The following is a 56,812-nucleotide window of genomic DNA, read 5'->3' as shown; positions in this document are numbered from 1 at the left end:
TGTCGGTCCGATCGACGCCGAACTCGCTGACCGGGGCGGCTACTGGAGCACCAACGCCGTCAACCTGCCGCTCGCCGGGAACTGGAGGATGAAGACGACCGTGCGGGTGTCGGACGTGGACCAGGTGTCGGTGGAACGCCGGGTGCGGGTGAAGCCCTAGGCAGCCGCGCCGCCACCGCGCCCGGTGCCGAGGCGCCGTCGACGAGGAGCCGTGTCATGGTTTCGGCGGCGCGGACGGCGGCGTCACCGCAGCAGTTGTTGAACAGGACGTGGACCTGCTCGGTCCGCTCGGCCAGCCGACGCACGCGGGGCAGCCACTCGGCGAGCTCGTCCTCGTCGTAGGCGTGCCGGAACCGGTCCTCCTTGCTGCCGGTGCCCCACGCGGTGCTGCGGCCGTGGAACCGGACCACCGAGAGCCGGGGTGAGGTCACGGGAGTGACGGGCGGGACGGAGGAGGGCAGCGTCTGCGTCATGTCGACGGCGACCGCGGCCATGCCGTGCCGGGTCAGCAGCGCGCCGGTCGCCTCGTCCTGCCCCGGCTCCCACCAGGAGGGATGCCGGAACTCGACGGCGACGGGCCAGCCCTCGGTCCGCTCCGCGCACTCCCGGAGGAAGGCCTCCGCCCGCTGCCCGGGCCGGAACCAGGGCGGGAACTGGAACAGCACGCTCCCGAGCTTCCCCGCCTCCCGCAGCGGCTCGATCCCGGCCGCGAACCGCGCCCACACCTGGTCGAGCACCGCCGGGTCCCGGTGGGCGGCCGGCAACCCGTCCGGCATCACCGCCGCCCGGGTGGGGTGCCCGGTGAGCAGCGAGAAAGCCTTCACGTCGAACACGAACCCGTCCGGTGTGCGCTCGGCCCCCAACCGGCGTTCCGCTCGCCCGGCAGCGCGTAGTACGAGGCGTCGACCTCGACCACGCCGAACCGCTCGGCGTAGTGCCGTAACCGCCCCTCGGCGTCCCGCCGCCCCGGCGGGTACCAGCCGCTGCCGACCAGGGCCCGGTCGGTCCAGGAACACGTGCCCACGAGGATCTGACCCATGGGGGAGCGGTTACCCGGGCCCGGCGGCGGCAGGCTCCGCTTCTCGGCCGGGGCGTCACGGTGAGACCCGTCGCATTCGGGGTAACCAGGTGATATCTGTGCAAATCCGGTGCCACGGCTGATTCTCCCCGAGAGCGAGATGACCGATCATGGAGCAGCCCGTCACCGTCGGCCGGGCCGGCCGCTCGTTCGGCGAAGAACCCGAGGTCCTCGAAGCCCTCGTCGACGCATCCCTCACGGCCCGTGTCACCCTCGACGAACAGGGCACCGTGACCGGCTGGAACGCGGGCGCCGAGCGGCTCCTCGGGTACTCGGCCGGGGAGCTGACCGGCCGCCGTGCCGCGGGTCTGCTGGCCGAGCCGATCCCGGTGCCGGGCGGTCTGGCCACGCTCGCCGGGCTGCCCCGCTGGAACGGCGACGTGGCGCTCCGGCACCGTGACGGCCGGAAACTGACGGTCGGGATCCTCGCCCACCACAGGCCGCCCGGGGCCGGTACCCCCGCCTGGCTCATCGTCTCCGCCCTGCCCGACCGGCAGCCACCGGCCGGTCTCGACGAGTCCCTCGTGAGCTGGAGCTTCGCCCAGTCCCCGTGCTGCGCCCAGGCGATCTACGACACCCGGCTGCGGCTGCGCCGGGCCAACGCCGACATGGAACGGTACGCGGGGCTCACCGAGACGGAGATGCGGGGCCTGCGCGTGTCCGAGGTCATCGACGACGACTCCGGCCTGCGGGCGGAACGCAGCATGGCCCGGGTCCTGCGCACCGGCGAGCCGGAGTACCAGGAGAACTACCTGCGGGCGCCCGGCGAGAACCACGAGCACGCCTGGTCGGTCTTCATCTCCGCGCTGCGCGACCACGAGGACACCATCCGGGGCGTCTGCCTCTCGGCGCACGACATGACCGAGCAGTTCTGGGCCCGCAAGCGCCTTCAGCTGATCGCCGAGGCCGGCCGGCGCATCGGCAGCACGCTCGACGTGACGCGCACGGCCCAGGAGCTCGCGGACGTGACCGTCCCGGTCCTGGCCGACTTCGTCAGCGTCGACCTGCTGGCCGCGCTGGACGACGCACCCGAGCCGCCCGCGCCGGCGGTTCCGGCGGACGGGCCGCTGCTGCTGCGCCGGGCCGCGCTGCGGTCGGTGACTCCGGGTGCCCCGGAGTCGGTCGTGGCGGCCGGCGCGGTCGACTCCTACCCCCCGGGCTCGATGCCCTTCGAGAGCCTGCGCACCGGGCGCCCCGCCGTGCACGAGGTGACCGACCCGGCGTTCACCGCCTGGCTCGCCCGCGACCCGGCCCGCGCCGCCCGGGTCCGGGGGTTCGGCATCCACTCCGTGATGGCCGTGCCGCTGGCCGCCCGCGGCACCACCCTGGGCGTCGCCTTCTTCGCCCGGCACCGCAACCAGGAGGCCTTCCAGCACGACGACCTGGTCCTGGCCGGGGAGTTCGCCGCCCGGGCCGCGGTCAGCATCGACAACGCCCGCCGCTACACCCGCGAGCGGGCCACCGCGGTCACACTCCAGCGCAGCCTGCTGCCGCAGCGGCTGCCCCGGCAGGCGGCCGTCGAGGTCGCCTCCCGCTACCTCCCGGCGGGCCCCCACGCCGGCGTCGGCGGGGACTGGTTCGACGTCATCCCCCTCTCGGGCGCACGGGTGGCCCTGGTCGTCGGAGACGTGGTCGGCCACGGTCTGGTCGCGTCGGCGACCATGGGGCGGCTGCGCACGGCGGTCCGCACCCTGGCCGACATCGACCTGCCCTGCGACGAACTGCTCACCCACCTCGACGACCTGGTCGCCCGCCTGAACACCGGGGAGGAGAGCGACACCGAGGGCAGGGACGCGGTTTCCGCCGAGCCCCCGAGCGACGTCGGGGCCACCTGCCTGTACGCCGTCTACGACCCCGTGACGCGGCGCTGCTCCTTCGCCACGGCCGGGCATCCCGTCCCGGCGGTGGTGAGCCCCGACGGCACCGTCGACCTCGTCGGCCTCCCGGCCGCGCCCCCGCTGGGGCTGAGCGGCCTGCCGTACGAGGCCACCGAGGTGGTCCTCCCCGAGGGCAGCCTGCTCGCCCTCTACACCAACGGCCTGGTCGAGACACCCGACCGGGACCTCGACACCGGCGTCCACCGGCTGCGAGAGGTCCTGGCCCGCCCGGCGGCCTCGCTGGACGCCCTGTGCGACACGGTCCTCACCGACCTGTTGCCGCAGCGCCCGGCCGACGACGTGGCCCTGCTCCTCGCCCGTACCCGTGCACTCGACGCGCGGCAGGTCGCCACCTGGGCGGTGCCGGCCGACCCGGCCGCGGTCGCGCAGACCCGCAAGGACGTGGTGGAGCAACTGGAACGGTGGGGGCTCTCCGACGCCGTGTTCGTCACGGAACTGGTCGTCAGCGAACTCGTCACCAACGCCATCCGGCACGCCGAGCCGCCGGTCCAGCTCCGGCTGATCCACGACTCGACCCTGATCTGCGAGGTCTCCGACGGCGGCAACACCGCCCCTCACCTGCGGCGCGCCCGCACCTACGACGAGGGCGGCCGCGGTCTGCTCCTCGTCGCCCAGCTGACCGAGCGCTGGGGCACCCGCCAGAGCGCGGTGGGCAAGACCATCTGGGCGGAACAGACCCTGACCCCCGCGTGAGGAGCCCACCGGCCATGACCACACCCGCGTCGCACCGGGCCGCCCGCGCCCCCGTCCAGCAGGCCGCCGTGCTGCTCGGAGGGGTCTTCCTCGTGATCGGCGTGCTGGGCTTCATCCCCGGTGTCACCACCGACTACGGCTCGCTGGAGTTCGCCTCGCACGAGTCGGACGCCGAACTGTTCGGCCTGTTCCAGGTGTCGATCCTGCACAACCTCGTGCACCTGGGCTACGGCCTCGCGGGTCTGATCCTCGCGGGCACGGCGGCCGGGGCGTACTCGTATCTGCTGGTCGGCGGCGCCGTCTACCTGGTGCTGTGGGTGTACGGCCTGTCGGTCGGCCATGACAGCGACGCCAACTTCGTGCCGCTGAACACCGCGGACGACTGGCTCCACTGCATCCTGGGCGTCGCCATGACCGGCCTGGCCCTGGCCCTGAGCCGGCGCGAGACACCCACCGACGCACGGTAAGGATCACCGAGGACGGCATGCAGACCTTCCTGCCCTACCCCGACTTCCGCACCTCGGCCCTGGCCCTCGACCGCCGCCGGCTCGGCAAACAGCGCGTCGAGGCGCTGCAGGTCCTGCGCGGCCTGGTCGTCCCCGGCTACGGCTGGCGCCGCCACCCGGCCGTGAAGATGTGGCTCGGCTACGAGGAGGCGCTGGTCCGCTACGGCCTGGAGGTCTGCCGTGTCTGGCGTGAACAGGGCCACCAGGACACCTGCGCGGCGACGCTGGTGGCCGATCTGGCGGCGACCCGCCCGCACGCCCCGGTCCGCGACCAGCACCTGCTGGCCGCCGAGGGCGAACTTCCGCCCTGGCTCGGCGACGACCCCTTCCACGAGAGCCACCGTTCGGCCCTGGTCCGCAAGGACCCCGAGACCTACGCGACCCTCTTCCCGGACGTCCCCGACGATCTGCCGTACGTCTGGCCGACGTCGGACCGCACGGGCGGGCAGCCGTCCCGGAACTGACGGGCTCCCGCTTCGAGTCCCTGGGGGACTAGGCGGCCCTGCGGCGCGCCGGACGTCCGGACGGGGCGGGCTGCTCCATCACGTCGTCGAGCGGGAAGGTTTCGTCCTCCCCGAAGTCCGGGGCCTGGAAGGGGTTGGTCGCCGGAGTCGGCGACGCCGCGCGGGAGCGTCTGGTCTGCCCTTCCACGGCGGAGAACAGCGAAGTCGGTTCGATGAGAGATCTCTTTTCGTTACTGGCCCGGTCAGGGCCAGGCGTGCCCTGACCGGGCACGGAGGTCCTACAGCTTGGTCATCTTGGCGTACGGGCTCAGGATCCGCATTTGCGCCGAACCGAAGTCCACGAGCGCGGCGATCCCGTCCTCGATGCCGATGACCCGGCCGAGCCCGTACATGTCGTGCGTGACCTGGTCACCCACGGCGAAGTGCTTGGGAGCGGGGGCGACCGGCGCCTTGAAGGGGCTGGTAGGCAAATGACGCTTGGGAGCAGCAGGCTTTGTCATTGGCCTCAGTATGCGCCCACAGACGCCCCTCGCGCTGCGGCTGTCCACGTCCAGTGCCCGAACCGAGACGTAAGCGAAGCGTCGCCGGGGCCTTGCGACGGTCCTTGCGCTGGCCCAAAAAATCGAACACATGATTGAATTCGGCCATGCGAACGTTTCCCGACGACCTCGTCCGGGCGCAACAGGAGTGGAGTGCCACCTACCGGCAGCTCGCCGACCGGCCCGGCCGCACCGAGCTGCGCCGGCGTCTGCTGCGGCTGTCGGCTCAGGCGTTCTTCCACCCCTACTGGCAGCGGCGACGGCCCAGCCCGGCGGCGTGGTGGGAGCTGCGTGAGCTGGGGCGGGCGGCCGGAGACGTGCGTGAGCGGCTGCACCGGTGACGCGCCGGCCTGCGGGACCGTACGTCCCGGATGATCCTGAGGGTATGGCCGGACCGATTCGCGTGATCGTGCACCCACCGTCGCCCTCGGGTGGCCGCCGCGTGCGCGTGGACGGCGAGATCCTCGGCCTCGCCCACGACGTGACCGATGTCGCGGAGTTCCTCCGCCGCGCGGGGCTGGAGATCGACCCCGCGGACGTGGCGGAGGTTCCGTGGATCGACTGGCGTGGCGTGGGGCCCGAGCACTGGGGTCCGCAGGCGGGCGACTGACCCGCCGCGGGCCCGGTTCCACGGGCGGCGCCCCGGAGTGCGCTCACAGGCGGCGAACGGGACATTGGCGCCGTGGCCTTGTGGATGACGTGGGACCTGGAAGGGGTCGGAACGGCCTCGCAGTCCGTGGAGGGCGTGGAAGAGGCCGCCAAGTGGCTGATCGACTCCACGGAGCGCTCCAGGCGCGTCTTCGGCGCCGAGCGGGAGTGGCGCAGGCTCATGGACGCGGCGCTGCGGGTGCGCGAGGCGATGCTCGACGAGGGGCGCCGGACCCTGGAACGCGGTGCGCCGTGGGAGTCGACGGACGAGGGCGTGAAGATCCGCCTCACCCCGCGGGGCGCATGAGGATGTCCAAGCCGTCACATCGCGTCAAAATGTCCTTATCTACTTTTTCGTCCCCTTTCTCTAGTGCCATTGCCGCATCGGAGGGCACCCATGACGGACCTCAAGTTCGAGCAGAAGCGTTCGCTGACACGCCAGGAGGCCGCCGACCAGCTCACGGCACTCGCAGACGCGCTGAGGGAGGGTGGGGACGCCGAGCTGGAACTCGGTCCCGGAACACTGGGCCTGCGCATCCCCGACGACCTGCACAGCGAGCTGGAGGTCGAGATCGGCGATGGGGAGATCGAGCTGGAGATCGAACTGAAGTGGACGACCGCACCGGCCCGGGCGACCGGGTCACGCACGGCCGCCCCCGCGGAGAAGCCCGAGCGCCAGAGCGCACCCGCTGCGGCGTCCCGAAGTGCCACGAGGTCCGGCAAGGCCGGGGGGACGGGATCCGGCACGACCGGGCGCACGGGCTCCGGCAAGGCGAGGAGCACGGGCTCCGGCAAGGCCAGGAGCACCGAGCGGACCGCTGCGAAATCCCCCTGAGCCAGGAAACGCCAGAGGGCCGGACCGCGAAAGCGGTCCGGCGGAAGAATACGAGATTCGAACTCGTGAGGCGCTGCCCCCAACACGCCTTCCAACTGTTCGTCCGGGGGTACAGGGAGGTGCGGGAGCGTTCTGACCTGCGGTGCGGCTGTAGCGGGTGGGGCTCCTGAACGGTGCTGTACGGAGGTGGATGCAACCAGAACTGCAACCATCGCCGGCTTATTTGCCGCTCTCCGGGCCGTACCACTGGAGAGCCTGGCCGGTCACTGCCGCGATGCAGGCGAAGTCGTGGTCGCGGTGCAGGAGGGTGAGCCCTTGCAGTTCGGCCGTTGCGGCGACGACGAGATCCACCGCACCCGCACTGCGATGCTTTCCCTGTCTGGTGAGCGCTTCCTGGACCTGCCAGGCGCGGTCGTAGGCGCGGTCGAAGCCGCTTCGGCGCCTAGGCCAAGCACGGCGCAGTTCCATGATCCGCGGATGCCGCACGAAGACAGAGCCCACGGCAGGAGAGGATCCGGCTGCCCGCTCACCGAAATGTCCTTGATGGGCGTATATAAGTGCAACCAAAACTGCAACCAGTGCACGACGAAGAGCCGAGCCGCGATTGCGGCTCGGCTCTTCGTTCTGCCTGTTCAGGCAGCTGCGGAGGATACGAGATTCGAACTCGTGAGGGGTTGCCCCCAACACGCTTTCCAAATGCTCGTCTGGGGGTTCGGGGAGGGGCGGGGGCGTTCCGACCTGCGGTGGAGCGGATAGTTCAGCGACGTCCGGACGCAACTGAACGTGGGTGAATGAGACCAGAACTGAGACCACGATGTGACGGGTGGGCGGCCCACGCCGTTCGGTGGGTGCTGCACCCAGACCGAATTCCTACTTGTTTGATAATGTCGATCCCATGAGCGAGATTCCTTACAGCGTCGGCGAAGGGCCGGCCACCAGGGTCAGCCTCTCCCTCCCCGAGGGGACGGCGGAGGCGATCCGCCGACGGGTCGGCAAGCGTGAGTTCTCCGCGTTCATCACCGAAGCGGTGGAGCGCGAGCTGCGCGGTCAGATCTTGGATGAGTACCTGGCCGACTACGAACGTCGTCAGGGGCCGATCTCCGAGCACGAGCAGGAGCGGGCACGACGGGTCTTCGACGAGGTGTTCGCCGAGGAGGGGCAGTGGCCCGCCGCAAGCTGAGCCACGAAGGCACCCTCGTTCTCGACTGCGAGGGCCTGTCGAAGTTGGTCAGTGATCACGAGCCCGTCGTTGCCCTCATCGCCGAAGCCCGCAAGCGGGGCATGGAAGTCGTCATCAGCGCACTCACCATCATCGAAGCGGTGCATCGCCGGACCGACAAGGCGCGGCTCGCCTGGGTCCTGTCCGGCGTGCGGATCGTGCACATCGGCGACGAGGAGGCCAAGGCCGCCTCAGCCATGCTGATCAACGCTGGGCTGCATGGTCACAAATACGCCATCGACGCTGCCGTGGCCGAGACGGCGCTGCGTCAGCGCCGCCCGGTCGTCATGCTCACCTCGGACATCGACGACATGACGAAGCTCTGCGGCGACCGAGTGCGCCTCGTCGCCGTGTAGTAGATGCCCAAGACCCGAACGCCGGGGACGGAAGGTCGGCCCGTACGTTCTTGTCCGAGCGCGGTGGGGCCGGTGGACCAGTCTGACCAGTCGGTAGCACCCAGGGCCGTGATCGGCTGCGTGGCCGGACGCTTCGTCTTTCATGGTGCCGTGAGGTGCAGCAGCCGCGTGTTGGCCGCGTCCGGCGTGAAACGGTCAGGGGCGAATTCCGTGGCGGACCGAAGTCCGAGCCACTCCAGCATGGCGTGGTGTTCCCCATGCGCCGGGGCGGCGAGGATCACTTTGAGATCGCTGTAGCCGGGGGCGCCGCCGCAGTCCTCGGGCGGGCACGCCCCGGCACCGTCCACACAGTACGGATAGTGGAGCCCGGCTGCGGCTGTCTGGAACTGCTCCACGGTGATGAGGTGCTCCCATGAGTCCCCGAAGTCGTAGGTGTACACACACTGGGCACCCGACTTGAGCAGGGCGCCCAGTGTGGCGGTGCGCTCGTCGCGGAATCCGAGTTCGCCATCGGGACGGCCGTACTGGACGCCGTCGATGGTGAACGCGTGCATGTGGCAGTTCTGCCAGCCCATCGCGTCCTGGATCACGGAGTGAAGCCGGTCCAGGCGGATCGAGGCGGGCACCAGCAGCTGCCGCCAAACCCGGGGGTCGTCCACGTCGGCGAGCTCAACGAGGATCCGCAACACCGCGTCGCCGGGCTCGGGCTCGCCGCGCATCCGGGCCGTCTCGATGCGGCCGTCCGCCGTCAACTCGGCGGTGGTCTCCGTGAGATGGACAACGCCCAGGGAGGCGAGGGCTTTCAGGACCCTTTGGACGTCGTGGTCGTTGGCGGTGCGTAGATGCCCCAGACGGTCGGGGGACAGGTCGTCGAGCACGTACAGCGGGCTGACCGCGTGCCACACCACTTCGTACAGGTCACTGAGCGGCACCGGGGCCGTGGCGGCGTACAGCCGGTACAGCAACGCCCGCAGGCCCCGGTCGTACTCGTGCGCGAACAGGGACTCCAGCCAGCCGGACACCGTCACGGCCGGGCCGATGCGCGGCAGCGCCGCGAACAGCGCGCCACGCAGTTCCTCGGGGCGGTCCAGCAGCTTGGCGTTCTTCTTCACCGGCAGCAGGCGCCCGCCCGCCGTCCGCAGCAGTCGTGCCGCCTTCGCCCAGTCGACCAGCAGCGTGAGGTGGTACAACTCCTCGCTGGACTTCGTCCTGAACGTACGGTCCCCGATCACCGGGTCCATCCGGTCGCCGGTGTCCAGAACCTCCACCAATGCTCGCGCGTCGGCAAGCGTCACACGGCCGGTCTGGGTCAGCTTGCGTCCCGCGCCGACCCAACCGACCAGCGCTCGCACCTGCTCGACGGTCCTGCTCACTGTCTCACCCATGCTGACCTGCCCGTTCCGGTTCGTGTCCCGTATCACCCGAACCCAGGATGGCAGCACCGCCGGCGCACCCTGTTCTTCGCATGGGGGCGACACGGAAGTGGCAGACTGTGACGGTGACCACGCACGACGAGGAACTGCTGGCCCGGGTCCGGGAGATGAGGGAGCGCGGCAGCGCGCCGAAGCAGATCGCGAAGGCGCTGGGGCTGCGCCAGGCCCAGGCCACCGCGCTGGTCAGACGGGTCGCCGAGGCGGCACTGGCGAACGTCGCGCCGGATGAGCGGCCGGTGGTGGGCTGCTGGGTCAACGCGGGCTGGAGCGCAGGACTGGACATGGCCAAAGCCCCGGCCTGGGCGGCGGCCGACCCCCTCGGCCAGGAGCCGGACCCGGGCACGGGCGGCTTCGCCCAGATTCTGCTGGCCCGCCAGGAACGTGCCAGCAGGGTGACCGTCACCGGGTTCCTGGTGGACGTGTACTGCCTGGGAGTCAAGAACGTCACCGAACCCGAGGTGATGGGGTCCGGAACCCTGACCACTTACGTACCGATGTACTACTCGGCCTTCGACCACTGGCCGCTGTCGATCGGCGTGGAGCAGGCGCAGACGATCGTGCACGATGCGGTCGCCTACGCCCGCGGTCTTGGCTTCGAGCCCGCGGGCGGCTTCGCCGACGCCGCAGCGCACCTCGGTGCCCCGCCCGGCGACCGGCCCGTCATCGGCTTCGGCCGGGACGGCAAGCCGTTCTACTTCTCCGGCCCGCACGACAACCCGCGCAAGGTGGTCCAGATCCTCGAGCGCACCTGCGGTCCGGCCAACTACGACTACGTAGCCCATCTGTAGGAACGGGGGCGCGAGCGGCACGAAGCGGGGAACACGAGCAGTGATACCGGTCGAACAGCAACAGGAGCCCACCGGCACTCCACGGGTCCGGCACGCCGAGCACGAGGCGCAGGCCAACCTGCTGACGGTGCTGCGCCTGTGTATGACGGGGAAGCTGCGGTGCAGCGAAAAGACCCGCCGCCCCAGCACCGCCACCGTCTCGGCGGTCGCCGACGTCCTGAACGGCGGCGACTTCTATCCGCACGAGGCCATCGCCGCCTTCGCCTGGCCGATGCTGCTCCAGGCAGGCGGCCTCGCCCAGCTCACCGGCGGTCGGCTGGTGCTGACCACGCGCGGAAAGACCGCGCTGACCCGGCCACCGCACCTGACCATTGCCCAGCTGTGGCAACGCTGGCTGAACAACAGCCTCCTGGACGAGTTCTCCCGCGTCGAGGAGATCAAGGGCCAGCGCTCGGCGAACGTCCTGACCGCCGCCAAACCGCGCCGCAAGCTCGTTGGCCAAGCGCTGGCCGGCCTCACCCCGGGTGAGTGGATGTCCATCGACGGCCTGTTCACAGCCATGCGCGCGGCCGGTCTGGATCCAGTCGTCCACCGCAGTGAACGCGCCCTGTGGAAGCTGTACCTGGAGGATCCGCAATACGGCAGCCTCGGCTACGACGGCTACCACGGCTGGTCCCTCCTCCAGGGGCGATACACCCTGGCGGTGCTCTTCGAGTACGCCGCCACGCTCGGTGTCGTCGACATCGAGTACGTCCCTCCGGCGGGCGCCCGCGATGACTACCGGGACAATTGGGGCGGCGACTGCCTCGACCAGCTCAGCCGCTACGACGGCCTGTCCGCACTCCGCCTCAATCCTCTGGGCGCTCACGCCGTCGGCCTCACAGGCGACTACGCCCTTGCCCAGGCCCCCGCCTCGGTCGTCCCGACGGGCAGGCTCACCGTCCTGGCGAACTTCGACATCGTCGCCCTCGACGGTCTGCCTTCCGCCGACGCACTCCTCCTGGACGCCTTCTCTGAGCGGAAAACCGACCGGGTCTGGACGCTCACCGCCGCTTCTCTTCTGCACGCCCTCGACCGCGGGCACACCCTCGACGAGCTCCGTGGCTACCTGAACCAGGCCGCCTCACACCCTGTGCCCCACACCGTCACCACCCTGCTCGACGACACTGGCCGCCGCACCGGCCGACTCCGCGATACGGGGCAGACTCATCTCATCGAGTGCGCGGACGAGGCACTGGCAGCCCTCATCATCAGCGATCGCCGCCTGCGTGCGGTGTGTACACGAATCGGCGAGCGCCACCTTGCGGTCTCCCCCGACCGTCTGCCGGCGTTCCGCAAGGCCGCCCTGGCCCTGGGCTACCCGCTGGGCTGATGGCACGAGGAGAGCCGCTTCGGGGCACCTCGGGCCGGGGCGCACATCGATGCGTGACTGCTGATCATCGACAGAGGGCGCGTTCGCCGCATGGATGAAATGTCTTGAGTGTCGGAAATAAATGAGACCAAGCGCCAGAGCGTCGGACCGCGATCTGCGGTCCGACGCTCTGTTTCGCCTGTTCAGGCGGCTGCGGAGGATACGAGATTCGAACTCGTGAGGGGTTGCCCCCAACACGCTTTCCAAGCGTGCGCCCTAGGCCTCTAGGCGAATCCTCCGCCGCAAACAATACAAGACGTTGAGGAGTGCTCGCGAACTCGTTCCCGCCTCCGACATCAGGTAGCCTTGGCGCAGCCCCTCACGCGGCGCTATCTGACTGAACTCCCCCAGGGCCGGAAGGCAGCAAGGGTAGGTTGGCTCTGGCGGGTGCGTGGGGGGCGTCTGCGTTCCGGGACGGGGCCTTCCCGGCAGGGCTTCCTGGATCAGGACCTCCCGGACCGGATCTCCGGCCGGGCCCGGGCCGGGCCCGATGTCAGTGGGCGCCTATAACCTCGTATGCGTGTCGTCTCTCGCTCTGTACCGCCGCTACCGCCCGGAGACCTTCGCCGAGGTCATCGGGCAGGAGCATGTCACTGACCCGCTGCAGCAGGCGCTGCGGAACAACCGGGTCAACCACGCGTACCTGTTCAGCGGGCCGCGCGGCTGCGGCAAGACGACCAGCGCGCGGATCCTGGCCCGGTGCCTGAACTGCGAGCAGGGGCCCACGCCGACACCCTGCGGGGAGTGCCAGTCCTGTCAGGACCTCGCGCGCAACGGCCCCGGTTCCATCGACGTCATCGAGATCGACGCCGCTTCGCACGGAGGCGTGGACGACGCCCGTGACCTGCGCGAGAAGGCCTTCTTCGGGCCCGCCCGCAGCCGGTACAAGATCTACATCATCGACGAGGCCCACATGGTCACGTCGGCCGGCTTCAACGCGCTGCTGAAGGTCGTCGAGGAGCCGCCGGAGCATCTCAAGTTCATCTTCGCGACCACCGAGCCCGAGAAGGTCATCGGGACGATCCGGTCCCGGACCCACCACTACCCCTTCCGGCTCGTGCCCCCCGGCACCCTCCGGGAGTACCTCGGGCAGGTCTGCCAGAAGGAGACCATTCCCGTCGCCGAGGGCGTGCTCCCGCTCGTCGTGCGCGCCGGCGGCGGGTCCGTGCGTGACTCCATGTCCGTCATGGACCAGCTCCTGGCCGGTGCCGCGGCCGACGGTGTGACATACGCCATGGCGACCGCCCTGCTCGGGTACACCGACGGCTCCCTGCTCGACTCCGTCGTCGAGGCCTTCGCCACCGGCGACGGAGCCGCGGCCTTCGAGGTCGTCGACCGCGTGATCGAGGGCGGGAACGACCCCCGGCGTTTCGTCGCCGACCTCTTGGAGCGGCTGCGCGACCTGGTGATCCTCGCCGCCGTCCCGGACGCTGCCGAGAAGGGGCTCATCGACGCCCCCGCCGATGTGATCGAGCGCATGCAGGCCCAGGCCGGCACCTTCGGCCCCGCCGAGCTGGGCCGCGCCGCCGACCTCGTCAACGAGGGCCTGACCGAGATGCGCGGCGCCCACTCGCCCCGTCTCCAGCTCGAGCTGATCTGCGCCCGCGTGCTGCTCCCCGCCGCCTACGGCGACGAGCGGTCCGTCATGGCGCGCCTCGACCGGATCGAGCGCGGCGTGAACTACTCCGCGGGCCCCGCCGGCATGCCCGCCGCGGGATACGTACCCGGGCCGGAAGGCCATGGGGGAGCGGCTGCCGCTCCCGTCCAGGCGGGTGGCGGCGGTGCGGTGCCACCGGGCGGCGGTCCGGCCGCGGCCCGCGCTGCCGTCCGTGCGTCCGGAGGAGCAGGAGCAGGAGCAGGAGCAGGAGCAGGAGCACCGGGCAACGCAGGAGCACCGGGCAACGGCGGTGCCGCGCCCGGCGCCGGTGGCGTGGGCCCTGTGCCGGCCGCGGCCGACTCCGCCCCTCCGGTGACGAGCCAGGGTGCGCCGCAGCCCGCACCGGGCCAAGGCGCGCCGCTGACGACACCGGCCGCGCCTCCGGCTCATGCCCCTGCCCCCGGCTCCCAGGCCGGACCTGGTGCCCCGGGAGGCCCCGGCGCCCCCGCCGGGGCCCCGGCCGCCGCCTCCACCCCGGCCCCGGGCGGACAGTCCCCGTCCGCCCCGGCCGCCTCCTCCGCCCCGGGCGCCTGGCCCGCCGCCGCCTCTGCCGGCAGCGGCGGCCGTCGCCCCGGCGGCTGGCCCACGGCCACCCCGGGCGCGCCGGCCTCGAACACCTCACCGGCGAGCACCCCGCCGACGAGCACCCCCGCCCCCAGCACACCACCGACGGCCCAGCCCTCGGCTCCGGCGCCGGCCGCCCCGGCCCCCGCGCCCACTACGTCGGGCGGCGGCGGTGGCCTCGACCCCCGCATGCTCTGGCCGAACATCTTGGAGGCGGTCAAGAACCGCCGGCGCTTCACCTGGATCCTGCTCAGCCAGAACGCCCAGGTGGCCAACTTCGACGGCACGACCCTCCAGCTCGGCTTCGTCAACGCGGGCGCGCGGGACAACTTCCTGAGCAGCGGCAGCGAGGACGTGCTGCGGCAGGCGCTGGGCGAGCAGTTCAACGTGCAGTGGAAGATCGAGGCGATCGTCGACCCCTCGGGCGGCTCCGCACCCCCGGCGCCGGGCGGCCCCTCCGGGTTCGGAGGCGGCGGTGGCGGCTACAACCCCGGCGGTGGCGGCTACAGCCCCGGCGGTGGCGGCGGATACAACGCGGGCGGCGGTACGGCCACGGCCCAGCGCCCCGCCCCGCCCCAGTCGGCACCCCCGGCCGCTCCGGCCCAGCAGTCGAGCAGCCCCGCCCCGGCCTCCACCCCGGCCCCGGCACCGACCGCTTCCGTCCCCCAGCCCTCCGCCCCACCGCCGCGCCACGTCTCGGTCGAGGAGGACATCCCCGAGGACGACGACCCCGACCTCGACGAGTCGGCCCTCTCCGGCCAGGAGCTGATCGTCCGGGAGCTGGGGGCGACGGTGGTCGAGGAGTTCACGAACGAATAGCCGGGTCTCGCCTGCGCGGCCCGAGGAACACGCATCCCGAGGAACACGCATCCCGAGGAGCACGAGCCCCGAAGGACATGCGCCCCGAGGAATCACGCGTCCCGAGGAATCACGCGTCCCGAGGAACGTCCCGAGGGGGCACGCGCCACGAGGCACACGGGGCCCGTCTTGGAGGAACATCCAGCTCAAGATCCCCCCTCCCTTCGGAAGCCCGCACAAAGGGAACCCGGAGTCTCCCGTTAGGCTGACCCCGTGAAGGTCCTCGTCATCGGCAGCGGCGCCCGCGAACACGCCCTGTGCCACTCCCTGTCCCACGACCCCGATGTCACCGCGCTGCACTGCGCTCCCGGCAACGCCGGCATCGCCGAGGTCGCCGAGCTGCACCAGGTCGACGCCTCGGACGGTGCCGCGGTCACCGAGCTGGCCACCCGCCTCGGCGCGGAGCTCGTCGTCGTCGGCCCGGAGGCCCCGCTGGTCGCCGGTGTCGCCGACGCCGTGCGCGACGCGGGCATCCCCGTCTTCGGCCCGTCCGGGCAGGCGGCGCAGCTCGAGGGCTCCAAGGCCTTCGCGAAGGACGTCATGGCGGCGGCCGAGGTGCCCACGGCCCGCTCGTACGTCTGCACGACACCGGAGGAGGCCGACGCGGCCCTCGATGCCTTCGGCGCTCCGTACGTCGTCAAGGACGACGGGCTCGCCGCCGGCAAGGGCGTCGTCGTCACCGACGACCTCGAAGCGGCCCGGGCCCACGCGGCGGCGTGCGAGCGCGTGGTCATCGAGGAGTACCTCGACGGCCCCGAGGTCTCCCTGTTCGCCGTCACCGACGGCGAGACGGTCGTACCCCTCCAGCCCGCGCAGGACTTCAAGCGTGCCCTGGACGGCGACGAGGGCCCCAACACCGGCGGCATGGGCGCGTACTCCCCGCTGCCGTGGGCCGACCCGAAGCTGGTCGACGAGGTGCTGCAGACCGTGCTGCAGCCGACCGTGGACGAGATGCAGCGGCGCGGCACCCCGTTCTCCGGTCTGCTCTACGCCGGCCTCGCGATCACTTCGCGTGGTGTCCGCGTGATCGAGTTCAACGCCCGGTTCGGCGACCCCGAGACCCAGGTCGTGCTGGCCCGGCTGAAGACGCCCCTGGCCGGCCTGCTGATGGCCGCCGCCACCGGCAACCTCGCCCACCTGGAGCCGCTGCGCTGGAGCGACGAGGCGGCCGTCACCGTGGTCGTCGCCTCGCACAACTACCCCGGCACCCCGCGCACCGGCGATCCGATCACCGGACTCGACGAGGTCGCCGCCCAGGACGCCCCGCACGCGTACGTGCTGCACGCCGGCACCAGGCAGGAAGGCGACGCCGTGGTCAGCGCGGGCGGCCGTGTCCTGTCCGTGACGGCCACCGGCAAGGACCTCACCGAGGCCCGCGACCGCGCCTACACGGCCGTCGGCCGCATCCGCCTCGACGGCTCCCAGCACCGCACGGACATCGCCGCGAAGGCGGCGGGAGCGTAAAGCCCCCCTCTCTCGTTGCGGCCGGAGCGGAGACACCACCCCGCCGCCGATGAACCCCCCGGGCCCCGGATCCGTCTCAGGATCCGGGGCCCGAACCATGCGATGGGGCGGGGGCCGTATGCGAGAGGCGCGAGCCCGACGCACGTTTTCCGTCATCCACCTCTCCCCAAAGCCATTCCATCGAGTGACCGATGCCCTATCCGGCTGACGGGGGGCGGAGCCCCAACTAGGGTGCGGCGCAAGCGTTCCGGCACTTGGCCCACCGGCATTGCGATGTCAGTGACGGGTGCCACAGTGGGGGAGTGAGCAAGGGCAGCGTCGGTTCTACGGGGAGGGGGTGAGGTCGGTCGTGACCGGAATGGGTGTGGAGGCAGGCGCGCAGGCCGCGCGAGCACGGGCACTGGCAGTGCTGCGCATCCGCAGCCGTGCCCTGGCCGTCGCCCTGCTCCCGGCCGCCGTCGCCGTGGTCCTGCTCGCGGGTACCGTCGGCGACCGCCTCGCGGGCCCCGTCTGGGACGCGGCCCGCTGGGTGCTGACGCCGTTCGCCGTTCTCGTGCTGCTCGCCGCCGCAGGGATCGCCCTGGTCGTCGCCCGGGCCCGGCCCGCCATGAGCCCGACCGTCCCGGTCACCGAGGAGGCGGCCCCCGACCTGTACCGGATGGTCCGCGACCTCGCCGATCGCCTCGACGTCCCCGCGCCCTCCGCGATAGCGCTCACCCCGGACTGCGACAGCTGGCTGGAGGACCGCACCCACCCGGCCCACGCACCGCCCCCGGCCGAGGAGCACCGCGACATCGCGGGAGCGGGCAAGCAGGCGCACCGCCGGCATCCTGTGGCACCCGTCCTGGTCATCGGCTCCCCGTTCCTGTGGTGGATGCGGGTCGGCGAGCTGCGCGCGGTCCTCGCCCCGGTCATCGCCGGTACGGGCCCCTCGGCCCACCCGGACATAGCCGCGGCCCGCCGTTTCGTCCGGGGCCTGGACGCCGCGGTGGCCGTGGCCTCGGAGCCCCGGCGCGACCCGGTGTCGCGGGCGGTGCTCGCCGAGGTCGGGTGGGTCGCCCGGCTTCTGCTGCGCAGCTGCCGCGTCCATGCCGCCGAGCTGGAGCGGGGCGTGGCGGCCGCGGCGGCGGAGCGTGCACAGGCTGTGGATTACGGGCTGCGGATCGTCGCCCAGGAGCAGGTGGGCCTGGCGTACGCGGGCTGGGACCGGCTGCTGACCCGGGTCGCACTGCCCGCCTGGCGGATGGGCCGCTGGCCGTCCCGGCTGGACGCCGGTGTGGTCGCGGCGCTCACGGAGCTGTCCCGGCGCGACCGCCTGGCCGAGGGATTCGCGTCCCGGCTCGGCGAGCGGCCCGCCTGCGATCTTCTGGAGGAGCCGGGCACGGTCGACGAGGCCGCCTCCCTCCTCGCCGCGCGCCTGTTCCACGGCGGCCCCGCCGGGCCCGGCCCCGACTGGTCGCCGGTGGACTGGAGCGCGTACCCGGACGAGGTCGTGGACCGCAAGTGGCGCCTCGACGCGGCCCGCCTGCACCGCGTCCTGGACGCGATGGGCGTCCGCCCCGCCACCGGTCCCACGGCTCCCGCGACCGTCGCCCCGACCCTGTCCCGCGTCCTCGACCACCTCACGGACCCGGGCCCGGCGTGGACGGCCGGGAACACCGGAGCGACCGGCCCCGCAGCGGGCTCCACCGGCCGCGGGCCGGACACCGCGCCGTCCGGAGCCGCCGGTCCGCCTCCCGGCAGACCGGACCCTCTCGACGACGAGGACCTCGCCGGTACGACGGCCCCCAGCGCCACCCTCGCCGCCCGCCTCAGCGCCGAACTGGCCCGCGAGGAGGCCGCCCCTTCCCCCGCGGCCCCCTCCCCAGCCACCCCGTCCCCGACTCCCGACCCCGCGGCCCTCTGGGACGACCGGGCCCTCCCCCTCTTCCCCCTCCAGCCCCCGCGCACGGCCAGGGAGCTGCTCGCCGACCACCTCACCGCGATGGTCTGCTGCGCCGCGATGGACACCGCCGGTGCGACCCCGGGCCTGGACTGGCTGGACGGCCCCACCCTCCTGATCGACGGTGAGCGCACGGCCGACCTGGCGCCCAAGGTCCTCACCCTCATCGAGGACGGCGACGCCACGCCCCTGCGGGTCTGGCTGTCCCAGCTCGGCATACGCCCGGAGAAGCCGGTCCGTCTCGGCTGAACACCGGAGCACGAACTTCCGGTTCTGGCCAATTCAAAACGAACAGTGACGAAGTGCGCGCGGTATGTGATGTGCTTGGACCGTTCGCGTGCATGGCAAGGGCTTGCGACATACGACAAGCACATAGGCACGACGGCAGCGCACAGGAACGACGGCGTCGCATGGACCGCGGAACACCGCACGGACCGCGGAACACCGCACACAACGCAGGGCACCGCACACACCGCAGAGCACCGCACACGCCGCACGGGCAGGCACCACCACGGGGGCACAGGGGAGGGGAAGCAACCATGGGCTCGGAGCAGATCCGCCGCTGGGAGTCGGGAGCCCTCGCGCACGCCGTGACGGATCCCTTCGGGCAGGGCCCCGTTCCGTGGCTGCGGGGCAACGTGACGTACTTCGACGACTCGGGCCAGGTCGTCCCCTGGTATGTGGACCAGGACACGTCGAATCCGTCGAAGAAGGGCAGCCGCTCGAGCGGCCCCCGCGCGGCCGACGACGTCAACCGCCAGATCAAGGGCTTCACCTCCACCGGCGCGGTCGCGCCCGGCGAGGCCATCGACTTCCACATCACCGTCGACCCGCCGCAGCAGTTTGCCGTCGACATCTACCGCATCGGCCACTACGGCGGTGACGGCGCCGCGAAGATCACCACCAGCCCGCGGCTGTCCGGCATCGTCCAGCCCGCGCCGCTCACCGCGGACCGTACGGTCTCCTGCCACCACTGGTGGCTGTCCTGGCGCCTCCAGGTCCCCTCGTACTGGAACATCGGCGCGTACGTCGCCGTCCTCACCACCGCCGACGGCTACCGCTCCCACGTCCCCTTCACCGTCCGCCACGACCAGCCCGCCGACCTGCTGCTCGTGCTGCCCGACGTCACCTGGCAGGCGTACAACCTCTACCCGGAGGACGGCCGCACCGGCGCCAGCCTCTACCACGCCTGGGACGAGAAGGGCCGGCTGCTGGGCGAGTCGGAGGCGGCCACCACGGTCTCCTTCGACCGTCCGTACGCGGGCGCGGGCCTGCCCCTGCACGTCGGCCACGCCTACGACTTCATCCGCTGGGCCGAGCGCTACGGCTACGACGTCGCCTACGCCGACGCCAGCGACCTGCACGCGGGCCGCGTCGACCCCACGCGCTACCGGGGCCTGGTCTTCCCGGGCCACGACGAGTACTGGTCGGCCGCCATGCGCGCCACCGTGGAGCGCGGCCGTGACGCCGGCACCTCGCTGGTCTTCCTCTCCGCCAACTCCATGTACTGGCAGGTGGAGCTGGGCCCCTCCCCGTCCGGCGTGCCCGACCGGCTGCTGACCTGCCGCAAGCGCCGGGGCCCGGGCAAGCCGGTGCTGTGGCGGGAGATCGACCGGGCGGAGCAGCAGCTCATGGGCATCCAGTACGCCGGGCCCGTCCCCGAGCCGCACCCGCTGATCGTGCGCAACGCCGGGCACTGGCTGTGGGAGGCGACCGGGGCGCACGAGGGCGACGAGATCGAGAACCTGGTGGCGGGCGAGGCCGACCGCTACTTCCCGCGCACCCCGCTGCCCGGGCACGAGGAGCGCATGCTGCTCGCCCACTCCCCGTACACCGACAAGGAGGGCGTCGCGCGCCACCAGGAGACGTCTCTGTACCGCGCTCCCTCCGGCGCCTGGGTCTTCGCATCCGGAACATTCGCCTGGTCACCGGCCCTGGACCGCCCCGGCCACGTCGACAGCCGTGTCCAGCGGGCCACGGCCAATCTCCTGGACCGCATCTGCAAACGCGACTGACCCACTGTCCATGATCAGGCTCGGATACGGGAGAATCGAGCCACTTGGGCCCGCCCGTCACCCACCGCCGCCCTATCCGGGCCCTACGGGCGCCCCTTTGTTTTCAACCACGGGGAGGAACCGTGTCCGGATTCGTCGAAAAGCCCGAGCCGATCCAGGTTCCGGGCCTGGTACATCTGCACACCGGCAAGGTGCGCGAGCTGTACCGGAACGAGGCGGGCGACCTCGTGATGGTCGCCAGCGACCGCATCTCGGCCTACGACTGGGTGCTGCCGACCGAGATCCCCGACAAGGGCCGGATCCTCACGCAGCTGTCCCTGTGGTGGTTCGAGCGGCTCGCCGACCTGGTCCCGAACCACGTGCTGAGCACGGAACTGCCCGACGGCGCCCCCGCCGACTGGGCGGGACGCACGCTGATCTGCAAGTCCCTGCAGATGGTCCCGGTCGAGTGCGTGGCCCGCGGCTACCTCACCGGCTCGGGCCTCGCCGAGTACCACGAGACCCGCACGGTCTGCGGTCTCGCCCTGCCGGAGGGCCTCACCGACGGCAGTGAACTGCCCGCCCCGATCTTCACCCCGGCCACCAAGGCCGCCGTCGGCGAGCACGACGAGAACGTCTCCTATGAGGAGGTCGCCCGCCAGGTCGGCGCGGACACCGCCGCCCGGCTGCGCCAGGCGACCCTCGCCGTCTACTCCCGGGGCCGGGACATCGCCCGGGAGCGCGGCATCATCCTCGCCGACACCAAGTTCGAGTTCGGCTTCGACGGCGACGACCTGGTCCTCGCCGACGAGGTCCTCACCGCGGACTCCTCCCGCTTCTGGCCGGCCGACCAGTGGCAGCCGGGCCGGGCGCAGCCGTCGTACGACAAGCAGTTCGTCCGGGACTGGCTGACCTCAGCGGAGTCCGGCTGGGACCGCAAGAGCGAGCAGCCGCCGCCGGCGCTGCCCCAGCAGGTCGTCGACGCCACCCGCGCCAAGTACGTGGAGGCGTACGAGCGCCTGACCGGCACGAGCTGGTCGTAGGACACGAAGAAGCCCCCCGGCGGAACCGGGGGGCTTCTTCGATGGAGCGAACGACGAGGTTCGAACTCGCGACCTCAACCTTGGCAAGGTTGCGCTCTACCAACTGAGCTACGTTCGCATGCGCCGTGGCGCGAGAACCACTATACCCAACCTCGCTCCCGCGCGAGCCGTACCGCCGCATGCCGGTTCTCCGCACCGAGTTTCGAGACGGCCGACGACAGATAGTTCCGCACGGTCCCCTGCGACAGCGCGGCCCGCTCGGCGATCTCCGCGACGGGCGCACCGTCGGCGGCGAGTTCCAGGACCTCGGACTCCCGCGCCGTCAGCGGCGAGTCCCCGGCGGCGATCGCGTCGGCGGCCAACTCCGGGTCGACATAACGGTTCCCGGCGTACACCGTCCGGATGAGCTCCGCGAGCCGCTGTGCGCTCACGGTCTTCGGCACGAACCCGCGCACCCCGGCCGCCAGTGCCCGCTTCAGATGCCCGGGTCGTCCGTGGCTGGTCACGATGAGCACCTTGCAGCCGGGCAGTTCGGTCCGCAGGTGTGTGGCGACCTTCACACCGTCGGCTCCGGGCATCTGGAGATCCAGCACGGCGACATCGGGTCGGTGCGCCCGGGCCATCGCCAGCGCCTCGGGCCCGGTGGCCGCCTCGGCGACGACGACGAGGTCGTCCTCCAGCGACAGCAGCGCGGCGAGCGCTCCCCGGATGAGGTGCTCGTCGTCGGCGAGCAGCAGCCGCACGGGTTCCACGGCCGTCATGGCGTGACCTCACTCACAGAGAGCGGGGCGACGGCGGCCGCCGGGACGGCGCCGGCGGTGCCTGGCCGTGACGGCAGCGGAATCTCCGCCGTCAGCCGGAACAGCCCCTGTCCCACGGGCCCGGCCTCCAGGGTCCCGTCGATCTCCGCCAGCCGTTCCCGCAACCCGGCGAGCCCCGAGCCGGAAGGTCCGTTCCCGGACCCGGTCCCCGCCTCGCTCACCCCGTCGTTCTCCACGGACAACACCACCCACCCCTCCAGCACCTGCAATCGCACCGCCCACCGCCGCGCGTCCCCGTGCCGCAGGACGTTCGTCGCGGCCTCCCGCACCACCCACCCCAGGGCGGACTGCACCGCCGCGGGCAGCACCGCCGCCGTCGCCCCGTCGACCGTGCAGTCGATCCCGGCCGCCGCCAGCACCCCTTGCGCCCCGGCGAGTTCCGAGCCGAGGTCGGCCTCCCGGTAGCCGCGCACGACCTCGCGTACCTCCCGCTGCGACTCGTGCGCGAGCCGCTGCACCTCGACCATCTGCGTCACGGCCTCGGGCCGCCCCCGCTGGGCCAGCTGCACGGCCAGCTCGCTCTTGAGGGCGATCACCGCGAGGTTGCGCCCCATGACGTCGTGCAGATCCCGCCCGAACCTCAGCCGCTCCTCGGCGACGGCGAGCCGGGCCCGGGTCTCGCGGGCCTCGTCGAGTTCGAAGACGGAATTGAGCAGCCACACCGAGAAGACGGCCGTGAAGGCGATGAACATGCCGCCGATCAGCACGATCAGAGACGTGAAGAACGCGGTGAGCGCGGAGGCGCCGAGCGCGAACGCCACCAGCCAGGTGCCCGCCGCGAAGCCGCCCGCGATGCCGAACGCGCGTCGCCGGGAGCGGACGCCGAGGGCGATGATGCCGGGACCGAAGATCAGGATCACTCCGAAGACGCCACCGGCGGCGGTGTCGACGGCCTCGCGGTCCGGTCCGAGCTCGGCGAGTCCGATCGCGGCGGCGGCGATCGCGGCGGTGACGGCGGCCAGCGTCCACATCAGTCCGGTGGGCTGGGGCCTGCGGCCACGGGTCCAGTCGATCGCCCGGGAGACGGTCACGAAGCAGAGGCCGGCGTGCACGGCCACCACCAGCATGGCGGCCCCACCCAGCCGCGGCCCGAGCGGGGCCACGGACGTGAGCCCGACGGAGAAGAACTCCGTCACCGCGAAGAAGTGGAACGACCACCGCGTGTACGACTCGACCTTCTCCGGCGTGGTCTTGTGCCGCCACCACCTGCCCGGCGTGCGCATCCCCCGTCACTCCCCTTCGGTCAACGCCGCGGTTCCCAGCGGAACCACCGCCGTACAGCAAACACCGCGATGAGGATCCAGGCCATGGCGGTCGCGAGAGCGCCCAGCGCCTCGTACGCGGAGAGGCCACCGGTCCAGCCGCCGCGCACCAGCGTGATGACGGGCGTCAGCGGCAGCATTTCGAGGACGGAGGCCACCCGGTCCGGGAACAGTTCCAGCGGTCCGAACATGCCGGAGCCGATCATCGAGACCATCAGCAGCGGCATGGGCGTGACCTGGGCGCTCTCGCCGGTCCGGGTGAAACTCGCGGTGGCCGCGGCAAGGGCGGCGCTGATCACGAGCCCCAACAGCAGCCCCAGGACGACCAGATGCGGCGCCGACGGCGCGGACAGGTCCATCAGCACGGCACACCCCACCACCAGCAGCAGGCACTGCGCGAGCCCGGTGAGGACCGCCGGCAGTGAGGTGCCGGCCAGGATCTCGACGTCCCGCAGCTCGCCGGTGCGCAGCCGCTTGAGCACGAGTTCCTCACGCCGCACGACGAACGCGCCGACGAGCACGGAGTAGACGGCGAACAGCAGGGAGAAGCCGACCGCGGCGGGCAGCACCAGGGTGCCGGTGCTCAGCCCCGCCCCGGCGAGGTCCATGTCCTCGGACGCCGCCCGCACGCTGACCGGCATCACCAGCGGCACGAACAGCGCCGCGAAGAGCGCGCCCCTGGTCCGCCCGAGCAGGGTCAGTTCGGCGCGGGCCAGAGCGGTCATCCGGCTCACTGGGGTCGTCGTCGTCGCCGCCGGGCGGGGCGTCGTGTGCGTGGCGCTCATGCCGCGTACTCCTTCGTCGTCATGCCCATGGCCTGCTGCCCGGAGGCGTCCTCGGCGATCCCGAGGAACGCCTCCTCCAGGGAGGCCGAGCGCACGTCCAGGCGGCGCAGCTCGACCCGGGCCTGCGCGGCCCACATCAGCAGGCCGGTGGCGGACCGCTGGAGTTCATGGGTGCGCAGCCGGACGATCCGGCCGTCGGTCTCGTGGCCGGTCACGCCCAGTTCGCCGAGCGGCGGGAGGTCGCCGACGAAGTAGCCGTCGGGCAGTTCGAAGGAGATCCGCGACGGCTCCGCGGCGGTCACCTCGGCCGGGGTTCCGGTGGTGGCGATCCGGCCCTCGTGCATGATCGCGAGCCGGTCGGCGAGGTTCTCGGCCTCTTCCAGGTAGTGCGTGGTCAGCAGCACGGTCGTCCCGCCGTCGCGCAGGGCGCTCACCAACTCCCAGGTGGCCCGGCGGCCTTCGGCGTCCAGCCCGGTGGACGGCTCGTCGAGGAAGAGCACCTCGGGGTCGCCGAGCAGGGCGAGGGCCAGGTCGAGGCGGCGCCGCTGGCCGCCGGACAGCTGCTTGACCCGGGTGCCGGCCTTCGCCTCCAGGCCGACCAGCGCCAGTACCTCCGCCGGCGGCCGGGCCCCGCTCACGCATCCCGCCCACATCCGCGCGGTCTCGGCGACGGTGAGCTCGGAGGGGAAGCCGCCCTCCTGGAGCATCACGCCGGTGCGGGGCCGTACGGCGGCCCGGTCGGCGTAGGGGTCGTGCCCGAGGACCCTCACCCGTCCGCCGGCCGGCTGCGTGAGTCCCTCCAGGAGTTCGACGGTCGAGGTCTTGCCCGCGCCGTTGGTGCCGAGCAGCGCGAAGATCTCCCCGCGCCGGACGGAAAAGCTGATCCCGCGTACCGCCTCGAACCCGCCCCCGTACACACGTCGCAGGTCAGTGACCTCAATCACGTGTTCGTGTCCGTTGGTTTCCATGCTCCGAGCGTCCCGGCCGTACGGGCCCGCAAGCAGTGCGCGCTGTCATCACTCGGCATGACAAATGTCAGAAGCGGGGAGCAGCACACGAAGAAGCCCCGGTCCTGAAGGACCGGGGCTTCTTTCCCGAGCGGACGACGAGGTTCGAACTCGCGACCTCAACCTTGGCAAGGTTGCGCTCTACCAACTGAGCTACGTCCGCATGTGCTCCCGATCAGCTTTCACTGACCGGTGCGGGCACCAGCCTACCTGATCCACAAGTGTGGCCGGTACGACTATGCAGAGCGGGTGACAGGAATCGCACACTGCGCCTTCCCCCTGGAAGGGGGATGTTCTACTACTGAACTACACCCGCATGTTTCCGTGAGCTGGGCCTTTCGGCCTCGCCCCTCGGCGTGCTCCAGACTCTAGCTGATCAGCCGGGGTGCTGCGCAAGTCGGTTGCCGCGAGGGGCGGGTGGACGGGCGCCGGTCCGGGCCCGACGGCCGTCACTGCGCGGCGGTGAACGCCTCGTAGACCTTCTTGGGGATGCGCCCGCGCGCGGGGACCTCCATCTTGTTGGCCTGGGCCCAGGCGCGCACGGCCGACGGGTCGGGGGCGACCTCCGTCTGGCGGTAGGCCTTGCCCGAGCGGGACCGCTTGCGGCCGGCTTCCATGTAGGGCGCGAGCGCCTTCCGCAGTTCTCCGGCGTTGACTTCGCTCAGGTCGATCTCGTACGACGTGCCGTCCAGTCCGAAGGCGATCGTTTCCGTCGCTTCCGAGCCGTCGATGTCGTCGAAGAGAGTGACCACGACCTTCTGCGCCACGAATATCGGTCCCTTCATGCGGCACTATGCCAATTCATTTGTACAGTGCCCGGCAATACATTGTGAAGTCCGACTAAATCCTTCTGCGTGTCCAAAAGCAAGAAGGGAGCGGAGCGACTTCGTTGGAAGGGTGACGGCGGGAGGCAGGTGGGCGCAATAGTTCCCTGGTGTCGATCCGGAATCCTTCCCGAAAATTTCGTGTGTGGGTCCGCCGATGCCGGATCGTGATGACGGTCACGTAGTTTCCTACAAGTCAACGCGCGTAGAAATTTTGTGCGGGTAGTCTGAAGGAACCTGCTCAGCACCACACACCGGGAGTGCCAGTGGCACGCGTCGTAGTCGACGTCATGCTCAAGCCGGAGATCCTCGACCCCCAGGGCCAGGCGGTGCAGCGCGCACTGCCGCGGCTGGGTTTCGAGGGGATCTCGGACGTCCGCCAGGGAAAGCGTTTCGAACTGGAAGTTGACGGGCCGGTCGACGAGGCCGCCCTCGCCCGCATTCATGATCTTGCGGAGTCGTTCCTCGCGAACACCGTGATCGAGGACTTCTCGATCCGGGTCGAGGAAGTCGCGGAGGCCGCGAAGTGACCGCTCGTATTGGCGTCGTCACTTTTCCCGGCAGTCTGGACGACCGTGACACACAGCGCGCGATCCGCGTCTCGGGCGCCGAGCCGGTCGCCCTGTGGCACAAGGACAAGGACCTCAAGCAGGTCGACGCCGTGGTGCTGTGCGGCGGCTTCTCCTACGGCGACTATCTGCGCGCCGGGGCCATCGCCCGCTTCTCACCGGTGATGGAGCCCCTGCTGGAGCAGGCGAAGGCCGGTCTGCCGGTGCTCGGCATCTGCAACGGCTTCCAGATCCTCACCGAGGCCCACCTGCTGCCGGGCACGATGCTCCGCAACGACCACCTGCACTTCATCTGCCGCGACCAGAGGCTGCGGGTGGAGAACGCCGGGACCGCCTGGACCACCGACTACTCGGCCGGCCAGGAGATCCACATCCCGCTGAAGAACAACGACGGGCAGTACGTCGCCGACGCGTACACGCTCGACAAGCTGGAGGCCGAGGGCCGTGTCGCCTTCCGGTACCTCGACTTCAACCCCAACGGCTCGCAGCGGGACATCGCCGGCGTCAGCAACGAGGCCGGAAACGTGGTCGGCCTCATGCCGCACCCCGAGCACGCCGTCGAGCCGCTGATCGGCACCGGCCGCACCGACGGCCTCCCGTTCTTCACCTCGATCCTCAAGAAGCTGGTCAACGCATGAGCCGGACGCCTCTGGACACGGTCGAGCACGCGGCCGCGACCCCCGACGTCGAGCTGCCCTGGGCCGAACTGGGCCTGAAGAAGGACGAGTACGAGCGGGTCGTGGAGATCCTCGGCCGCCGGCCCACCGGGGCCGAGCTCGCCATGTACTCGGTGATGTGGTCGGAGCACTGCTCGTACAAGAGCAGCAAGGTGCATCTGCGCCAGTTCGGCGAGAAGGCCCCCGAGTCCGACGCGATGCTCGTCGGCATCGGCGAGAACGCCGGTGTCGTGGACGTCGGCCAGGGCTACGCGGTCACCTTCAAGGTCGAGTCGCACAACCACCCGTCGTACGTGGAGCCCTACCAGGGCGCGGCCACGGGTGTCGGCGGCATCGTGCGCGACATCATCGCCATGGGCGCCCGCCCGGTCGCGGTCGTCGACCCGCTGCGCTTCGGCGCCGCCGACCACCCCGACACCAAGCGCGTCCTGCCGGGCGTCGTCGCCGGCATCGGCGGCTACGGCAACTGCCTGGGCCTGCCCAACATCGGCGGCGAGGTCGTCTTCGACGCCTGCTACCAGGGCAACCCGCTGGTCAACGCCGGTGCCATCGGCGTCATGCGGCACGAGGACATCCACCTCGCGAAGGCGTCCGGCGCGGGCAACAAGGTCATTCTCTACGGGGCCCGGACCGGCGGCGACGGCATCGGCGGCGCCTCGATCCTGGCCTCCGAGACCTTCGACGACGCCAAGCCCTCGAAGCGCCCGGCCGTCCAGGTCGGCGACCCCTTCCAGGAGAAGCTCCTCATCGAGTGCACCCTGGAGGCCTTCCAGGAGAAGCTGGTCGTCGGCATCCAGGACCTCGGCGCCGCGGGTCTGTCCTGCGCCACCTCCGAGCTCGCCTCCAACGGCTCCGGCGGCATGCGCGTCACCCTGGACGACGTCCCCCTGCGCGACTCCACGCTCTCGCCCGAGGAAATCCTCATGAGCGAGTCGCAGGAGCGCATGTGCGCGGTCGTCGAGCCGGAGAAGGTCGACCGCTTCCTGGAGATCTGCGAGAAGTGGGACGTCATCGCCACCGTCATCGGTGAGGTGACCGACGGCGACCGCCTCGAGATCTACTGGCACGGCGGCAAGATCGTCGACGTCGACCCGCGCACGGTCGCGCACGAGGGCCCGGTCTACGAGCGCCCGTACGCCCGCCCGTCCTGGCAGGACGAGCTCCAGGCCGACGACGCGAACAAGCTGCCCCGGCCGGCGACCTCCGAAGAGCTGAAGGACCAGGTCCTGAAGCTGGTCGGCTCCCCGAACCAGGCGTCCAAGTCCTGGATCACCAGCCAGTACGACCACTTCGTGCAGGGCAACACCGTCCTCGCCCAGCCCGAGGACTCCGGCATGATCCGGATCGACGAGGAGACCGGCCTCGGCGTGGCCATCGCCACGGACGGCAACGGCCGGTACGCCAAGCTCGACCCCTACTACGGCGCCCAGCTGGCCCTGGCGGAGGCGTACCGCAACGTCGCCACCACCGGAGCCAAGCCGCTCGCCGTCTCCGACTGCCTGAACTTCGGCTCGCCCGAGGACCCGGCGGTGATGTGGCAGTTCGCGGAGGCCGTGCGCGGTCTGGCGGACGCCTGCCAGCAGCTCGGCACCCCGGTGACCGGCGGCAACGTCTCGCTCTACAACCAGACGGGCGAGGCGGCCATCCACCCCACCCCGGTCGTCGCGGTCCTGGGCGTCATCGACGACGTGGCCCGCCGCACGCCCGTCGCCTTCCAGGAGGAGGGCCAGCTGCTCTACCTCCTCGGCGACACCCATGAGGAGTTCGGCGGCTCGGCCTGGTCCCAGGTCGTGCACGACCACCTCGGCGGCCTGCCGCCCAAGGTCGACCTGGAGCGGGAGCGGCTGCTCGCCGAGATCCTGATCTCCGCCTCCCGCGACGGCATGATCGACTCCGCGCACGACCTGTCCGACGGCGGTCTGATCCAGGCGGTCGTCGAGTCGGCGCTGCTGGGGGAGAAGGGCGCCCGCCTGATCGTCCCGGACGGTCTGGACGCCTTCACCTTCCTCTTCTCCGAGTCGGCGGGCCGCGCGGTCGTGGCCGTGCCGCGTTCGGAGGAGGTCCGCTTCAACGACATGTGCGGTGCGCGGGGCCTCCCGGTCACCCGCATCGGTGTCGTCGACGGCGACACCGTGGACGTCCAGGGCGAGTTCGCCCTGTCCCTGTCCGAGCTGCGCGAGACGCACGAGGGCACGATCCCGGCGCTGCTGAGGTAGGCAACCGCTCCGAAGCCCCCGCCCGGTCCGCCGGGCGTGGGGCTTCGCCGTGTCCGGGGCGGACAGGCCGGAATCACTCTTGCACGAGATTACGTAGTTCCATAATCTCGGGATCGTGGAACTCGAACAACGCGTCGCCGACCTGGAGCGCCGCCTCGCCGCCCTGGAAGGCGCCCAGCGCACCGCCCCCCGCATCGACGGGAGCGACTTCTGGGCCCTGAACGGACTGCGGGAGCAGCTGACCGAGGCAGGCGAGGCCGACGGCGGAGTCCTGTACACCGGCTCCGTGCGCCTGCCGACGGGCGAGGAGTACGCCTGGCAGATGGCCGCCCTCACCCAGGACCTGCTCGAGGGCGACTGGACGACGGCCGCGGAGTCGTTCGCCGCGCTCGGCCACCCGGTCCGGATCCGCCTGCTGCGCGAGATCCTCGGCGGCCGGCGCACCGCCGCCGAACTCGCCGAGCTGGACGAGGTCGGCACAACCGGCCAGATCTACCACCACCTGCGCCAGCTCACCGCCACGGGCTGGCTGCACACGACCGGCCGGGGCCGTCACGAGGTGCCGCCGGGGCGGGTCGTACCGCTGCTGACGGCGCTGGCGACGACCCGCCCGTAGAGGATCTGGGGGACAGGATGTCCGCACGCAAGCTCGGCGCAGTCGCCTCCCGAGGCCTTCAACTGGCCTTCGTCGGCCTGGTGACCGCCCAGGTCTGCTTCGGCTGGGACTACAACGTCCTGTGGAACTTCGTGCCTCTGGTGTCGGCGTACGCCGTCGTCACCGTCGCCAACCGGTGGGGCGGCGCCCCGGACGACCCCCGGGTCGCCCCCGAGCCCCTGGAGGTCGCCCCGCCCGTGACCGGCCGCTGGTCCGCGCTGAACAGCCCGGCCGACCGCACTCCGAGCCACGGCGTCCACGCCCACGGGCAGACGTACGCCATAGACATCCTCGCCGAGCCCGAGCTGGGGGGCCGTCCGGCCTTCGCCCGGCTGTGGCCGATCGCCCGCCGCCCCCAGGACTTCCCGGCGTTCGACGCCCCGGTCCTCGCGGTCGCCGACGCCACGGTCGTACGGGCCACCGACGGGCAGCGCGACCATCTCAGCCGCAACTCGCTGCCCGCCCTGTTGTACCTCTTGCTCATCGAGGGCTCGGTGCGCGAGGTGTCCGGCGTCAGCCGCATCCTCGGCAACCACCTCGTCCTCGACCTCGGCGACGGCACCCACGCCGCCTACGCCCACCTCCGGCGCGGCTCCCTCACCGTCCGCGAGGGCGACCGGGTGCGGGCCGGACAGGTCCTGGCCCGCTGCGGCAACTCCGGCAACTCCTCCGAGCCGCACCTGCACTTCCAGCTGATGGACGGCCCGGACCCGGACGCGGCCCGAGGGGTCCCCTTCACCTGGCGGGGCATCGGCGTCCCCCGGAACGGGGAGACCTTCGAGGCGCCCCCGTCTGTCACAGCCCCCACTTAGGGGTCCTTTCACTATGCCCGTCCGGGTCGCGCGGTCTGGCACCGCACCTCGCCGCGTTGCCGAAAAGCCCTAGTAGCTCCGCTACGAGGGCTTCCCGGCGCCTTGCGACGCACGGCACCAGACCACGCGCCCTGATCGGACGCTCATAGTGAAAGGACCCCTTAGGCTGACCCCCATGCCACCGGCCAAGAAGCGCACCCGCAGCTACGACCCCGCCAAGATCCGCACGGCGGTGCTCGCCCAGTTCGGGAACGTACGGGCCGCCGCCGCCGGACTCACCCCCGAGCAGCTCGCCCTGCCCACCCGGCTGGGCGACTGGACCGTCCGGGACCTGGTGGCCCACGTCGGGATGAGCCTCGCGGCGGTCTCCCGGCTGACCGGCCTGCCGGAGCCGGCCCAGCAGGACGGCACTTTGCTCGACTGGCCCGCCGCGATCGTGGCCGACGCCCCGGACATCGCCGCCCATGCCCGTGAGCCGGCCGGGAGACACCCCGACCCGGCCGCCCACCTCGCGGCCGTCGAGGAGCGCTTCACCGCCGACCTCGCCGCCCACCTCGCGGCCGTCGAGGAGCGCTTCACCGCCGACCTCGCCGCCCACCCCGGCACCCGGCTGCTCGCCACCAGCGCCGGCGCACTGCCCCTCGCCGACTACCTCGTCACCCGCACCGTCGAACTCGTCGTCCACACCGACGACCTCAACGCCGCCGTCCCCGGCCTGGACATCCCCCACGACCGCCAGGCCCTGGCCGCCTGCACCCGGCTGCTGGCCGACGCGCTCGCCGCGAAGGCACCCGGCGGTTCGACAGAGGTGAGGGTGCCGCCGTACGCGGTGGTGCAGTGCGTCCAGGGGCCGAGGCACACCCGGGGCACCCCGCCCAACGTCGTCGAGACGGATCCCCTGACCTGGATCCGGCTGGCGACCGGGCGACTGACCTGGGCCGAGGCCCTCCAGGACGCCAAGGTCAGCGCGAGCGGGGAGCGCGCGGACCTGTCGGCCCTCCTGCCGCTGACGGCCTGAGCCTCCGCCGCCCGTCCGGCTGATCGCCCATGGCACAAGAAGGAATCCCCGCCGTAAGGGGAACCGATCCCCCCGGGTCCTCCGTCGAAGTGGCATGGACAGGCAGAAGCAGCGCATGACCCTGACGGCCGCCGCCATGCTCGTCCCGCTCATGGCGGCCTGCGGCAGCGAGAAGGCGGACAGCGGCAGCGGCTCGGTCGGTGCCGACAAGCCGGTCACCGGCGTGCGGTGGAGCGTGGACAGCGTCACCGCGGACGGCAGGACGCAGAAGGCCCCCACCGGCGCCCACGTGACCATCGACAAGGGCCGGGCCGAGGGCAGCCTCGGCTGCAACAACTTCAGCGCCGAGGCCACCGTCGACGGCGACCGCGTCCGGCTGGGCAAGACCAGGTCCACCGAGATGGCCTGCGAGAACAAGCCCATGGAGTTCGAGACGACCCTCGCGCGGGCCTTCTCCGACCAGGAGCTGAAGGCGAAGGTGGACGACGACCGCCTCACCCTCACCACCGACGGGGGCGACACCGTCCACCTGACCAGGGCCGAGGACGCCCCGCTGGCCGGCACCAAGTGGACCGTCACGACCCCGAACGCCGACGGCCGCGCCCACCTCACCTTCGACGAGGAGAAGGGCACGGTCTCCGGCAGCCTCGGCTGCAACAAGGTGAACGCGAAGGCCACGGTCCGCGACGGCCATATCACCATCGGCCCCCCGGCCACGACCCGAATGATGTGCGAAGACTCACTCATGAACGCCGAGAGGACGCTGCTGCGTCTTTTCGACGGGAAGCTGAAGTACGGAGTCGATCACCAAACCCTTACGCTGACCAGCGAAAACGGTACGAGTGTGCGAGCGGTCGCCGAGCGGTGATCCGCCGGAAGGTCCGGTATCCCCAATTCGGACCAGTGGTCGACCTCGCCTACACTCGGTGGCGTGCCACGTGGTGACGGACGACTCAACCACGACCTGCTCCCCGGTGAGAAGGGCCCCCAGGACGCTTGCGGCGTCTTCGGCGTCTGGGCTCCGGGCGAAGAGGTCGCCAAGCTCACGTACTTCGGGCTCTACGCCCTCCAGCATCGAGGCCAGGAATCCGCGGGAATCGCGGTCAGCAACGGCTCACAGATCCTCGTCTTCAAGGACATGGGCCTGGTTTCCCAGGTCTTCGACGAGACCTCCCTCGGTTCGCTCCAGGGTCACATCGCGGTCGGTCACGCCCGCTATTCGACCACCGGTGCCTCCGTCTGGGAGAACGCCCAGCCGACCTTCCGCGCGACCGGACACGGCTCCATCGCGCTCGGCCACAACGGCAATCTCGTCAACACCGCCCAGCTCGCCGAGATGGTCGCCGACCTGCCCAAGCAGGAAGGCGGACGCCCCCCGCGCGTCGCGGCGACCAACGACACCGACCTGCTCACCGCGCTCCTCGCGGCCCAGGTCGACGAGGACGGCAAGCCGCTGACCATCGAGGAGGCCGCTCACACGGTCCTCCCGAAGGTCAAGGGAGCCTTCTCGCTCGTCTTCATGGACGAGCACACCCTGTACGCGGCCCGGGACCCGCAGGGCATCCGCCCGCTGGTCCTCGGCCGGCTGGAGCGCGGCTGGGTGGTCGCCTCCGAGTCCGCCGCACTCGACATCTGCGGCGCCGCTTACGTCCGGGAGATCGAGCCGGGCGAGTTCGTCGCCATCGACGAGAACGGTCTGCGGACCTCCCGGTTCGCGGAGGCGAAGCCCAAGGGCTGTGTCTTCGAGTACGTGTACCTGGCCCGCCCGGACACCGACATCGCCGGCCGGAACGTGTACCTCTCCCGCGTGGAGATGGGCCGCATGCTCGCCAAGGAAGCGCCCGTCGAGGCCGACCTGGTGATAGCGACCCCGGAATCGGGCACGCCCGCGGCGATCGGCTACGCGGAGGCCTCCGGCATCCCGTTCGGCGCCGGCCTCGTCAAGAACGCGTACGTCGGCCGGACGTTCATCCAGCCCTCGCAGACCATCCGCCAGCTGGGCATCCGCCTGAAGCTGAACCCGCTGAAGGAAGTCATCAAGGGCAAGCGCCTGGTCGTCGTCGACGACTCGATCGTGCGCGGCAACACCCAGCGGGCCCTGGTCCGCATGCTCCGCGAGGCGGGCGCGGCCGAGGTCCACATCCGGATCTCCTCGCCGCCCGTGAAGTGGCCCTGCTTCTTCGGCATCGACTTCGCCACCCGCGCCGAGCTCATCGCCAACGGCATGACGATCGAAGAGATCGGCACCTCGCTCGGCGCCGACTCCCTGGCCTACATCTCCATCGACGGCATGATCGAGGCGACCACCATCGCCAAGCCGAACCTGTGCCGCGCCTGCTTCGACGGCGAGTACCCGATGGAGCTCCCGGACCCCGAGCTGCTCGGCAAGCAGCTGCTGGAGACGGAGCTGGCCGCCGGCCCGGCCGCCACGGCCGCCGCCGACGCGATCCGCCGCCCGTAGACGGCCCGTAACACCTGCCGTACGACACGAAGGTTCTGCTTAGCCATGTCTGAGAAACCCATTGCCGAGGGCGGCGCCAGCTACGCAGCCGCGGGCGTCGACATCGAAGCCGGCGACCGCGCCGTCGAACTGATGAAGGAGTGGGTGAAGAAGGCCCAGCGCCCCGAGGTCCTCGGCGGCCTCGGCGGCTTCGCCGGCCTCTTCGACGCCTCCGCCCTGAAGAACTACGAGCGGCCCCTGCTCGCCTCCGCCACGGACGGCGTCGGCACCAAGGTCGACATCGCCCGCCAGCTGGGCGTGTACGACAGCATCGGCCACGACCTGGTCGCCATGGTCATGGACGACATCGTGGTCTGCGGCGCCGAGCCGCTGTTCATGACCGACTACATCTGCGTCGGCAAGGTCCACCCCGAGCGCGTCGCCGCCATCGTCAAGGGCATCGCCGAGGGCTGCGTGCTCGCCGGCTGCGCCCTGGTCGGCGGTGAGACGGCCGAGCACCCGGGCCTGCTGGGCGAGGACGACTTCGACGTCGCCGGCGCCGGTACGGGCGTCGTGGAGGCCGACCGGCTGCTCGGCGCGGATCGCATCCGGTCGGGTGACGCGGTGATCGCCATGGCGTCCTCCGGTCTTCACTCGAACGGGTACTCCCTCGTCCGCCACGTCCTGCTGAACCAGGCGGGCCTGGCGCTGGACGCGCACATCGAGGAGCTCGGCCGCACCCTCGGCGAGGAGCTCCTGGAGCCGACGAAGATCTACTCGCTGGACTGCCTGGCCCTGATGCGCACCACCGAGGTGCACGCCTTCAGCCACATCACCGGCGGCGGCCTCGCGGCCAACCTCGCCCGGGTCGTCCCTGACGAGCTGCACGCGATCGTGGACCGCTCCACCTGGACCCCGGCCCCGATCTTCGACCTGGTCGGCCGCACGGGCAGCGTCGAGCGCCTGGAGCTCGAGAAGACCCTGAACATGGGCGTCGGCATGATCGCGATCGTGGCGCAGGAGTCCGTGGACGTGGCCCTGGCGACCCTCGCCGACCGCGGCGTGGACGCCTGGGTGGCCGGAGAGATCACGGACCGGGGCGAGCACCCCACCGGTGCCGCCCTGATCGGTGACTACGCGAGCTGAGACACGGGGTCATGACCCTGCAGGCAGCACAGAACCCGGTCGGTGACCTTCAGTCACCGACCGGGCAAGTGCTCAGTGCAGGGTCAAGCACCGCGACGATGCTGCGAGGACTGGCCGTCCTCGTCGTCGTCGTCCTCATAGAGGTCGGCGTACCGTGCGTACAGGTCCTCATCCTGATCATCGTCTTCGAGCGGCTCGCCGTTAGGCGGCTGCGGATTCGAAGGCGATGCACCCAGCTCCTCGGCCAGGCGTGAGAGGTCAGTCCCACCGCTGTTGTACTTCAGCTGGCGGGCGACCTTCGTCTGCTTGGCCTTGGCCCGGCCGCGCCCCATGGCTCGACCCCCTCAACGACGGGGCTCGACGGCCCCAGAGTCTTGACACGCGTTCATGGTCCGGCACGGTCTCTCCGCGGAGAGACCGGTCCGTAGGGCTTCCACGGTACCTGAGCCCGCGCCCATACGGTACGTCGCCCGCATGACGTGCCCGCGCCCAGGACCTTCGAGGCGCCCCGTCCTCGCTGGTCAACCGCGATTTTAACCACTTATCGACGGTCGACCCGCCGGTAGAAGTGAGAGTTCTCTCTAACTGCCCACCGGCGGGTACCGGCCAAACGTACGAGACTCACTGGATCAGTCCCGCACCGCCCCGGGGTCAGCGCCCCCGGCGGGCCAGGATCGCGTCGTGCATCCGCTGCTCGGCGATCCGGTCGGCCGCGGCGGCCGGCGGAACACCGTCCTCCTTCGCACGTGCGAATATGGCCAGCGTGGTGTCGAAGATCTTCGACGCCTTCGTCTTGCACCGGTCGAAGTCGAAGCCGTGCAGCTCGTCCGCGACCTGGATCACACCGCCGGCGTTCACCACGTAGTCCGGCGCGTAGAGGATCCCGCGGTCGGCGAGGTCCTTCTCCACGCCCGGGTGGGCGAGCTGGTTGTTGGCGGCGCCGCAGACCACCTTGGCGGTCAGCGCGGGCACGGTGTCGTCGTTCAGGGCACCGCCGAGCGCGCACGGGGCGTAGATGTCGAGGCCCTCGGCGCGGATCAGGGTCGCGGTGTCGGCCACGGCCGTCACGCCCGTCGGGTGCGCCGCGAGGATCCGCCCCACGGCCTCCTCGCGCACGTCGGTGATGACGACCTCGGCGCCCTCGGCCCGCAGGTGCTCCACCAGGTGGTGGCCGACCTTGCCGACGCCGGCGATGCCGACCCGCTTGCCACGCAGCGAGGGGTCGCCCCACAGGTGCTGAGCGGAGGCCCGCATGCCCTGGTAGACGCCGTAGGCGGTGAGGACGGAGGAGTCTCCGGCGCCGCCGTTCTGCGGCGAGCGGCCGGTCGTCCAGCGGCACTCGCGGGCCACGACGTCCATGTCGGCGACATACGTGCCGACGTCGCAGGCGGTGACGTAGCGGCCGCCGAGGGAGGCGACGAACCGGCCGTAGGCGAGGAGCAGCTCCTCGCTCTTGATCTGGTCCGGGTCGCCGATGATCACGGCTTTGCCGCCGCCGTGGTCGAGACCGGCCATGGCGTTCTTGTACGACATCCCGCGGGCGAGGTTCAGCGCGTCGGCGACGGCCTCGGCCTCGTTCGCGTACGGGTAGAAGCGCGTACCTCCGAGCGCGGGGCCCAGGGCGGTGGAGTGCAGGGCGATGACGGCCTTGAGGCCGCTCGCACGGTCCTGGCAGAGCACGACTTGCTCATGACCGCCCTGGTCCGAGTGGAACAGGGTGTGCAGTACATCAGCAGGTGCGCCGGTTACGTCGGTCACTGTGGTGACTCCTGAGTAGGTGCGGCGGGTGGAGACCAGCCCCCGTGGGGGTCCCCCCGCGCTTTTGGCTGTGGGGGAGGGTGGCGGGGACTGTTGAGCATGAGATTAGAGCCTGGCGGGCCCGCCGACCGCACAGTGCACAGGATCACCTCCGACCGGAGTACACCCGTGCGACGATTTGCATAGATTTCCCGCGCGATCGTGAGTGGGTTCCGCAGGTTTTCGCGGCGGTGCGCGGGGGAGGGAGCAGGCGTGCCCAAGGTGACCTCGGTGATCGTCCCCTACGCGACCTACCTGCGCGTGTACGAACCGCTGGCCGCCTTCCCCGAGCCGGAGCGCAGCCAGTGGGCCCGCTACGCCCGCCGCACGGACCGCCCCTCGTACCAGGACGAACTCCGCCGGGCCCTCGCCGACTTGGCCCCCACCCCGCCGGTCCCGGTGCCGGTGCACGAGAGCGACGACGCCTTCGTCCTCGACGTGGACGGCGTCGTCTGCGTCTGTCCCTGGCGCACCCGGCTGCGCGGCTGGCTGGCCCTGGACGAGCTCTCCGAGGAGCTCCCCCCACCGGTCATGGACGCGGTCCTGCCGCCCGTGCTGCGGCGTCAGGCGGCCCAGGACTACGAGCGCTGGCTGACGATCAACCCGGACGCCCGGCCGTGGATCCGTACCGCCACCTGGCAGGTGCCGATCAACTGGTTCGTGCTGGTCTCCGACGAGGAGCGCGAGTACGACAAGGGCGCGTCCGACGACAGCCCGCCCGTGCTGCGCTACCGCACCCCCATGGTCCAGGCCCGGCGGAGGGTGGCCCGGGGCCTGCGCGCCCTGCGGGAGGCGATGAACGAAGGGCCCCTGATCGACGGCCTGATGGACGTCGGCCGCTGGCTGGAGGAGTTCCACCCGCGCTCGCTCGTGGAGCTGGACTACGGCGGCCTGGTGCACGTGGTGCCGGCCGGGACGCTGGAGGACGACCACTCCGCGGCGGACGTGGCCGAGGGCATCGCCGCGCTGCGCCGGGGCGACGGGGCCGGTGCGGGGGAGGCGTACGCCCGGCTCGTGGAGCGGTGGCGTTTCGTACGGAATCTGCGCTCGGCCAACTGACGCCTGACCTTGATGTCCGTACAGACCACTCGCTTTCGGTCACGAACTGACGTTTGACGAACCGCCCGATTTGGGGTTTCGTCCTCGCACCGAGTCCCTGAAACGGGCTGCGCGTCTCCTGAGACTTCGTCAACAAGGGACGTAGAGCTCGATCCGGGCAGACCTCTCAAGTAGGCCAAGCGTGACGGACTACACGTACGAGGCTCTTGCGCCCCTTGCCCCTCCTCATGCCAAAATAGGACAAGGAGTCCGGGGAGGACTCCTTCCGTCCTGTAGTGCTGCACTATGGGCGGAATCTCAGCATTGCACGCTTTGGGGGGCCTGGTGACTTCCTGATCACCCTGTGACTGATCGTCACAGCGGTGTGACTGTCCGCTATGGCATGGTCCATCGGCTTCCGTCGCTGATGGACACCTGGAGGGGCAATTCCATCGGTTTGGCCGACGCGGCTGGACAGATGGTGTAGTTGTAGTGCCGAGGACAAGCCGTTCGTCCTATAACCGACTCGACTCGCGTCCGCCATTTCGGGCAACGCGGGTCAAGGTGCAGAATTTAGAGGAAAGAACCGAGAAGGTTCGGTTCTCCCGAGGAGGCCGCTCATGACCGCTCGCACCCCTGATGCCGAGCCGCTGCTGACCCCGGCTGAGGTCGCCACCATGTTCCGTGTCGACCCCAAGACGGTCACGCGGTGGGCGAAGGCCGGCAAGCTCACGTCGATCCGCACGCTCGGCGGGCATCGGCGCTACCGCGAGGCCGAGGTCCGCGCTCTGCTCGCGGGCATCCCGCAGCAGCGCAGCGAGGCCTGAACAACTGAATAACCGGGCAAACCGGCTGGTTCCCCCAATCGGCCGTGGCGTCCGGACCACAGCTCCAAGCGACGCGGGATCCTGCCCCAACAGGCCCCACGCCCAAGCCAGTCAGAGCTTTCCAGGCATACAACAGGGTGCGTCGTAGGTCGCGCTGGACTCCGCCGGGTCCAGCGCGATCTTTTTTGTGCGTCCGGCGTGGGTCTGTCGCACCTGCTGTGAGCGGCCTTGTAGGAGCCTGGGGAGGGGTGTCGGATCACCTGTGTGCGGCACCCCGGACAGGGTGCAATTGCACATATTAAATTGACCCTTTGTAGGTGGGGCGTAAGTACCGCACTTTCCAAAACTCATGCGGTGACACCCGTCACATATCGAGCGGCTTGTTAGCTCCGCCACGGGTGCGGTAGAGAAGCCTCCGGCTCCAGCAGCCCCTGCCCTGACGGGTGTTGAGACCGCTCGTGGATCATGCGGGCGCCGGGCGCTCATCCCCCCGGGCCGGCGCCACGACCGGAGGCGCACCCGGCCCCGACTCCATCGCCAGCCTCAGCAGGCGATGGCAGATCGGGCAGTGGCGGGTGAGGTGCCGGTACGACGACGCGGCCGACAGGTGCGCGCGGAGCAGGGCCCGCGTCTCGTGCCTGGTCACTGTCGCCATACGCCACCTCCTGAAGGCCGCACAGGGAACGGCCCTGGTTCTGGGGTACCGACGGAATGAGGCACCGTCAAGACGGCGTGTGGGGGCCCGAGGGGCTTACGACGAGGTCAGGGCATGCAAAAAGGCCCGGATCCGAAGATCCGGGCTCTTGTTCTGCGGTCCTGACGGGATTTGAACCCGCGGCCTCCACCTTGACAGGGTGGCGAGCACTCCAAACTGCTCCACAGGACCAGGTTTCGCAGTGCGATCCTTGCGGTGCGCTGCGAAAAGAGACTGTACAGGAGGGTGGGGCCCTGGTCGAACTCACCCTGCGTGCGGGTGCCGTTACGGCGCCGCGGCGTCGATCGCCTTCACGATCCGCTTGTCGGAGACGGGGTACGCCGTGCCCAACGCGTGGGCGAAGTAGCTGACCCGCAGCTCCTCGATCATCCAGCGGATGTCCAGGACCGACGACGGCACCGGCCGGCCCTGCGGCAGCTGCTCCAGGAGCCAGGCGTACTCGTCCTGCATCTCGTGGACCTTCTGCATCCGCGTCGTGTCCCGCTGGACGTTCGTCGGCATCTGCTGCAGCCGCCGGTCGGCCGCCACCAGGTAGCGCATCAGGTCCGGCATGCGCCGCAGCCCCGCCTCGGTCACGAAGCCCGGCTTCACGAGGGCGTCCAGCTGCGCCCGCACGTCCTGGAGGTTCGGCAGCAGCGCGGGGCTGCGCACGGCCTTCAGACGGCGCTCACAGGCCTGCCAGGCGGCCAGGACCTGCTGCACCTGACCCACCGTGCGGACGGTCGTGTCGACGATCTCGGCGCGCACCTTGTCATACAGCTTCCGGTACGACTCCTCGTCCCACGCCGGCCCGCCGAAGTCGCCGATCAGCTTGTCCGCGGCGGCCATGGCGCAGTCGTCGAACAGGGCCTGGATGGAACCGTGCGGATTCGCGGACAGCGCCAGCTTCTGGGCGTTCGTCAGCTTCTGCGAGGCGAACTTCGCCGGGTTCACCGGGATGTTGCGCAGGATCAGCCGCCGCGTGCCCTTCCACATGGCCCGCGCCTGCTCCGCCTCCGTGTCGAAGAGGCGCACGGAGACCGTGTCGCCGTCGTCGACCAGTGCCGGATACGCCTTCACCGGCTGACCGGCCCGGCGGGTCTCGAAGACGCGGGTGAGCGTGCCGATCGTCCAGTCGGTCAGGCCCGAGCGCTCCAGGGACTCGCCGCCCGAGCGCTCGGCCGTCGCCGCGGCCGCCTGGGAGAGGGCCTTGCGGGCCTTCGGACGCAGCCTGAGCTTCAGCGCCTCCAGGTCCTTGTCCTCGGCCAGTTTGCGACGCCGTTCGTCGACGATCCGGAACGTGACCTTCAAGTGGTCGGGGACCTTGGACAGGTCGAAGTCGTCCGCCTCGAAGGGCACGCCGACCATGAGCCTCAGCTCGCGCGTCATGGTCGCGGTGAGGGGCTCCTGGAGAGGGACGCCCCGGTCCAGGAACCGCTTGGCGAAATTCGGCGCCGGGACGTAGTTCCGGCGGATCGGCTTGGGCAGGGACCGGATCAGCTCCGTGACCAGCTCCTCCCGCAGCCCCGGGATCTGCCAGTCGAAGCCCTCGTCCGTGACCTGGTTGAGGACCTGCAGCGGGATGTGGACGGTCACGCCGTCGGCGTCCGCGCCCGGCTCGAACTGGTACGTCACCCGGAACGTCAGGTTCCCCTGCCGCCACGAGTCCGGGTAGTCGGCCTTGCTGACCTCACCCGCCTTCTCGTTGATGAGCATCTCGCGCTCGAAGTCGAGAAAGTCGGGCTGCTCGTGCCGCTTGTGCTTCCACCAGGAGTCGAAGTGGGCACCGGAGACGACGTGTTCGGGGATCCGCTGGTCGTAGAAGTCGAACAGCGTCTCGTCGTCGACCAGGATGTCCCGGCGCCGGGCCCGGTGCTCCAGCTCCTCGACCTCGGTGAGGAGACGGCGGTTGTCCGTGAAGAACTTGTGGTGCGTCCGCCAGTCGCCCTCGACCAGCGCGTTCCGGATGAACAGCTCCCGGCTGATCTCCGGGTCGATCCGCCCGTAGTTGACCTTCCGCTGCGCCACGATCGGCACGCCGTAGAGCGTGACCTTCTCGTACGCCATCACCGCGGCCTGGTCCTTCTCCCAGTGCGGCTCGCTGTAGGTGCGCTTGAGGAGGTGCGCGGCGAGGGGCTCGACCCACTCGGGCTCGATCTTCGCGTTGACGCGGGCCCAGAGGCGGGACGTCTCGACGAGCTCGGCCGACATCACGAAGCGCGGGGGCTTCTTGAAGAGGGCCGAACCGGGGAAGATCGCGAACTTCGCGTTCCGCGCCCCGAGGTACTCGTTCTTCGCCGTGCTCCTCCCGCCCTCTCCTGAGGCGTCCTTCACGTCCTTCATGCCGATGTGCGACAACAGGCCGGCCAGGAGGGAGAGATGGATGCGGTCGTCCGGGGCGTCGTCCTCGTTGAGGTGGATGCCCATCTGCTTCGCGACCGTGCGCAACTGCGTGTAGATGTCCTGCCATTCGCGGATGCGAAGGAAGTTGAGGTACTCCTGCTTGCACATCCGGCGGAACGAGGACGAGCCCCGCTCCTTCTGCTGCTCGCGGAGATAGCGCCAGAGGTTGAGGTAGGCCAGGAAGTCGCTGGTCTCGTCCTTGAAGCGGGCGTGCTGCTGGTCGGCCTGCGCCTGCTTGTCGGCGGGGCGTTCGCGCGGATCCTGGATGGACAGCGCGGCGGCTATGACCATGACCTCGCGCACACAGCCGTTCTTGTCCGCCTCCAGGACCATCCGGGCCAGCCGGGGGTCGACGGGCAGCTGGGCCAGCTTGCGGCCGGTGTCCGTGAGCCGCTTGCGGGGGTCCTTCTGCGCCGGGTCGAGGGCGTTCAGCTCCTGGAGCAGCTGCACGCCGTCGCGGATGTTGCGGTGGTCCGGCGGGTCGATGAAGGGGAACTTCTCGATGTCGCCGAGACCGGCCGCGGTCATCTGCAGGATGACGGAGGCGAGGTTCGTCCGGAGGATCTCCGCGTCCGTGAACTCCGGCCGGGCCTCGAAGTCGTCCTCGCTGTACAGCCGGATGCAGACGCCGTCCGACGTACGGCCGCAGCGGCCCTTGCGCTGGTTGGCGCTGGCCTGCGACACCGGTTCGATGGGCAGCCGCTGGACCTTGGTGCGATGGCTGTAGCGCGAGATCCGCGCGAAGCCCGGGTCGATGACGTACTTGATGCCCGGCACGGTCAGGGAGGTCTCGGCGACGTTCGTGGCCAGAACGATCCTGCGGCCGGTGTGCGGCTGGAAGACGCGGTGCTGCTCGGCATGGGAGAGCCGGGCGTAGAGCGGCAGGATCTCCGTGAAGCGGTAGTTCTTCTTGGTGAGCGCGTCCGCCGTGTCCCTGATCTCCCGCTCGCCGGAGAGGAAGACGAGGATGTCGCCCTTGCCCTCTGCCTGGAGCTCCTCCACGGCATCGGTGATCGCGGTGATCTGGTCGCGGTCGGCGTCGTCGCCGTCCTCTTCCAGCAGCGGCCGGTAGCGGACCTCCACGGGGTACGTACGGCCACTGACCTCGACGATCGGGGCGTCGCCGAAATGCCGCGAGAAGCGCTCGGGGTCGATCGTGGCCGAGGTGATGACGACCTTGAGGTCCGGGCGCTTCGGCAGCAGCTGGGCGAGATAGCCCAGCAGGAAGTCGATGTTGAGGGACCGCTCGTGGGCCTCGTCGATGATGATCGTGTCGTAGGCGCGCAGCTCGCGGTCGGTCTGGATCTCGGCGAGCAGGATGCCGTCCGTCATGAGCTTGACGAAGGTCGCGTCCTGGTTCACCTGGTCGGTGAACCGGACCTTCCAGCCGACGGCCTCGCCGAGCGGTGTGTCCAGCTCCTCGGCGACGCGCTCGGCGACCGTGCGGGCGGCGATCCTGCGGGGCTGGGTGTGCCCGATCATGCCGCGTACGCCGCGCCCCAGCTCCAGACAGATCTTCGGGATCTGCGTCGTCTTGCCGGAGCCGGTCTCGCCGGCGACGATCACGACCTGGTGGTCGCGGATGGCGTCGGCGATCTCGTCCTTCTTCTGGCTGACCGGCAGCTGCTCGGGGTAGGTGACCTCGGGCACGAGGGCGCGCCGGCCGGCCATCCGTTCCTCGGCCTTGCCGACCTCCGCCTCGATCTCGGCGAGCACGGCAGCCCGCGCCTCCGGGTTACGGATCTTGCGCGCACCTTCGAGCCTGCGCCCGAGCCGGTGCGCGTCGCGCAGGGACAGCTCGGTCAGGCGGGGGGCGAGGGCGCCGAGGGCGGGGGCAGGGTGCGTAGACATACGCGGTCCAGGATCTCATCCCGCCGAATTTGATGGCTAACGCTTTTGTCTCGGGAGGGTGGGGCGGGGCCGCGGAAGAACGAAGCCGCCGCTCACGGGAGGTGAGGGGCGGCTTCGTGACGGGCACCGGATCCGGCCGGCTGACTGGCCGGAATTGGCGCCAGCCCGGTCAGCCCCTTGGCGCAGTCGTGCCCGTCCGGGCCTCGCCAGATCTGAAGGATGACGGTGTCCCCGTGGCCCGAGGCCGTCCGCTCCTTCGAGTACGTGCACTTCCCGGTGCCGCTCACTCGACCCGAGGGGTTCACGCGTCCGGACGGGAAGGACACGAAAGAGCCCCTCTCCGTGTGGGAGAGGGGCTCTGGCCCTGGTGAGGGCGGTTGTGGCTGGGGCCGGGGTCGAACCGGCGACCTATCGCTTTTCAGGCGATCGCTCGTACCAACTGAGCTACCCAGCCACGAGGTTTCACGTGAAACCTCAGCGGTCCTGACGGGATTTGAACCCGCGGCCTCCACCTTGACAGGGTGGCGAGCACTCCAAACTGCTCCACAGGACCAAGCTTCGTACGACAGTGTCGCACAGGGTGGTGCGTGCCCCCAACGGGATTCGAACCCGTGCTACCGCCTTGAAAGGGCGGCGTCCTAGGCCGCTAGACGATGAGGGCTATCGGCCCGCCTGTGCGCTTCGCAGCGCGTCGGGGACGTGAGAAGCATATGGGATGGCGGGAGCTATCGCCAAAACGGTTCAGGGGGAGGGCGAGGAAGTGCCCTCGGACGGGGTGCTGGGGGACTGGCTCGCGCCGGGCTGGTTCTCCTTCGGGAGGTGACGGCTGACCTCGGCCGTGGTGAGGCCCAGGCCGCCCAGCTCGATCTCGTCCCAGGCCTGGAGGTGGCGGGTGCCGCGGTCGAAGTAGAGGATCGACGCCTCGATGGGGTCGGGGTGCTTGCCCTCGATGGCGCGCAGCCCGCTGCCGCCGGTGGAGCCCTCGATGCGGAGCCGGGTGCCGTACGGCAGGTCCTCCATCTCGTCGTGGTGGAGATGGCCGGCCAGGACGAGGGGGACCTCGCCGTCGACCTCGCGGGCGGCGGAGGGCTCGTGGGCGACGGCGACGTCCACCGGGGTGCCGGCGGTGCTCTGGTCGCGCAGGGCCGTGGCCAGGCGGGCGCCGGCCAGTTCCTGGGACTGCTCGGCGCCGACCCGCTGCGAGCGGTCGGGGGTGAACTGGGGGTCGCCGATACCCGCGAAGCGCAGGCCCTTGATCGTCTGCGCCCTTCCGTCGTCCAGGACGTGGACGTTCTTCAGGTCCTCCATGTAGCGCTGGGTGATCATCGAGTCGTGATTGCCGCGGACCCAGACGTAGGGGGCCCCGAGGTCCTCGATGGGGTCCAGGAAGCCGTTCTCGGCGGCCGTGCCGTGGTCCATCGTGTCGCCGGAGTCGACGATGACGTCGACCTCGTACTGCTCCACGAGAGAGGCGATGATCTTCCAGCTCGCCGGGTTGAGATGGATGTCGGAGACGTGCAGCACCCGGATCGTGGAGGGGTCGGGCGCGTAGGCGGGCAGCGTCGAGGTGGCGTCGTAGAGCTTGGTCACATTGGTGACCAGGCGGGCCAACTCCTTCTGGTAGACGTCGAATTCCGAGACGATGTTGCGCGCGTTGCCGACCAGGGAGGGGGCCGAGGTGAGCAGGCCGGAGAACTTGGGTTCCAGGACGGAGTCGGGGCGCCAGGTGGCGTACGCGGTGCCGCCCGAGGCCGCGAGCAGGGTGAGGGCGAGGCCGCCGGCGGCCAGGGCGCGGCGCGGGCGGCGGTAGACGGCGAGGCCGAGCGCGGTGGCGCCGGCGACGACGGCGACACCGGAGCGCACGGCCAGGTCGAGGGTGCCGCGGCCGACGTCCTCGGCGACCTCGTCCTGGAGCCCCGAGAGGCGTTCGGGGTGGTCCACGAGGGCCTGGGAGCGGTCGGGATCGAGCTGGTCGACGTTGACGTCCAGGCGGACGGGTGCGATGTGGCTGTCCAGCTGGAGGGCCCCCAGCGGCGAGATGTTGATTTTGGTGCCGCCGGTGAAGGAGGGCCGCAGGGTCATGGTGGTGTTCATGGGGCCGACCGGGACGCGGACGTCGCCCACGACCAGCAGCCCCAGCCAGGCGCCGAGGACGACCACGGCCACGAGTCCCACCGCACGGGTCCACGGGTGCGGCTGCGCCACGAGCTCGATCGTGGCGGGTGCCTGGCGGGAGCGATATCGGCGGGCCAGGGCGCGCGGGGCCTTGCGGATCGGGTTCAGGACACTCAGGACTGCGGCGGGGACGCGGGCCATTGATCCCGTATGCCCAAGTCCGGGGCCGGATATGCGGCGCCGTACGGCTCTCGTACGGCGGGGTCGTGGCCGACAATGGGCCTGTGCTGGAGATGACGCGTGAGGAGTTCGAGGAGCTGGTCGCCGAGGCGCTCGACCGGATTCCGCCGGAGTTGACGCGACTGATGGACAACGTCGCGGTGTTCGTGGAGGACGAGCCGCCGTCGGACGATCCCGAGCTGCTCGGGCTGTACGAGGGGACTCCGCTGACCGACCGGGGTGAGTGGTACGCCGGTGTGCTGCCCGACCGGATCACCGTCTACCGGAATCCGACGCTGCGGATGTGCGAGTCGCGGGAGGATGTCGTCGCGGAGACGGAGATCACCGTCGTGCACGAGATCGCCCACCACTTCGGCATCGACGACGCGCGCCTTCACGCCCTGGGTTACGGCTGACCGGGTTGTGAATGCGGGGCGCGTGTCCTCTTGTGGGCGGCGGGAGTTGGAGGTGTTGACTCCATCACCCTTTCCGGAGGTGGCCCCGTGCGCCCCTTGTACGTACCCGTCCGACTGGCCGCCACGGTCGTGGCGGTCGCCGCTGCCGCCGGCTGCATGAGTGTCGGCGACGACACGGGTGGGAGCGTCAAGCCGTCGCACTCCGCCGGGAAACGGGGCGGCGAGGCGCCCGACGGCGGGCCCGCGGTGTCGGGCGGCGGCGCCGGGTTCGGTGCGGCCGGGGCGGGTGGCGAGCGGGGGCGCGGCAAGGGCAAGAAGGGCAAGAAGGGCAAGGGCGGCCGGGCGGGGGAGTCGGTTTCCCCCGAGGCGTCGCCGAGCGCTGACGCGAGCCCGACCGTGCCGGGGCGGGACAAGCCGGGGAAGCCGGCGCGTCCCACGCCGAAGCCGCCCGCTCCGCCGACGCCCACCCGCACGGCCGAACCGGAGCCCACGCCGACGCCGCAGGAGCCGACGACGTCACCGGAGCCGACGCCGGAGCCGTCGTCGTCGGCGCACGAGCCGCCCGGGCCTCAGCTCGCGCAACGGGAGCCGGCGCCGGAGGCGGGGTCACCGGCGTAGGGCCGTGGAGACCGGCGTAGGGCCGTGGAGACCGGCGTAGGGCCGTGGAGATGTGTCGGCGGGGCGGCGGTCGTGAGGATGCGTCGGCGGGGCGGCGGGTCGTGGAGATGTGTCGGCGGGGCGGCGGTCGTGAGGATGCGTCGGCGGGGCGGCGGGTCGTGGAGATGTGTCGGCGGGGCGGGAGAATCTTCTCCGAGGGTGGGAACAATCCCGGCCGGAGGGTGGTTGGAGCCCCCGGGACGCTGTCCGGTCGTCGGACGGTGGCCCGCTGTCGCCTGGACAGTCCGGTTTGCCTTGAGGGGCTCGGAGTGCGTATGGTGGCAGATCGTTTGATCCCATCTTGCCCGGCGCCACTGCAGAGCGCGCCGTGTGGCGCGTACTCTCCCTTGCCGTGGTGGACCGCATTGAGGCGGTCGTATTGCGAATCGCGAATCACGGAGTTGACGGGCGCGTGCCGACTGAGACTCCGGAAGGTTTCGCATTCGCATGTCCATTGCCAGTACTGATCACGTCGTCGTGCCCGAGAACGAGGCGGCCGAGGACGCCCCCGAGGTCACGTTCGCGGACCTCGGTCTCCCCGAAGGCGTTGTGCGCAAGCTCGCGCAGAACGGCGTGACCACCCCCTTCCCGATCCAGGCCGCGACCATCCCGGACGCCCTGGCCGGCAAGGACATCCTCGGCCGTGGCCGCACCGGCTCCGGCAAGACCCTGTCGTTCGGTCTGCCGACCCTGGCGCGTCTCGCCGGCGGCCGCACCGAGAAGCACAAGCCCCGCGCGGTCATCCTCACCCCGACCCGCGAGCTCGCGATGCAGGTCGCGGACGCCCTCCAGCCGTACGGCGACGTCGTCGGCCTGAAGATGAAGGTCGTCTGCGGCGGTACGTCGATGGGCAACCAGATCTACGCCCTGGAGCGCGGCGTCGACATCCTCGTCGCCACCCCGGGCCGGCTGCGCGACATCATCAACCGTGGCGCCTGCTCCCTGGAGAACGTCGAGGTCGCCGTCCTCGACGAGGCCGACCAGATGTCCGACCTGGGCTTCCTGCCCGAGGTCACCGAGCTGCTCGACCAGGTCCCGGCCGGCGGCCAGCGCATGCTGTTCTCGGCCACGATGGAGAACGAGATCTCCACGCTGGTCAAGCGCTACCTGAGCAACCCGGTCACGCACGAGGTCGACAGCGCCCAGGGCAACGTCACGACCATGTCGCACCACATCCTCATCGTGAAGCCCAAGGACAAGGCGCCGGTCACCGCCGCGATCGCCTCCCGCAAGGGCCGCACGATCATCTTCGTCCGCACCCAGCTGGGCGCCGACCGCATCGCCGAGCAGCTGTGCGACTCGGGTGTGAAGGCCGACGCGCTGCACGGCGGTATGACGCAGGGCGCGCGCACCCGCGTGCTGGAGGACTTCAAGAAGGGCTACGTCAACGCGCTCGTCGCGACCGACGTCGCCGCCCGCGGCATCCACGTCGACGGCATCGACCTGGTGCTGAACGTGGACCCGGCCGGGGACCACAAGGACTACCTGCACCGGTCCGGCCGTACCGCGCGTGCGGGCCGCTCCGGCACCGTCGTCTCGCTGTCCCTGCCGCACCAGCGGCGTCAGATCTTCCGGCTGATGGAGGACGCGGGCGTCGACGCCTCGCGCCACATCATCCAGGGCGCCGGCGCCTTCGACCCGGAGGTCGCCGAGATCACCGGTGCCCGGTCGATGACCGAGGTCCAGGCCGAGTCCGTGGGCAACGCCGCGCAGCAGGCCGAGCGTGAGGTCGCCTCGCTCACCAAGGAGCTGGAGCGGGCGCAGCGTCGTGCCAACGAGCTGCGCGAGGAGGCCGACCGCCTGGTCGCCCGGATCGCCCGCGAGCAGGGTGAGGACCCCGAGGCCGCGGTGGCCGAGGCCCAGGCCGCGGTGGCGGCCGCGGCGGCCGAGGTGTCCGTGCCCGAGCAGCCGGCGGCGCAGGACGTCGACCGTGACGACCGTGGCGGGCGTTCGTACGAGCGTCGTGACGACAACCGTGGTGGCGGTTTCCGTCGCGATGACCGTCGTGACGACCGTGGCGGCCGTTCCTTCGAGCGTCGTGATGACCGTGGTGGCCGTGGTTTCGAGCGTCGTGACGACAACCGTGGTGGCGGTTTCCGTCGCGATGACCGTCGTGACGACCGTGGCGGCCGTTCCTTCGAGCGTCGTGATGACCGTGGTGGCCGTGGTTTCGAGCGTCGTGACGACAACCGTGGTGGCGGCTTCCGTCGTGACGACCGTGGCGGCCGCTCTTTCGAGCGTCGTGATGACCGTGGTGGCCGTGGTTTCGAGCGTCGTGACGACAACCGTGGTGGCGGCTTCCGCCGCGACGACCGTCCGGGCCGTTCCTTCGAGCGTCGTGACGAGCGCGGTGGGCACCGTGGCAGCGACCGCCCCTTCAACCGCGACCGTCAGGGCGACCGCCCCGGCTTCCGCTCCTCCGGTCACGACCGCCCCTCCGGCCGTCGTGACGACCACCGCGGCGGCGGTTCGTTCCAGCGTCGCGACGACAAGCCGCGCTGGAAGCGCAACGGCTGACATCAGCGCATGAGAGCGCCGTGGCTCCGCCCCAACGGGCGGGCCACGGCGCTCCGTCGTTGCGGCGGGCGCAACGGGGCCCGCCCGGACCCGCCCGAACCGGTCGGTCCGTGGCCCTCATCGGCCCTGTTCGTCCCTTTGGCAGGGCCGGGACACCGATACCCCGATCGGAGACTCGGCATCGTCCGGCTATGCTCGTGGGGGCAACATCGCCTGGGCCCTTAGCTCAATTGGCAGAGCAGTGGACTTTTAATCCATTGGTTGTGGGTTCGAGTCCCACAGGGCCTACAAGGAAGCCCCGGTTCGGATCGTCTCCGGACCGGGGCTCTTGTCGTTGTGTGTGTGGGGGGGGGGCGGGTCAGCCGGTGGCCAGCATCCCCGACCGCAGACGGGCCACCGTGCGGGAGATGAGCCGGGAGACGTGCATCTGCGAGATGCCGAGCCGGGCGCCGATCTCCGCCTGGGTCAGTTCCTCCACGAAGCGCAGGTGCAGGATGAGGCGCTGGCGTTCGTCGAGTTCGGCGACCAGCGGGGCCAGGGCGTGGAAGTCCTCGACGAGTTCGAGGGCCGGGTCCTCCTCGCCGATGAACTGCGACAGCGTCGTCTCGCTCTCGTCCGGGTCGCCGGTGACCGTCGCGTCGAGCGAGGAGGACAGGTAGCCGTTGGCGGCGATCTGGGCCTCGACGACCTCTTCCTCCGACAGGTTCATCAGCGCCGCCAGTTCGGCCACCTTCGGCGCACGGCCGAGGCGGGAGGCCAGTTCCTCGGTGGCCTTGGCGAGTTCCGTACGGGCTTCCTGAAGGCGGCGCGGCACGTGCACGGCCCAGGACGTGTCACGGAAGAACCGCTTGATCTCGCCGATGATGTACGGCACCGCGAAGCTGGTGAACTGCACCTCGCGGGAGACCTCGAACCGGTCGATGGCCTTGATCAGCCCGATGACGCCGACCTGGACGATGTCCTCCATCGACTGGCCGCTGGTGCGGAACCGGCGGGCCGCGAAGCGCACCAGCGACATGTTCATCTCGATGAGCGTGTTGCGGGCGTACTGGTATTCGGGCGTGCCCTCCTCGAGCACGGCGAGCCGGTCGAGGAACTGTCCGGTCAGCCCGCGCGCGTCCTGCGGGGCGAGCTTCTGGGGCTCGGCGATCTGCGGCAGTTCCTCACCGGTGCAGGTGGCGGAATCCGTCGTCGTGCCGATGCGCATGGTCGCAGTCACGGGCCCTCCCTCTTGTTCCGGCCCGCTCCGATCCCCCGACAGGCCACCTCCAGCGCCGTTACCCGCGCTCGCCCCGGTCATGCCCCGCATATGCCCCGGCGAGATGTAGACCACAGTCGGCGCAGGTCGAGGCGGTGTCGGGGTACCCGGACCGGTACTGCGACGGTACGAGCAGGGAGGGCGGGCGGTGGAGTGCGGGAGAGAAGGCCGAGGGGCTGGCGGAACGGACAGTTGCCGTTTGACAACTATAGGTGGAGGGCAACAGCCTAGGCATGCCGAACGTGCTCGGGGAAGAGACCGGAAGGAACGACTCCGTGCGGGGCGGCGCGTAATTCAGGCAGTCCGGGTACCGGACGAGCGGGAGTCTTCGGAGTCGTCGTGTATCTGGGCCGCCGCCGCGTCGCAGAACGCCTCCAGCCCCTGCAGCAGCGCGACCCGCTTCGCCGCGGGCATCTGGTCGAGCACCGCGCCCAGCGCCTGCTCCCGGCGCATCCGCAGGTCGGCCAGGAAGGCGCGGCCCCGGCCGCTGAGGTGCAGGCGGACCTCGCGCCGGTCGGACGGACGCACCTCGCGCTCGACGAACCCGGCCGCCTGCAGCCGATCGCACAGCCGGCTGGTCGAGGGCGGTGTGGAGGCCAGGGAGTCGGCGAGCGTGCGCAGGTTGATGTCCTCGTGGTGTTCGAGGATGAGCAGCACCCGCAGCTGGGACGCGGAGGCCGGCGCCGTCGAGGCCCGGCCCCAGAGGACTTCCAGCAACTCCGCGGCCGTGGAGGTCACACGGGCGACCTCTGCTGGCTCTGGGCGGGGTCGGAGGGAAGTCACAGTCACACTCTCGCAGGCGCCGGGATGGCCGTCAGCGTACTAGGCGTGAGCTGAGCCGCCCGGGACCCCATTCCCGGCCCGTGGACAAGAACCCGTTTCGAGGACGCGTCGGCGTCCCACCGAGGATGGTGAACAGACCACCGTGACCACGATCACGAGCAGATTCGTGGCCGCCGAGCGCGCCCTGCGCACGGCGGCCCCCCACCAACTGCTGGACGCGGCCCGTCGTGTACTGACCGATCAGTACGCGGCGGACTCCGTCGAGCTCTTCATGGCCGACTACGGGCTGACGGTGCTTCAGCCCGTGGCCGTGCTGCCGCACACCCTCCAGCCGGTGTCCGTGCACAACAGCCCGGCGGGCCGGGCCTTCGGCGCGCAGCAACCGTACGTGGAGGACCTCTCGGGCGACCTCGTGCGGGCGCACCTGCCCGTCACCGTGCGCGGCGACCGGCTCGGCGTGCTGACCGTGACCCTGCCCGGCGGCGAGCACGCCGAGGACTGCCTGGGCGAGCTGGCCGAGATCGCCGAGGTGCTCGGGCACGAGGTCTTCGTGGCCGAGCGGGACACCGACCTGTACCTCCAGGCCCGCCGCCGGGACCGGCTCACGCTCGCCGCCGAGATGCAGTGGCAGCTGCTGCCGGGCCGCTCCTGCGCCCGCCCCGAGTACGAGCTGGGCGCGCAGCTGGAACCTGCGTACGCGATCTTCGGCGACAACTTCGACTGGTCCTCCTCGGCCGACCGGCTCAGCCTCTACGTCACCAACGGCATGGGCGAGGGCATCGAGGCCTCCCTGCTGACGAACCTGGCGATCAACGCCCTGCGCAACGCGCGCCGGGCCGGGCTGTCCATCGACGACCAGGCGGCCCTGGCCGACCAGGCGGTGTACGCCCACTACCGGGGCCGCTGCTACCTCTCGGTTCTGATGCTCGACTTCGACCTGGCCACCGGGCGGGTGCGGGCGGTGGACGCCGGGTCGCCGCAGATGCTGCGGCTGCGCCGGGGCGGGGTGGAGCGGGTGCTCTTCGACGCCCAGCTGCCGCTCGGCATGTTCGAGGAGACCGACTACGTGGTCCAGGAGTTCGACGTGGAGCCGGGCGACCGGCTGGTCTTCGTCAGCGACGGGGTCTACGACGTCGCCTCCCCGGTCGGCGAGGCCTATGGGGACGCCGCTCTGGCCAGGGCGATCCAGTCGACCCGGCTGCTGCCGGCCGCCGAGGTGCCCCGGGCCATCCTGCGCGAACTGACGGGGCACCGCGGCCGGTCGACCCCGGACGACGACGCGCTCGTGGTGTGTCTGGACTGGCGTGGCCGGTGAGGGACGGGGAAGGCGCAGGTCTGGGACGTCCGTGGGCAGTTGTTTGATGGTGCCGTACACCGGCACTAATGTTTGTCATACGGCAAGTAATGGCTGAGGCGTCGTCGCGCGACCTCGGTCCGGCCCGTGCAAGGGAGCGATGCAAGTGTCGGTGTCGGAAGAGAACGCGGAACAGGAGCCGGCCGCATACCAGGTGAGCGCCTTCCTGGAGCGGCGTCGGGAGCAGATCGCCCAACGGTGGGCGGACGCCGCGCTGTTCCGCACGGTCTTCACCGTGTCCCGGGACGAGGCGGTGGAGGCGGGCAGGGCCGTGACGGCGGCGCTGGCGGCGGTGGCGGCCTCCGGGCGAATCGACGACATCCGGGCGTCCGGGTTCGCGTCCGTGCGCGACCAACTGGGTCGGATGGCGGCCTCCCGCGCCCGTACGGGCATCGACCCGGACGGCGTCGCCACCGAGGTGGCCGCGCTGCGCGAGCCGGTGATCGAGCTGCTGCGCGCCGAGTTCCCCGAGCCCTACGCCCCCGAGGCCCAGGAGGCCGTGGTGGCGCTGACCGTGCTCATGGGCACGCTGCGCCTGGTCGTGATGGAGACGACCCTCAGCGCGGGCGAGGAGCTGATCGCCCGGCAGCGCGAGCAGCTGCACGAGGTGGCGACCCCGGTGATCAAGCTGTGGGACAGCACCGTCGCCGTGCCGCTGATCGGGACCCTGGACAGCGCGCGCAGCCAGGTGGTCATGGAGAGCCTGCTGGACGCGATCGTCGCCGAGCGCGCCCGGTACGCGATCCTCGACATCACCGGCGTGCCCACGGTCGACTCGCTGGTGGCCCAGCACCTGATGAAGACCGTGGCGGCGGCGCGGCTGATGGGCGCCGAGTGCATCGTGTCGGGCATCCGGCCCGCGATCGCGCAGACCATCGTCCACCTGGGCATCGACCTCGGCACGGTGCTCACCCGCTCGAGCCTGGCCGACGCGCTCGCCTACGCGCTGAGCGAGCAGGGGGTCGAGATCGCACCGCTGCGAGCGGCCGGCGCGGCGGCGGACGCGGGCACGCGGTGACCGCCTTCGCGGGACACGGGCCCGCGGGCGGGTACGGCTTCACCGTGCCGGTCCTCCAGCTGGGCGATGTGCTGCTGGTCACCCTCCAGGGGGAGTTGCACGACGGGATGGCGGAGCAGCTCCAGCAGGACATCACGACCCGGATCTCGGACAGCCGGGTGAGCGGGGTCGTGATCGACATCTCCGGCGTGGAGATCGTCGACTCCTTCCTCGGCAGGGTCATCGCCGAGATCGCCGCCGGGGCCAAGCTGCTGGCGGCCCGTACGGTACTGGCCGGGATGCGCCCGGCGGTGGCGATCACCCTGGTCGAGCTGGGGCTCACCCTGCCCGGCCTGCGGACCGCCCTGGACGTCGAGCGTGCCATGGAGCTGCTGGGCGTGACCACGCGCCGGGGTGAGGGGAGTCCATGATGCAGACTTCCCGCCATGCCGGTCCGGCCAGCCTGCCGATCGGCTCGGACGCCGATCTGGCGTGGGTGCGGCAGCAGGTCCGGCAGGCAGCCGCCGAGCTCGGCTTCGGGCTGGTGCAGCAGACCAAACTCGTGACCGCGGCGAGCGAGCTGGCCCGCAACACCCTCGTCCACGGCGGGGGCGGCCATGTGCGGATCACTCCGCTGGACGCCGGGTCGTCCCACGGACTGCGGTTGGACTTCGTCGACACCGGGCCCGGCATCCGGGACCTGGAACAGGCGCTGACCGACGGCTACACCAGCGGCGGCGGGCTCGGGCTGGGCCTGAGCGGCGCCAAGCGGCTGGTGCAGGAGTTCGAGGTGGACAGCCGGCCCGGTGAGGGGACCACCGTCACCGTCACCGCCTGGGCCACCGTCGTACCACCTTCGCGGACGGTGCCGTGATGAGCAGGGTCTGGGATGTTCCGGTGGACGACTCGACCCGGGTGCGGGACGTGCGGGTGGCGGCCGAGGAGGCCAGTGCCTGCGCCGGCCTGCCCTCGAGCCGCACCGCCACCGCCGCGCTCGTGGCGACGGAGCTGGCCACCAATCTGCTGCGGCACGCGGACGGCGGGCGCGTCCTGATCAACCTCGTCGAGCGGGGGCACGACGACGGCCGCCGGGCGGCCGTGCAGCTCGTCTCGATCGACCACGGCCCCGGCATCCCGGACGTCGCCGCGGCGATGCGCGACGGCTACACCACGACCGTCGCCGCCTCGCTCGGCGCCGGGCTCGGCACGTGCCGGCGCATAGCGAACGACTTCGATCTGCACAGCGCACCCGGCCGGGGCACCGTCGTGATGGCCCGGATCGGCCATGAGCCCGCCGTCCGCAACCAGGGGCCGCCCCCGCCGGGCCCGCGCGCCGGGGGCGTCAACGTCCCCCTCGGCCGGGCCGAGCACTCCGGGGACGCCTGGGGCCGGGTGCGCGGCGGCGACCGTCTGACCCTGCTGCTCGCCGACGGGCTGGGTCACGGTGCGAAGGCCGGCGAGGCCTCCGGCCTCGCGGTGAAGGAACTGCGCGGCCTGGCCGAGCTGCCGCCCGCCGAGATCCTGCGGAGTCTGGGCCGGGCTCTGCGGCCCACCCGGGGCGCGGCCGTCGCCGTGGCCCAGCTGGATACGAACGCCGGGCGGTTGAGCTTCGCCGGGATCGGCAACGTCGGCGCCCGGCTACGGACCGACGGCACCTGGAAGGCGCTGCTGTCCCACCCCGGCATCGTGGGCGCGCAGGCCCCGGCCTCCGTGCCCGTGCAGCGCCTTCCCTGGCATGCGGACAGCCTGCTGGTCCTGCACAGCGACGGCCTGCCCAGCCGCTGGACACCGCCCGACGACGGCGTGCTGCCGGGCTGCGACCCGGCGGTGGCGGCCGCGGTCGTGCTCCGGGACGCGGGCAGCGCGGCCCGGCCGGTACGGGACGACACCTGCGTGGCGGTCCTGACCGCCGGCGGCGTGAGCCGCCACGGCTCGGGGACGTGAGGGGCCGGAGAGGATCCGGGCGTAGAGGGGCCGGGCGTAGAGGGGCCGGGCGAAGAGGGGCCGGGCGTAGAGGGGCCGGGCGTAGAGGGGCCGGGCGGAGAGGATCCGGGCGAAGAGGGGCCGGGCGTAGAGGGGCCGGGCGAAGAGGGCCCGGGCGTAGAGGATCCGGGCGGAGATCGGCCGGGCGTAGAGGGCCCGGCGGAGATCGGCCGGGCGTAGAGGGCCCGGGCGTAGAGGGGCCGGGCGAAGAGGGCCCGGGCGTAGAGGATCCGGGCGGAGATCGGCCGGGCGTAGAGGGCCCGGCGGAGATCGGCCGGGCG

The 56,812-nt window shown here is 71.0% G+C and carries 51 protein-coding genes, 9 tRNA genes, 1 other RNA gene and 2 pseudogenes (1 of these 63 running past the window's edge); 38 read left to right on the top strand and 25 right to left on the bottom strand.

Annotated elements, in window-relative coordinates; translation table 11 throughout:
* Positions 1-160, top strand: the final stretch of a protein-coding gene (locus HDC93_RS06505) for a copper resistance protein CopC (protein ID WP_185008090.1). It extends 1,673 nt beyond the left edge of the window; the window shows 160 of its 1,833 coding nt (coding positions 1,674-1,833); the start codon falls outside the window, past its left edge; its stop codon occupies positions 158-160.
* Here the strand turns inward: HDC93_RS06505 and HDC93_RS06500 are convergent.
* Positions 60-1,039, bottom strand: a pseudogene (locus tag HDC93_RS06500) (DUF72 domain-containing protein). The gene HDC93_RS06505 and the pseudogene HDC93_RS06500 sit on opposite strands and share 101 nt — an antisense overlap.
* Positions 1,040-1,188: 149 nt before the next feature.
* Between HDC93_RS06500 and HDC93_RS06495 the strand changes: the two are divergent.
* Genes HDC93_RS06495 through HDC93_RS06485 form a run of 3 tightly spaced genes read left to right on the top strand, consistent with a single transcriptional unit; the run spans position 1,189 to position 4,639 of the window.
* A complete protein-coding gene (locus tag HDC93_RS06495; protein WP_185008088.1) occupies positions 1,189-3,669 on the top strand; it encodes a SpoIIE family protein phosphatase in 2,481 nt (826 codons plus the stop codon).
* A 14-nt stretch (positions 3,670-3,683) separates the two neighbouring features.
* Positions 3,684-4,136 carry a DUF4383 domain-containing protein gene (locus HDC93_RS06490; protein ID WP_185008086.1) on the top strand — a complete coding sequence of 151 codons (453 nt, stop codon included), beginning with the start codon at positions 3,684-3,686 and terminating at the stop codon, positions 4,134-4,136.
* 17 nt (positions 4,137-4,153) lie between these two features.
* Positions 4,154-4,639 carry an MSMEG_6728 family protein gene (locus HDC93_RS06485; protein WP_185008085.1) on the top strand — a complete coding sequence of 162 codons (486 nt, stop codon included), beginning with the start codon at positions 4,154-4,156 and terminating at the stop codon, positions 4,637-4,639.
* A gap of 28 nt (positions 4,640-4,667) precedes the next feature.
* On the opposite strand, the gene HDC93_RS06480 is transcribed toward HDC93_RS06485, so the two are convergent.
* Entirely contained in the window at positions 4,668-4,826 is a 159-nt protein-coding gene (locus HDC93_RS06480) for a hypothetical protein (RefSeq protein ID WP_221516450.1), read from the bottom strand.
* A 91-nt stretch (positions 4,827-4,917) separates the two neighbouring features.
* Entirely contained in the window at positions 4,918-5,139 is a 222-nt protein-coding gene (locus tag HDC93_RS06475) for a hypothetical protein (RefSeq protein ID WP_031110278.1), read from the bottom strand.
* Between the two features lie 146 nt (positions 5,140-5,285).
* On the opposite strand from HDC93_RS06475, the gene HDC93_RS06470 reads away from it, so the two are divergent.
* From HDC93_RS06470 to HDC93_RS06455, 4 genes are all read left to right on the top strand, one after another.
* Entirely contained in the window at positions 5,286-5,519 is a 234-nt protein-coding gene (locus HDC93_RS06470; protein ID WP_185008082.1) for a hypothetical protein, read from the top strand.
* Between the two features lie 44 nt (positions 5,520-5,563).
* Positions 5,564-5,788: a hypothetical protein gene (locus tag HDC93_RS06465; protein WP_185008080.1), complete on the top strand. Its 225-nt coding sequence runs from the start codon at positions 5,564-5,566 to the stop codon at positions 5,786-5,788.
* Between the two features lie 72 nt (positions 5,789-5,860).
* Positions 5,861-6,133 carry a hypothetical protein gene (locus HDC93_RS06460; protein ID WP_185008078.1) on the top strand — a complete coding sequence of 91 codons (273 nt, stop codon included), beginning with the start codon at positions 5,861-5,863 and terminating at the stop codon, positions 6,131-6,133.
* A gap of 90 nt (positions 6,134-6,223) precedes the next feature.
* Positions 6,224-6,661 (top strand): amphi-Trp domain-containing protein, encoded by a 438-nt coding sequence (locus tag HDC93_RS06455; RefSeq protein ID WP_185008075.1) that lies wholly within the window; start codon positions 6,224-6,226, stop codon positions 6,659-6,661.
* 219 nt (positions 6,662-6,880) lie between these two features.
* Here HDC93_RS06455 and HDC93_RS06450 read toward each other — a convergent pair.
* A pseudogene (locus HDC93_RS06450) lies at positions 6,881-7,087 on the bottom strand (VapC toxin family PIN domain ribonuclease); the annotation flags it as partial.
* 469 nt (positions 7,088-7,556) lie between these two features.
* On the opposite strand from HDC93_RS06450, the gene HDC93_RS06445 reads away from it, so the two are divergent.
* Positions 7,557-7,841 carry a hypothetical protein gene (locus HDC93_RS06445; protein WP_030973973.1) on the top strand — a complete coding sequence of 95 codons (285 nt, stop codon included), beginning with the start codon at positions 7,557-7,559 and terminating at the stop codon, positions 7,839-7,841.
* Entirely contained in the window at positions 7,823-8,236 is a 414-nt protein-coding gene (locus HDC93_RS06440) for a DNA-binding protein (RefSeq protein ID WP_185008074.1), read from the top strand. Before HDC93_RS06445 ends, HDC93_RS06440 begins: the two co-directional genes overlap by 19 nt.
* A gap of 140 nt (positions 8,237-8,376) precedes the next feature.
* Here HDC93_RS06440 and HDC93_RS06435 read toward each other — a convergent pair whose 3' ends face one another.
* Positions 8,377-9,621 (bottom strand): plasmid pRiA4b ORF-3 family protein, encoded by a 1,245-nt coding sequence (locus HDC93_RS06435; protein WP_185008072.1) that lies wholly within the window; start codon positions 9,619-9,621, stop codon positions 8,377-8,379.
* A gap of 113 nt (positions 9,622-9,734) precedes the next feature.
* Here HDC93_RS06435 and HDC93_RS06430 point away from each other — a divergent pair, with 113 nt between their 5' ends.
* Complete coding sequence (locus tag HDC93_RS06430) at positions 9,735-10,457, top strand: hypothetical protein (RefSeq protein WP_185008070.1); 723 nt, start codon at positions 9,735-9,737, stop codon at positions 10,455-10,457.
* 40 nt (positions 10,458-10,497) lie between these two features.
* Positions 10,498-11,829 (top strand): helicase-associated domain-containing protein, encoded by a 1,332-nt coding sequence (locus tag HDC93_RS06425; protein ID WP_311774496.1) that lies wholly within the window; start codon positions 10,498-10,500, stop codon positions 11,827-11,829.
* A gap of 193 nt (positions 11,830-12,022) precedes the next feature.
* Here HDC93_RS06425 and HDC93_RS06420 read toward each other — a convergent pair.
* Positions 12,023-12,107, bottom strand: a tRNA-Ser gene (locus HDC93_RS06420).
* A gap of 71 nt (positions 12,108-12,178) precedes the next feature.
* On the opposite strand from HDC93_RS06420, the gene ffs reads away from it, so the two are divergent.
* The 6 genes from ffs (at position 12,179) to HDC93_RS06390 (ending at position 21,390) form a co-directional block, all read left to right on the top strand.
* Positions 12,179-12,275: signal recognition particle sRNA small type (gene ffs / locus HDC93_RS06415), an RNA gene on the top strand.
* Positions 12,276-12,388: 113 nt separating this feature from the next.
* Entirely contained in the window at positions 12,389-14,908 is a 2,520-nt protein-coding gene (locus tag HDC93_RS06410; protein WP_185008068.1) for a DNA polymerase III subunit gamma and tau, read from the top strand.
* A 252-nt stretch (positions 14,909-15,160) separates the two neighbouring features.
* Positions 15,161-16,411: a phosphoribosylamine--glycine ligase gene (gene purD / locus HDC93_RS06405; RefSeq protein WP_185008066.1), complete on the top strand. Its 1,251-nt coding sequence runs from the start codon at positions 15,161-15,163 to the stop codon at positions 16,409-16,411.
* Positions 16,412-16,769: 358 nt separating this feature from the next.
* A complete protein-coding gene (locus tag HDC93_RS06400) occupies positions 16,770-18,602 on the top strand; it encodes a hypothetical protein (RefSeq protein WP_185008849.1) in 1,833 nt (610 codons plus the stop codon).
* A gap of 290 nt (positions 18,603-18,892) precedes the next feature.
* A complete protein-coding gene (locus HDC93_RS06395) occupies positions 18,893-20,368 on the top strand; it encodes a N,N-dimethylformamidase beta subunit family domain-containing protein (RefSeq protein WP_185008064.1) in 1,476 nt (491 codons plus the stop codon).
* Positions 20,369-20,490: 122 nt separating this feature from the next.
* Positions 20,491-21,390, top strand: coding sequence for a phosphoribosylaminoimidazolesuccinocarboxamide synthase (locus tag HDC93_RS06390; protein ID WP_185008062.1), 900 nt, complete (start codon positions 20,491-20,493; stop codon positions 21,388-21,390).
* Positions 21,391-21,432: 42 nt separating this feature from the next.
* Here the strand turns inward: HDC93_RS06390 and HDC93_RS06385 are convergent.
* The 8 genes from HDC93_RS06385 to HDC93_RS06350 form a co-directional block, all read right to left on the bottom strand.
* A tRNA-Gly gene (locus HDC93_RS06385) sits at positions 21,433-21,508 on the bottom strand.
* A gap of 22 nt (positions 21,509-21,530) precedes the next feature.
* Positions 21,531-22,151 (bottom strand): response regulator transcription factor, encoded by a 621-nt coding sequence (locus HDC93_RS06380; RefSeq protein WP_185008060.1) that lies wholly within the window; start codon positions 22,149-22,151, stop codon positions 21,531-21,533.
* Positions 22,148-23,434 (bottom strand): sensor histidine kinase, encoded by a 1,287-nt coding sequence (locus HDC93_RS06375; RefSeq protein ID WP_185008058.1) that lies wholly within the window; start codon positions 23,432-23,434, stop codon positions 22,148-22,150. The genes HDC93_RS06380 and HDC93_RS06375 overlap by 4 nt, the downstream gene beginning before the upstream one ends.
* Positions 23,435-23,454: 20 nt before the next feature.
* Complete coding sequence (locus HDC93_RS06370; RefSeq protein WP_185008056.1) at positions 23,455-24,258, bottom strand: ABC transporter permease; 804 nt, start codon at positions 24,256-24,258, stop codon at positions 23,455-23,457.
* The gene (locus tag HDC93_RS06365) at positions 24,255-25,226 is read right to left on the bottom strand and encodes an ABC transporter ATP-binding protein (protein ID WP_185008054.1); all 972 of its coding nucleotides are present in this window, start codon (positions 25,224-25,226) and stop codon (positions 24,255-24,257) included. The genes HDC93_RS06370 and HDC93_RS06365 overlap by 4 nt, the downstream gene beginning before the upstream one ends.
* Before the next feature lie 129 nt (positions 25,227-25,355).
* Positions 25,356-25,428: transfer RNA gene (locus HDC93_RS06360), tRNA-Gly, on the bottom strand.
* Between the two features lie 81 nt (positions 25,429-25,509).
* Positions 25,510-25,581: transfer RNA gene (locus HDC93_RS06355), tRNA-Gly, on the bottom strand.
* 133 nt (positions 25,582-25,714) lie between these two features.
* Positions 25,715-26,032 carry an Lsr2 family protein gene (locus HDC93_RS06350; RefSeq protein ID WP_185008847.1) on the bottom strand — a complete coding sequence of 106 codons (318 nt, stop codon included), beginning with the start codon at positions 26,030-26,032 and terminating at the stop codon, positions 25,715-25,717.
* 323 nt (positions 26,033-26,355) lie between these two features.
* On the opposite strand from HDC93_RS06350, the gene purS reads away from it, so the two are divergent.
* The 9 genes from purS to purM all read left to right on the top strand — a co-directional run bounded on the left by purS (position 26,356) and on the right by purM (position 35,622).
* A complete protein-coding gene (gene purS, locus HDC93_RS06345; protein WP_031109675.1) occupies positions 26,356-26,619 on the top strand; it encodes a phosphoribosylformylglycinamidine synthase subunit PurS in 264 nt (87 codons plus the stop codon).
* The gene (purQ, locus tag HDC93_RS06340; RefSeq protein ID WP_185008052.1) at positions 26,616-27,296 is read left to right on the top strand and encodes a phosphoribosylformylglycinamidine synthase subunit PurQ; all 681 of its coding nucleotides are present in this window, start codon (positions 26,616-26,618) and stop codon (positions 27,294-27,296) included. Before purS ends, purQ begins: the two co-directional genes overlap by 4 nt.
* Entirely contained in the window at positions 27,293-29,551 is a 2,259-nt protein-coding gene (gene purL / locus HDC93_RS06335; protein ID WP_185008049.1) for a phosphoribosylformylglycinamidine synthase subunit PurL, read from the top strand. The genes purQ and purL overlap by 4 nt, the downstream gene beginning before the upstream one ends.
* A gap of 115 nt (positions 29,552-29,666) precedes the next feature.
* Positions 29,667-30,167: a helix-turn-helix transcriptional regulator gene (locus tag HDC93_RS06330; RefSeq protein WP_185008047.1), complete on the top strand. Its 501-nt coding sequence runs from the start codon at positions 29,667-29,669 to the stop codon at positions 30,165-30,167.
* 17 nt (positions 30,168-30,184) lie between these two features.
* The gene (locus HDC93_RS06325) at positions 30,185-31,018 is read left to right on the top strand and encodes a M23 family metallopeptidase (protein ID WP_185008045.1); all 834 of its coding nucleotides are present in this window, start codon (positions 30,185-30,187) and stop codon (positions 31,016-31,018) included.
* Between the two features lie 175 nt (positions 31,019-31,193).
* On the top strand, positions 31,194-32,036 hold the full coding sequence (locus HDC93_RS06320) for a maleylpyruvate isomerase family mycothiol-dependent enzyme (protein ID WP_185008043.1): 843 nt from the start codon (positions 31,194-31,196) through the stop codon (positions 32,034-32,036).
* Between the two features lie 94 nt (positions 32,037-32,130).
* Positions 32,131-32,904 (top strand): META domain-containing protein, encoded by a 774-nt coding sequence (locus HDC93_RS06315; protein ID WP_185008041.1) that lies wholly within the window; start codon positions 32,131-32,133, stop codon positions 32,902-32,904.
* Positions 32,905-32,967: 63 nt separating this feature from the next.
* The gene (purF, locus tag HDC93_RS06310) at positions 32,968-34,497 is read left to right on the top strand and encodes an amidophosphoribosyltransferase (protein WP_185008039.1); all 1,530 of its coding nucleotides are present in this window, start codon (positions 32,968-32,970) and stop codon (positions 34,495-34,497) included.
* Between the two features lie 45 nt (positions 34,498-34,542).
* Positions 34,543-35,622 carry a phosphoribosylformylglycinamidine cyclo-ligase gene (gene purM / locus HDC93_RS06305; protein WP_185008037.1) on the top strand — a complete coding sequence of 360 codons (1,080 nt, stop codon included), beginning with the start codon at positions 34,543-34,545 and terminating at the stop codon, positions 35,620-35,622.
* An 83-nt stretch (positions 35,623-35,705) separates the two neighbouring features.
* Here the strand turns inward: purM and HDC93_RS06300 are convergent, their stop codons facing one another.
* On the bottom strand, positions 35,706-35,954 hold the full coding sequence (locus tag HDC93_RS06300) for a DUF3073 domain-containing protein (RefSeq protein WP_185008035.1): 249 nt from the start codon (positions 35,952-35,954) through the stop codon (positions 35,706-35,708).
* A 319-nt stretch (positions 35,955-36,273) separates the two neighbouring features.
* Positions 36,274-37,380 carry a Glu/Leu/Phe/Val dehydrogenase gene (locus HDC93_RS06295; RefSeq protein ID WP_185008033.1) on the bottom strand — a complete coding sequence of 369 codons (1,107 nt, stop codon included), beginning with the start codon at positions 37,378-37,380 and terminating at the stop codon, positions 36,274-36,276.
* Between the two features lie 252 nt (positions 37,381-37,632).
* On the opposite strand from HDC93_RS06295, the gene HDC93_RS06290 reads away from it, so the two are divergent.
* Both HDC93_RS06290 and bldC read left to right on the top strand, forming a co-directional pair.
* Positions 37,633-38,478, top strand: coding sequence for a hypothetical protein (locus HDC93_RS06290; RefSeq protein ID WP_185008031.1), 846 nt, complete (start codon positions 37,633-37,635; stop codon positions 38,476-38,478).
* Between the two features lie 599 nt (positions 38,479-39,077).
* Positions 39,078-39,284, top strand: coding sequence for a developmental transcriptional regulator BldC (bldC, locus tag HDC93_RS06285; protein WP_003949541.1), 207 nt, complete (start codon positions 39,078-39,080; stop codon positions 39,282-39,284).
* Positions 39,285-39,747: 463 nt separating this feature from the next.
* Here bldC and HDC93_RS06280 read toward each other — a convergent pair whose 3' ends face one another.
* From HDC93_RS06280 to HDC93_RS06250, 7 genes are all read right to left on the bottom strand, one after another.
* Positions 39,748-39,939: a DUF6274 family protein gene (locus HDC93_RS06280; RefSeq protein ID WP_185008029.1), complete on the bottom strand. Its 192-nt coding sequence runs from the start codon at positions 39,937-39,939 to the stop codon at positions 39,748-39,750.
* Positions 39,940-40,095: 156 nt separating this feature from the next.
* Positions 40,096-40,170 (bottom strand) — tRNA-Asp (locus HDC93_RS06275).
* A 93-nt stretch (positions 40,171-40,263) separates the two neighbouring features.
* Positions 40,264-44,232, bottom strand: a complete 3,969-nt coding sequence (gene hrpA, locus HDC93_RS06270; protein WP_185008027.1) for an ATP-dependent RNA helicase HrpA — start codon at positions 44,230-44,232, stop codon at positions 40,264-40,266.
* Between the two features lie 380 nt (positions 44,233-44,612).
* Positions 44,613-44,686, bottom strand: a tRNA-Phe gene (locus HDC93_RS06265).
* 24 nt (positions 44,687-44,710) lie between these two features.
* A tRNA-Asp gene (locus tag HDC93_RS06260) sits at positions 44,711-44,785 on the bottom strand.
* A gap of 35 nt (positions 44,786-44,820) precedes the next feature.
* Positions 44,821-44,893, bottom strand: a tRNA-Glu gene (locus HDC93_RS06255).
* A gap of 80 nt (positions 44,894-44,973) precedes the next feature.
* Complete coding sequence (locus HDC93_RS06250; protein WP_185008025.1) at positions 44,974-46,548, bottom strand: metallophosphoesterase; 1,575 nt, start codon at positions 46,546-46,548, stop codon at positions 44,974-44,976.
* 83 nt (positions 46,549-46,631) lie between these two features.
* Here HDC93_RS06250 and HDC93_RS06245 point away from each other — a divergent pair, with 83 nt between their 5' ends.
* The 4 genes from HDC93_RS06245 (at position 46,632) to HDC93_RS06230 (ending at position 50,444) form a co-directional block, all read left to right on the top strand.
* Positions 46,632-46,982 carry a metallopeptidase family protein gene (locus HDC93_RS06245; RefSeq protein ID WP_031108284.1) on the top strand — a complete coding sequence of 117 codons (351 nt, stop codon included), beginning with the start codon at positions 46,632-46,634 and terminating at the stop codon, positions 46,980-46,982.
* A gap of 87 nt (positions 46,983-47,069) precedes the next feature.
* Entirely contained in the window at positions 47,070-47,600 is a 531-nt protein-coding gene (locus HDC93_RS06240) for a hypothetical protein (protein WP_185008023.1), read from the top strand.
* 486 nt (positions 47,601-48,086) lie between these two features.
* Positions 48,087-50,156 carry a DEAD/DEAH box helicase gene (locus HDC93_RS06235; RefSeq protein ID WP_185008020.1) on the top strand — a complete coding sequence of 690 codons (2,070 nt, stop codon included), beginning with the start codon at positions 48,087-48,089 and terminating at the stop codon, positions 50,154-50,156.
* A 215-nt stretch (positions 50,157-50,371) separates the two neighbouring features.
* A tRNA-Lys gene (locus HDC93_RS06230) sits at positions 50,372-50,444 on the top strand.
* A gap of 70 nt (positions 50,445-50,514) precedes the next feature.
* On the opposite strand, the gene HDC93_RS06225 is transcribed toward HDC93_RS06230, so the two are convergent.
* Together HDC93_RS06225 and HDC93_RS06220 are read right to left on the bottom strand one after the other, a co-directional pair.
* On the bottom strand, positions 50,515-51,375 hold the full coding sequence (locus tag HDC93_RS06225) for an RNA polymerase sigma factor SigF (RefSeq protein ID WP_185008018.1): 861 nt from the start codon (positions 51,373-51,375) through the stop codon (positions 50,515-50,517).
* Between the two features lie 333 nt (positions 51,376-51,708).
* Positions 51,709-52,203: a MarR family transcriptional regulator gene (locus HDC93_RS06220; RefSeq protein ID WP_185008016.1), complete on the bottom strand. Its 495-nt coding sequence runs from the start codon at positions 52,201-52,203 to the stop codon at positions 51,709-51,711.
* Positions 52,204-52,339: 136 nt separating this feature from the next.
* On the opposite strand from HDC93_RS06220, the gene HDC93_RS06215 reads away from it, so the two are divergent.
* The 5 genes from HDC93_RS06215 (at position 52,340) to HDC93_RS06195 (ending at position 56,492) form a co-directional block, all read left to right on the top strand.
* A complete protein-coding gene (locus tag HDC93_RS06215; RefSeq protein WP_311774495.1) occupies positions 52,340-53,512 on the top strand; it encodes a PP2C family protein-serine/threonine phosphatase in 1,173 nt (390 codons plus the stop codon).
* 145 nt (positions 53,513-53,657) lie between these two features.
* On the top strand, positions 53,658-54,569 hold the full coding sequence (locus tag HDC93_RS06210) for an STAS domain-containing protein (RefSeq protein ID WP_398984005.1): 912 nt from the start codon (positions 53,658-53,660) through the stop codon (positions 54,567-54,569).
* On the top strand, positions 54,566-54,979 hold the full coding sequence (locus HDC93_RS06205) for an STAS domain-containing protein (RefSeq protein WP_185008012.1): 414 nt from the start codon (positions 54,566-54,568) through the stop codon (positions 54,977-54,979). Before HDC93_RS06210 ends, HDC93_RS06205 begins: the two co-directional genes overlap by 4 nt.
* Positions 54,979-55,422, top strand: a complete 444-nt coding sequence (locus HDC93_RS06200; protein ID WP_185008843.1) for an anti-sigma regulatory factor — start codon at positions 54,979-54,981, stop codon at positions 55,420-55,422. Before HDC93_RS06205 ends, HDC93_RS06200 begins: the two co-directional genes overlap by 1 nt.
* Positions 55,422-56,492 (top strand): ATP-binding SpoIIE family protein phosphatase, encoded by a 1,071-nt coding sequence (locus tag HDC93_RS06195; protein ID WP_185008009.1) that lies wholly within the window; start codon positions 55,422-55,424, stop codon positions 56,490-56,492. The genes HDC93_RS06200 and HDC93_RS06195 overlap by 1 nt, the downstream gene beginning before the upstream one ends.
* Positions 56,493-56,812 lie beyond the last annotated feature (320 nt).

The sequence above is a fragment of the Streptomyces sp. AK010 genome (genome assembly GCF_014207295.1).
In the GTDB taxonomy this organism is placed as follows: domain Bacteria; phylum Actinomycetota; class Actinomycetes; order Streptomycetales; family Streptomycetaceae; genus Streptomyces; species Streptomyces massasporeus.
Note: the sequence above shows the minus strand (reverse complement) of the source record. Positions and strands in the feature narration are given on the sequence as shown.

Bases quoted from the DNA above. Each gene is read 5' to 3' on its own strand.
- HDC93_RS06495 (WP_185008088.1), top strand. From the start codon at position 1,189: ATGGAGCAGCCCGTCACCGTCGGCCGGGCCGGCCGCTCGTTCGGCGAA.
- HDC93_RS06490 (WP_185008086.1), top strand. From the start codon at position 3,684: ATGACCACACCCGCGTCGCACCGGGCCGCCCGCGCCCCCGTCCAGCAG.
- HDC93_RS06485 (WP_185008085.1), top strand. From the start codon at position 4,154: ATGCAGACCTTCCTGCCCTACCCCGACTTCCGCACCTCGGCCCTGGCC.
- HDC93_RS06475 (WP_031110278.1), bottom strand. From the start codon at position 5,139: ATGACAAAGCCTGCTGCTCCCAAGCGTCATTTGCCTACCAGCCCCTTC.
- HDC93_RS06470 (WP_185008082.1), top strand. From the start codon at position 5,286: ATGCGAACGTTTCCCGACGACCTCGTCCGGGCGCAACAGGAGTGGAGT.
- HDC93_RS06465 (WP_185008080.1), top strand. From the start codon at position 5,564: ATGGCCGGACCGATTCGCGTGATCGTGCACCCACCGTCGCCCTCGGGT.
- HDC93_RS06455 (WP_185008075.1), top strand. From the start codon at position 6,224: ATGACGGACCTCAAGTTCGAGCAGAAGCGTTCGCTGACACGCCAGGAG.
- HDC93_RS06445 (WP_030973973.1), top strand. From the start codon at position 7,557: ATGAGCGAGATTCCTTACAGCGTCGGCGAAGGGCCGGCCACCAGGGTC.
- HDC93_RS06435 (WP_185008072.1), bottom strand. From the start codon at position 9,621: ATGGGTGAGACAGTGAGCAGGACCGTCGAGCAGGTGCGAGCGCTGGTC.
- HDC93_RS06400 (WP_185008849.1), top strand. From the start codon at position 16,770: ATGGGTGTGGAGGCAGGCGCGCAGGCCGCGCGAGCACGGGCACTGGCA.
- HDC93_RS06395 (WP_185008064.1), top strand. From the start codon at position 18,893: ATGGGCTCGGAGCAGATCCGCCGCTGGGAGTCGGGAGCCCTCGCGCAC.
- HDC93_RS06380 (WP_185008060.1), bottom strand. From the start codon at position 22,151: ATGACGGCCGTGGAACCCGTGCGGCTGCTGCTCGCCGACGACGAGCAC.
- HDC93_RS06375 (WP_185008058.1), bottom strand. From the start codon at position 23,434: ATGCGCACGCCGGGCAGGTGGTGGCGGCACAAGACCACGCCGGAGAAG.
- HDC93_RS06370 (WP_185008056.1), bottom strand. From the start codon at position 24,258: ATGAGCGCCACGCACACGACGCCCCGCCCGGCGGCGACGACGACGACC.
- HDC93_RS06365 (WP_185008054.1), bottom strand. From the start codon at position 25,226: ATGGAAACCAACGGACACGAACACGTGATTGAGGTCACTGACCTGCGA.
- purL (WP_185008049.1), top strand. From the start codon at position 27,293: ATGAGCCGGACGCCTCTGGACACGGTCGAGCACGCGGCCGCGACCCCC.
- HDC93_RS06325 (WP_185008045.1), top strand. From the start codon at position 30,185: ATGTCCGCACGCAAGCTCGGCGCAGTCGCCTCCCGAGGCCTTCAACTG.
- HDC93_RS06320 (WP_185008043.1), top strand. From the start codon at position 31,194: ATGCCACCGGCCAAGAAGCGCACCCGCAGCTACGACCCCGCCAAGATC.
- HDC93_RS06315 (WP_185008041.1), top strand. From the start codon at position 32,131: ATGGACAGGCAGAAGCAGCGCATGACCCTGACGGCCGCCGCCATGCTC.
- purM (WP_185008037.1), top strand. From the start codon at position 34,543: ATGTCTGAGAAACCCATTGCCGAGGGCGGCGCCAGCTACGCAGCCGCG.
- HDC93_RS06300 (WP_185008035.1), bottom strand. From the start codon at position 35,954: ATGGGGCGCGGCCGGGCCAAGGCCAAGCAGACGAAGGTCGCCCGCCAG.
- bldC (WP_003949541.1), top strand. From the start codon at position 39,078: ATGACCGCTCGCACCCCTGATGCCGAGCCGCTGCTGACCCCGGCTGAG.
- HDC93_RS06280 (WP_185008029.1), bottom strand. From the start codon at position 39,939: ATGGCGACAGTGACCAGGCACGAGACGCGGGCCCTGCTCCGCGCGCAC.
- hrpA (WP_185008027.1), bottom strand. From the start codon at position 44,232: ATGTCTACGCACCCTGCCCCCGCCCTCGGCGCCCTCGCCCCCCGCCTG.
- HDC93_RS06250 (WP_185008025.1), bottom strand. From the start codon at position 46,548: ATGGCCCGCGTCCCCGCCGCAGTCCTGAGTGTCCTGAACCCGATCCGC.
- HDC93_RS06235 (WP_185008020.1), top strand. From the start codon at position 48,087: ATGTCCATTGCCAGTACTGATCACGTCGTCGTGCCCGAGAACGAGGCG.
- HDC93_RS06200 (WP_185008843.1), top strand. From the start codon at position 54,979: ATGCAGACTTCCCGCCATGCCGGTCCGGCCAGCCTGCCGATCGGCTCG.
- HDC93_RS06195 (WP_185008009.1), top strand. From the start codon at position 55,422: ATGAGCAGGGTCTGGGATGTTCCGGTGGACGACTCGACCCGGGTGCGG.